The sequence below is a fragment of the Micromonospora sp. WMMC241 genome (assembly GCF_027460165.1).
GTDB classification, from domain to species: domain Bacteria; phylum Actinomycetota; class Actinomycetes; order Mycobacteriales; family Micromonosporaceae; genus Micromonospora; species Micromonospora humi.
This window is the reverse complement of sequence record NZ_JAPZBF010000001.1, coordinates 4896413-4953471: the sequence shown is the minus strand read 5'-3', so window position 1 is coordinate 4953471 and position 57059 is coordinate 4896413. Positions and strand designations below refer to the sequence as shown.

The window sequence follows — 57059 nt, the reverse complement described above, 5'->3', positions numbered from 1 at the left end:
TGAGAAGGGGCCCCTTCTATCGCTCAGGCGTTAACAGGGGGCCCCTCCTTACCAGCGCCACGGCGGTGCCCAGCCCCCACGCGGCGGTCACCGCCAGCAACACGCGCTCCAGCACCCCCACCAGCGCGCCGCGCCCCACCAGCAACATGGCCAGCCCGACCGCGCCGGCCAGCGGCAACGCCAACGCCGCGCCGACCGCGGCCACCCGCCGCAGCGCGACACCGACCGCGGGGGAGAAGACCAGCGCCAGCATCGCGAACACCACCGCGGCGGTGGCCGCGATGCTCGCCCCGCCGTGCACCAGGTCGGCCACCGTGGCCGCCTCGAACGGCGGCAACGGGCAGCCGGCGCTGCACGTCACCGTGCCGGAGAGCACCGTGGCGACCGCGCCGGCCCCGAGCAGCACGGACGCCGCCCGCGCGACCGTCGGCAGCGCCCCGGCGAGCAGCAGCAGCGCCGCGGCCAGCGTGAAGATCCCGATCCGGTACGCCCCGGCGTACCCGCTGTCGGTGACCCCCGCCTCGCTGACGTACCCGGTCGGGCCCGGGCCCGGACCGGCCACGACGGCGACGGTCACCGCGACCGCGCCGGCGACCACGCAGCCGGCCGCTCCGGCGGCGGCGACCCGGCGCGCGGTGCGCTCAGCCACGCCCGTGCGGCGTGGTCCAGCCGGCGAGGTCCGGACCGAGCGGCACGATCCGGGTCGGGTTGATCATGTCGTGGGTGGCGTAGTAGTGCCGCTTGATGTGGTCGAAGTCCACCGTCTCGCCGAAGCCCGGCGTCTGGAACAGGGCCCGCGCGTACGCCCAGAGCACCGGCATCTCGGTCAGCTTCTGCCGGTTGCACTTGAAGTGCCCGTGGTAGGCGACGTCGAAGCGGACGAGCGTGGTGAACAGCCGCACGTCCGCCTCGGTGATCGCGTCCCCCATCAGGTAGCGCCGGCCGGCGAGCCGCTCGCTCAACGCGTCCAGCCGGGCGAAGAGCGCGGTGTACGCCTCGTCGTACGCCTCCTGGGAGGTGGCGAAGCCGCACCGGTAGACGCCGTTGTTGACGTCGGCGTGGATCTCCGCCATCAGCGCGTCCATCTCCGGGCGCAGCTCGACCGGGTAGAGGTCCGGCGCGTCCGGGGCGTGGAACCGTCGCCACTCGGTGGAGAGGTCGAGCGTGAGCTGCGGGTAGTCGTTGGTGACCACCCGACCGGTAAGCGTGTCGACGAGCGCCGGCACGGTGATCCGGCCGGTGTAGTCGCGGTCGGTGGACAGGTAGGCCTCGGAGAGGAACCCGATGCCCAGCACCGGGTCGAAGCCGTCCGGGTCGAGCGCGAACCGCCACCCCCGCTCGTCGCGGATCGGGTCCACCGTGCCCAGCGAGATCACCTCGTCCAGGCCCAGCAGGCTCCGCACGATCCGGGCCCGGTGCGCCCACGGGCAGGCCCGGCACCAGATCAGCCGGTAGCGGCCCGCCTCCAGCGGCCAGCGCCCCTGCTCGTCGGGCCCGCCGCCCTCCGGCGAGGTGGAGTGCGGGGTGACCCGCCCGGTGAACCGGTTGGGCTGGCGGACGAACGCGCCGCCGCCACTGGTCTCTGCGCTGAACTGGGCCCCGGCCATGCCGCCAACCTATCCGCTCCGGGCGCGGATATCCTGGCGCCGGGTGCCCCCGTGACCCGGCGGGCGGCCCGCCGACCGACCCCTTCCCACCCCTCGAAGGACGTGCGCGCGATGACCGTGGCCTACCTCGTTGCCGGAGTCCGCACCCCGATCGGCCGGTACGCCGGCGCCCTCGCCGGGGTCCGCCCCGACGACCTGGCCGCGCACGTGATCCGCGAGTTGGTGGCGCGTCACCCGTCGGTCGACTGGGCCCGCACCGACGACGTGATCCTCGGCTGCGCGAACCAGGCCGGCGAGGACAACCGCAACGTGGCCCGGATGGCGGCCCTGCTCGGCGGACTGCCGGAGGAGGTGCCGGGCAGCACCGTCAACCGGCTCTGCGGCTCCGGCCTGGACGCGCTCGCCTCCGCCGCCCGCGCGATCGTGGCCGGCGACGCCGACCTGGTGGTGGCGGGCGGGGTGGAGAGCATGAGCCGGGCGCCGTTCGTCATGCCGAAGGCGACCACGCCGTTCGCCCGCACCGCCGAGGTCTACGACACCACCATCGGCTGGCGGCTGGTGAACCCGCTGATGAAGCGCGGCTGGGGCATCGACTCGATGCCGGAGACGGCGGAGAACGTGGCCGCCGAGTTCGGTGTCGGCCGCGCCGCGCAGGACGAGTACGCGTACCGCTCCCAGCAGCGGGCGGCCAAGGCGCAGGCCGACGGTCGGCTGGCCGAGGAGATCGTCGGCGTAACCGTGCCGGCGGGCAGGCGGGAGACGAAGCTGGTCGCTGTCGACGAGCACCCGCGTGAGACGACGTTGGAGAAGCTCGCCGCGCTGCCCACCCCGTTCCGTGACGGCGGGACGGTCACCGCCGGCAACTCCTCCGGCGTCAACGACGGCGCGGTGGCGCTGCTCGTGGCTTCCGCGGCGGCCGTCGACCGCTACGGCCTCACCCCGCTGGCCCGGGTACGCGGCGCGGCGGCGGCGGGCGTCCCGCCCCGGATCATGGGGATCGGGCCGGTGCCGGCCACCCGCAAGCTGCTCGACCGCCACGACCTCGCGCTGGCCGACGTCGACGTGGTCGAGCTGAACGAGGCGTTCGCCGCGCAGTCCGTGGCGGTGCTGCGCGAGCTGGGCCTGCCCGAGGACGCCGAGCACGTCAACCCGAACGGTGGGGCGATCGCGCTGGGCCACCCGCTCGGCGCCAGCGGCGCCCGGCTGGCGCTGACCGCCGCGCTGGAGCTGCGCCGCCGGGGCGGCCGGCGGGCGCTCGCCACCATGTGCGTCGGCGTCGGCCAGGGCATCTCGCTGCTGCTGGAGTCGGCCGCCTGAGACCGGTCGGCGGCATCGTGAGAAGTGGATCTCCCGTACCTGGCCGTCCGCGCATAGAGTGGGCTGGACCACATGATCCGCCCCTCGTGGCGGGTGACGACCTGGGAGACCGAGCGATGCAGACGCCGGACGGACTTCCCGCCGAGATCGACCTGACCCGGCCGAGCGCCGCCCGGGTCTACGACTACTTCCTCGGCGGGGCGCACAACTTCGAGATCGACCGGCAGCTCGCCGAGCAGATCGCGTCCATGACACCGAATCTGGCGGCCACCATGCGCTCCGGGCGGGAGTTCCTGCGCCGGGCCGTGCGGGTGCTGCTCGACGCCGGCATCGACCAGTTCCTCGACATCGGCTCCGGCATCCCCACCGTCGGCAACGTGCACGAGGTGGCCCAGGCCGCGAACGCACAGGCGCGGATCGTCTACGTCGACATCGACCCGGTCGCGGTGGCGCACAGCCGCGAGCTGCTGGCCGGCAACGACGGGGCCGTCGCGATCCTGGCCGACCTGCGCGAGCCGAAGCTGATCCTGGACCAGGCCCGGGCCAGCGGCCTGATCGACTTCGATCGGCCGGTGGGCATCCTGCTCGCCGGGGTGGTGCACTTCCTCCCGGACGCCGACCGGCCGGCCGACGTCCTGGCCACCCTCCGGGCCGCCGCCGCACCGGGCAGCTACCTGGTGATCTCGCATTCCACGTTCGAGGACCAGCCGCAGGAGATGCTGGACGCGCAGCGGCTGTCGGCGCGTACCGCCACCGAGATCACGCTCCGCTCGCGGGCCGAGATCAGCGGGTTCTTCGGCGACTGGACGATCCTCGAACCGGGCGTGGTGCACATGCCGCTGTGGCGGCCCGACTCGCCGTCCGACGTGGACGAGCACCCGGAACGATTCGGGGCGTTCGGCGGCGTCGCCCGGCACGACCGCGCCGCCGGGTGAGCCGACGTGCGCGCCCCGGAGCACGACGGGGGTGACTTCAGCCGGCCCGGCGCGGTGGCGTACGCCGCCGAGTGGGCCAGGGCGGTGCGGCGGATCGGGTTCGTGCCGATGAGCGCGGCCGAGACCGAGCGCCTGCTGGTGCCGCTCACCGAACGGCTGGCCCGCGCCCTGCTGGCGCCCACCTTCTCCGCCCGACCGGCGGAGGAGGTGGGGCGTGCCCTGGTGGAGGCGCACCTCACCGAGCCGGGCGTGCTCGACTGGTCGGTGCAGGCGCTCGGTGACCGGTTCCTGCAGTGGGTGCTGCCGGCCCGGCCGGAGGGGCCCGAGCTGCGGGAACGTGTCGTCCTGGTGCAGGGCGCGTTCGCCGCCGGGTTCGCCCGGGCCCTGCGCGACCGGGTGTTCAGCCAGCAGGAGCGGATCGCCCGCTCCGCCTGGCAGGCCCGGGACACCGTCGAGCAGGCGTTGCGGGACAGCGAGGCGCGCTTCCGGGCGGTCTTCACCGGCGCCGCCATCGGCATCGGCATCGCCGGCGTCGACGGGCAGATCATCGAGGTCAACCAGTCCTTCGCCGACATGCTCGGCTACACCGTCGCCGAGATGCGCCAGATGAACGTGTCGGCGCTGGCCCACGCCGACGACGCGGCCGGCATGTGGGAGGTCTACCAGGAGCTGATCGAGGGCAAGCGGGACAGCGCCCGGGTGGAGAAGCGCTACTACCGCAAGGACGGCAGCGTCGTCTGGACCGACCTGGCCGTCTCGCTGATCCGGTACGACGACGGCCGGCCACGGTTCACCGTCGCCATGATCGAGGACATCACCGAGCGGTACGAGCTGCAGCAGCGGCTGCGCTTCCAGGCGTTGCACGACCCGCTGACCGGCCTGCCCAACCGGACGCTGTTCTTCGAGAAGCTCGGCGCCGTCTTCGACGCGGCCGACCCGGAGCAGCGCGTCGGGCTCTGCTTCATCGACCTGGACGGGTTCAAGGCGGTCAACGACAGCCTCGGCCACGACCTCGGTGACCGGCTGCTCCAGGTGATCGCCCGTCGGCTCAGCGACTGTGTGGCCGGCCGTGGGCACGTGGTGGCCCGGATGGGCGGCGACGAGTTCGTCATCCTGGTCGACTCCGGCGGTGGCCTCGACGACGCGGTGGAGGTGGCCGAGCTGGCCCTGGCCGCGGTCTCCGCCCCGGTGCAGGTCGCCGACCAGCAGCTCGCGGTCTCGGCCAGCATCGGCATCGTGGACTGCCCGGCGGCGGAGACCAACGTCGGCGAGCTGATGAAGGCCGCCGACACCACGCTCTACTGGGCCAAGGCGGAGGGGCGGGGCCGCTGGGCGGTGTACGACCCGGAGCGCAGCGCCGCCGACATCGCCCGGTCAGCGCTCGCCGCGAACCTGCCCGCCGCGCTGGACCGGGGCGAGTTCGTGCTGCACTACCAGCCGATCGTCTCGCTGCTGGACGGCACCATGGTGACGGTCGAGGCGCTGGTCCGCTGGCAGCACCCGGAGCTGGGCCTGCTCGGGCCGGACCGGTTCATCGGCCTGGCCGAGGAGACCGGCCTGATCGTCCGGCTCGGCGCCTGGGTGCTGAACCAGGCGTGCCGGGACACCGAGTCGTGGCGGCGGGCCTATCCGGACACCACGCCTGTGGTCAGCGTGAACCTGGCCGCCCGGCAGGCCGACGACCCGGCGATCGTGGAGACGGTGGCCGAGGCGTTGCAGCACAGCGGCCTCCCCGCCGAGCTGCTGCAACTGGAGCTGACCGAGAGCGCGGTGATGGGCAGCGCGGGCGAGCCGCTGCGGGCGCTGCACCAGCTCGCCGGCCTCGGCCTGCGGCTGGCCATCGACGACTTCGGCACCGGCTACTCGAACCTGGCCTACCTGCGCCGGCTGCCGATCCACTGCGTGAAGCTGGCCGGCCCGTTCGTGGAGGGGATCCGGGGTGACGGCGCGGACGCGGTGGCCGACCACCGCGACGAGCGGATCGTGGACGCGCTCGTCCGGCTGGCGCACGCGCTGGAGCTGTCGGTGACGGCCGAGGCGGTGGAGACCGAGGTGCAGGCGGAACGGCTGCGCGCGCTGCGCTGCGACACCGGCCAGGGTCGCTGGTTCGGCCCTCCGATGCCCGCCGACGCCATCCGCGCCCGCCTCGCGGGGTAAGGAGGGGCCCCCTGTTAACGCTTCCGGTATAGGCGGGGCCCCCGCTTAACACCTCGGGTAGAAGAGAGAGAACACGTGAGTCTGAGCGATTCGCAGGCCGTGGTGTCGCTGGTCGCCGCGCTCGCCATCCTGGCCGGGCTGGCCGGTGTGGTGGTGCCCGGCCTGCCGGCGCTGCCGCTGTGCTGGGGCGGTGTGCTGGTGTGGGCGTTGTTCGGCGACGCCGGCGCGGGCCGCTGGGCGGTGCTGGCCGCCGCCACGGTGGTCGCCGCGGGCGGCACCGTGGTCAAGTACCTCTGGCCGGGGCGGAACCTGAAGCGGACCGGCGTGCCCACCAGGTCGCTGCTGGCCGGCGCGCTGCTCGGCGTGATCGGGTTCTTCGTCATCCCGGTGATCGGGCTGCCGATCGGCTTCGTCGCCGGGATCTGGGGGGCGGAGCTGCTGCGGCTGGGCAGCAACAAGCTGGCCTGGCCGGCCACCGTGCAGGCGCTCAAGGCGGCCGGGCTGTCCATGCTCGTCGAGTTCATGGCGGGCATGGTGATCGGCGCGCTCTGGGTGGCGGGCCTGCTGTTCGCCTGAGCCACGGTTCCCCGGCACGGGGGAGACGGTTGGCCCGCGGGTGTGAGGCCGCCCGCCCGTCCGGTCCCTAGCGTCGGTGCCATGGTCCTTCCACCCCCGGCAACCCGCTCGCCGGCGGACCCGGCCCGGGCGCTGCCGCACTCGGCCGCCCGTCATCGAGTCGGCCGGGCGTGGGCGCTGCTGCTCCTGACCCGGCCGTGGTTCTGGCCGCTCGGCTGGGCCGCCGCGTACGCCGGGTCGGTGCTCGCCACCCGCGACTGGCTGCCGCCGCCGACGGCGCTGCCCCGGTCGTCGGCCGCGCTCGTCGTGCTCGGACCGCTGGTGTGGGCGGCCGTCCTGGCGGTCAACGACCGGCACGACCTGCCCAGCGACCGGCGCAACCCGCGCAAGGCGACCGCGCCGCTGGTCACCGGCCTGCTCACCGAGGCTGACCTGGTCCGCTGGCACGTCGGCGCCACGGTCGCGGCACTCGCGTTGGCGGTCACCGCGATCGGGCCGGCGTTCGCCCTGGGCACGGCCGTGGTGCTGCTGCTCGGGTGGGCCTACAGCGCCCCACCGGTACGGCTCAAGAGCCGCCCGGGCCTGGACGTCGCCGCCAACGCGCTCGCCGTGGGGTTGCTCGCGCCGCTGGCCGGGTGGTCCCTGCACCGGCCGGTCACCAGCTATCCGGCGCTCGTGGCGGTGCTGGGTCTGCTGCTGGTGGCCGCGCTCTACCTGCCGACGACCGTGCTGGACGCCGACGCGGACACCGCGGCCGGGGACACCACGGCCGCGGTGCGCTGGGGTACGCGCCGATGCCGGCGGGCCGGTGTGGCCCTCTGGACGGTCGCCACAGGGGTGTGGCTGGCCGTCTGCCACCTGGGCGTTCTGGTGCGGCGGGACTCGTGGACCCTGCAGGACCTGTGGGCGCCGGTGTTGATCGCCGGCTACGCGGTGGCCGTGCGCCGGCCGTCCATTCCCCGGCTCGCCGGGGTCTGCCTGCTCTTCGCGGTGCCGGCGGCGGACTTCCTGACCTCGTGGATCGCCGCCGGCCCGGCGTGAGGTGCGGCGACGCGGGCGTCCGGGGTACGGCGGAACGCCGTACATCAGTGAGAGAGAGGTGGACGCCGCGCGTCGCCGCGGACCGGGCGTTGCCGAGCGCCCGGTGCCGGCCCGTCGGGTCGGGCCTGGTCACGGCTTCAAGCATGCCTCCGGCGGAGCGACGGGACAACGCATTTACCCGGCCCGGGTATTGACCGCCTTGATCGGCGAAGAGCAGACTGCGAGCACTCGCCCGAGGAGGTGTGCAGTGGCCACGACGCCCGCGCCGACCGCCGAGCAGCCGATGGACGACGACGCCCGACGACTCGCCGAACTCGGCTACAAGCAGGAGTTGCGCCGCAAGTGGAGCGGCTTCTCCAACTTCGCCATCTCGTTCTCGATCATCTCGATCCTGGCCGGCTGCTTCACCACGTTCGGCCAGGCGTGGAACAACGGCGGCCCGGTCGCGATCTCCTGGGGCTGGCCGCTGATCTCGATGTTCATCCTGATCATCGGGTTCTGCCTGGCCGAGCTGGTGTCGGCGTACCCGACGGCGGGCGGCATCTACTGGTGGGCGGCGACGATGGGGCGGCCGGTGCACGGCTGGTTCACCGGGTGGCTCAACCTGATCGGCCTGGTCGCGGTGACCGCCTCCGTCGACTACGGCTGCGCCACCTTCCTCAACCTGACGCTGTCGGCGCTCTTCGACGGCTGGGCCGGCACCGGGCACCAGACGTTCGGGTTGTTCGTGGTGATCCTCGCGCTGCACGGCCTGATCAACATCTACGGGCACCACATCATCGACGTACTCCAGAACGTCTCGGTCTGGTGGCACGTGGCCGGCGCGGCCGCGGTGGTGCTGATCCTGGTCCTGGTCCCGGACGACCACCAGAGCTTCCGGTTCGTGTTCACCGAGCGGTTCAACAACTCCGGTTTCGGCGACGGTGACACCGGCGGGCTGACGTTCTGGTTCTACGTGCTGCCGCTGGGCTTCCTGCTCACGCAATACACGATCACCGGCTTCGACGCCTGCGCGCACGTCTCCGAGGAGACCCGGGGCGCGTCCAAGGCCGCCGCGCAGGGGCTGTGGCGGTCGATCTTCTATTCCGCCGTGGGCGGCTGGATCCTGCTGCTCGCGTTCCTGTTCGCCGCCACCGACGTGGACGCGATCAACGACGCCGGCGGCTTCTCCGGGGCGATCTTCGAGACCGCGCTGACCCCGTTCTTCTTCAAGGCGGTCATCATCATCTCCACCATCGGGCAGTTCTTCTGCGGGATGAGCTGCGTGACCTCGATGTCGCGGATGGCGTACGCGTTCAGTCGGGACCGGGCGGTGCCCGGCTGGCGGCTCTGGTCCAAGGTCAACCGCAACGGTACGCCGGTCAACGCCATCATCGGCGCCACGCTGGCCGGACTGGCGCTCACCCTGCCCGCCCTCTATCAGCGAGGCGGCATCCCGGTCGCGTTCTACGCGGTGGTGTCGGTCGCGGTGATCGGGCTCTACCTGTCCTTCATCATCCCGATCTTCCTGCGGCTGCGGATGGGGGACCGGTTCGTGCCCGGGCCGTGGACGCTCGGCCGGCGGTACAAGCTGCTCGGCTGGATCGCGGTGGTGGAGATCGCGATCATCTCGGTCTACTTCGTGCTGCCGATCGTCCCGGCCGGCGTGCCAGGCAACCCCGACTTCAGTTGGACCGCGGTTAACTACGCCCCGCTCGCGATCGGCGGCGTGCTGCTCGGCGTCGCGATCTGGTGGTACGCCTCGGCCCGCAGGTGGTTCACCGGCCCCCGCCGCACCGTCGAGGAGCAGGCCCTCACGCCACCCTCCTGACCGACGTCCCGCCGCTCTCGGCCCTCGGCATCGACCCTCGGGGTCGATCATGAAAATGGCGGCAGTTGCGGATCTCCGAACGGCCGCCAACTTCATGATCACCCGCTCGCCGCTCGGTAGAGGGCTGGGCTTGGGTCGGCCGTTCGTCGATCATGGACTTGTGGTGTCACGACCTGTCGGGTTCGGCCTGTTATCGGAGTGCCACAAGTCCAAGATCGGTGCCACCGGTCGAGATCTTGGATGGCGATGGCCCTTGGCGGGGCACTTTCCTTCCAAGATCCCTCCGTTTCCCAGCATCCGAAAGGGCTTGTCCGCCGCATGGGAGCGGAGCGCCGGCGATCTCGACAAATCAGAGCGGTGGCGCTTCATGGGTGTCAAAACGGGCCTGAGACACCCATGGTGTTCCACCCACGGGGCGGTGGACGCCACCTCGGCGAGATGGTGTGGATCAGGCGACCGGGGCGAAATGCTTGGCCACGTCGACGAACGCGCGCCACGACGCCGGGGTGACGTGGAGGGTGCCGCCGTCGCGGTCCTTGGTGTCGCGGATCAGCACCACGCCCGACAGGTTGGCCGCCACCTCCACGCAGTCGCCGCCGCTCGTGCCGCTGCGGGTGGACTTCTTCCAGATCGCGTTACTGAGGTCCATGCTGACTCTCGACTTCCTTGATCAGTGCGACCGATCGGGCGTGCGGCAACGCTACGCTGCGCACCCCTTCCCAGCGTGCCAGAAGCGTTGCCGTCGCATCCTCGTCATCGACGGCCGAGCCGGCGAGTTGATTCTCCATGTGCCCCGCCCAGCCTCCCTCGGCCAGATGCGCCAGGGCCAGCGGCCCGGACAGGCCGACGTGAAGACCGGCATCGGCCGGAATGATGTGTAGTTGAACGTGGGGCAGATCGGCCATCTGCACCAGGTGCGCGAGTTGCTCGGCCATGACGGCGTCCCGGCGGCGGAGCGTGGACTCGTCGGTGACGGCGATGACGAGCGGGGGACGCTCGCGGGTGAGGATCTCCTGTCGCTTCATCCTCGCCGCGACCTGCCTCTCCACCTCCTCATGCGGTCTGGTGGTGTCGAAACGCAGCACCGTTCGGGCGTAGTTCTCCGTCTGCAGCAGGCCAGGAATCAGGCACGGATTGAAATACCGGAGTTGCCGGGCCGAACGCTCCGCCTCCAACCACGGCCTGAACCATGACGGTTGGCTGTTGCGCTCAACGAGGTGCAGCAGCGACATCAGCAGGTCGCCGGTTTTCAGCACCTCGTCAGCGCGAGCCAGAAATGCCCGGGTCCAACGGACGGGTGCCGGTTTCCACTGCCGAGACCATGGACGCGGAGTAGTGCACCTGCCGGCCGAAGTCCTCCTGAGTGAGACCGGAGGCGGAGCGCATCCGCCGGAGCTGAGTTCGAATGAGGCTCGCCGTCGGCTCCTCCACAGATCCTCCACAGTCCACGAGTGATTCTTCGTCGGCATCCACCGCAGGCGTCGCCTCTTCACAGGTGCGTCGTGACCCGACTCGACGCCTCCCGACCGTAACGGTGTCCTCAGCAGACTGTCACGTATGCGGATCCGCTCACGGCTGTCGAGCGCGGGCGGGTTCCAGCCGGGGCCGCCCGGTCCCGACGAGCACCGGGCGGCCCTCTCCACCGAGAACGAGGAGCCCGACGTGCGGCAGTGGCGGACGAACACCGGCCTGGGCGGTGTGCTCGCCGTCAGCGGGCACCTCGGCTACCACCCGACGTGGGACTGCGAGCGCTGCGGCGAGCCCTGGCCCTGCCCGGCCCTGCGCGACATCCCCCGGCATCAGCTCCAGCCGGCGGCGCTCATCCCGGTCATGGCACTCCTGCTGCGCGGCGCCATCCGGGACCTGCGGGGCCGCGCCGAGGGTCCGGAGCCGCCCGAGATCGTCCGGAGGTTCCTCTGGTTCCTGCCGCTCACCGACGACGAGGCGCGGGCGATCGCCCGCCGGCTGCGGTGACCGGTCGCCGCCGGATTCCGCACCTGCCCATCCGCCCGCTGTGGCGGTGCCGCAACTGCGGTGCGGAGTGGCCCTGCCAGCCGGCGCGGCTGTCGCTGCTCGTCGAGTACCGGGGTGACCGCGTGGGGCTGCTGTTCCACCTCGGTGGGCTGATGGCCGAGGCGACCGAACACCTCCTCCGGTTGAACCCGGATCACGTGCCGGACCTGCACCGCCGCTTCCTGGCCTGGGCGCGGGCGCGTGACTGACGCCGGGCCGGGCTGTCCGCGTACCCCAGGGGTCTAGACCGGGGGTTGGGGGTGGGTGCGCGGGAAGCGGAGGATGCGGTCGTCGTCGGCCGCCGGCGGGACGCCGCGCGGCTCGCGGTTGCTGGTGGTCACCCAGAGCGCGCCGTCCGGGGCGACCGCGACGGTACGCAGGCGGCCGTACGTCCCGACCAGCTCCGCCACCGGTACGCCGACCTCGCCGGCGGCGTCGACCGGCACCGTCCACAGCCGGGTGCCGCGCAGCGCGGCCACGTAGAGCGTGCCCCGGGCGAACGCGGCGCCGCTCGGTGACGCCTGGGCGGGCGGCCACACGACCACCGGGTCCCGGAACCGCGGGTCGCCGGCGACACCCTCCACGACCGGCCAGCCGTAGTTGCCGCCCGGGACGATCCGGTTCACCTCGTCCCAGGTGCTCTGCCCGAACTCGGTGGCGAACAGCCGGCCGTGCCGGTCCCAGGCGAGCCCCTGCACGTTGCGGTGGCCGTAGCTGTAGACCGGTGAGCCGGGGAACGGATTGTCCGCCGGCACCCCGCCGTCCGGGCGGATCCGCAGGATCTTGCCGTTGCGGCTGGTCAGGTCCTGGGCGCGGGAGGGCACCCCGGCGTCGCCGACGCCCGCGTAGAGCATGCCGTCGGGGCCGAACGCGATCCGTCCGCCGTCGTGGAAGGTGGCCCGGGGGATGCCGCTGACGAGCACCTGCGGGACGGGCGTCGCGGCCAGCCGGAACCGGACCACGCGGATGTCGGCGGCGGTGGTGTAGGCGGCGTAGACCCACCGGTCCCACCGGTAGGCGGGGGAGACGGCGAGCCCGAGCAGGCCGGCCTCGCCGCCGGCGACCACGTCGGCGACGCGCGCCACCTGCTGCGCGGGCCGGCCCGGGCGCACCCGGAGGACGGTGCCCAGGTCCCGCTGGGCGACCAGGGCGCTGCCGTCGGGCAGGAAGGCCAGCCCCCAGGGCACCGCCAGCCCGGAGGCGACCACCCGCGGGTTCGCCAGGTCGTAGCCGGCCGCCGCGCGCCTGTCGACGTGCCGCTCGAAGCCGGCCGGGCGCAGGTCGACCAGGTCCGGCTGCGGGGCGGTGGCAACGAGTGGTCCCGCGGGGTCACCGGTGGGCTGCCGGTCGGCGCGGGCGTCGGTGGCGCCGAGCCCGATCGCGAGGACGGCGGCGGCAGCCGCGACGATCCGACGACGCATGTGCACTCCTCGCGTTTCGCCCCCGGCCCCACCGGGGCATTGACGGTGATCCGGTTTGCCAGTAGACCTTGGTGATGGAGGCCCCCTGATGAGTAGAACGCCGTTCTCCCTGGAGCAGTTGCGGGCCGCCGTCGCCGAGGGCGAGATCGACACGGTGGTGCTCGCCCTCACCGACATGCAGGGCCGCCTGCAGGGCAAGCGGATCCACGCGCCGTTCTTCCTCGACCAGGTGGTGGAGAACGGCAGCGAGGGCTGCAACTACCTGCTCGCCGTGGACGTGGACATGAACACCGTCGACGGGTACGCGATGTCGAGCTGGGAACGCGGCTACGGCGACTTCGCCATGCGCCCCGACCTGGACACGCTGCGCCGCACGCCATGGCAGCCCGGCTCCGCGATGGTGCTGGCCGACCTGGAGTGGCTGGACGGCTCCGGCCCGGTGGTCGCCTCGCCCCGGCAGATCCTGCGCCGGCAGCTCGACCGGCTGGCCGCGCACGGGTTGACCGCTTATGCCGGCACCGAGCTGGAGTTCGTGCTCTACCGCGACTCGTACGAGGAGGCGTGGCGGCGCGGCTACCGCGAGCTGACCCCGGCGAACCAGTACAACGTCGACTACTCGCTGCTCGGCACCGCCCGGGTGGAGCCGCTGCTGCGCCGCATCCGCACCGAGATGGCCGGTGCCGGGCTGACCCCGGAGAGCGCGAAGGGCGAGTGCAACCTCGGCCAGCACGAGATCGCCTTCCGCTACGACGAGGCGGTGGCCTGCGCCGACCACCACGTCATCTACAAGAACGGGGCGAAGGAGATCGCCGCCCAGGAGGGCATGGCGATCACGTTCATGGCCAAGCCGAACGCGCGCGAGGGCAACTCCTGCCACATCCACTTCTCGCTGCGCGACGCCTCCGGTTCGTCGGCGATGCTCGGCGACGGGCCGGCGCACCTGAGCGTGACCGGGCAGCGGGTGCTGGCCGGGCTGCTCGCCACGATGCGCGAGTTCAGTCTCCTCTTCGCGCCGAACGTCAACTCCTACAAGCGCTACCAGCCCGGCTCGTTCGCGCCGACCGCGCTGCGCTGGGGCACCGACAACCGCACCTGCGCGCTGCGGCTGGTCGGGCACGGGCAGGGGATGCGGGTGGAGAACCGCGTCCCGGGCGCCGACGTCAACCCCTACCTGGCGATCGCCGCGCTGGTGGCCGGCGCGGTGCACGGCATCGAGCACGAGCTGGAGTTGCCGGACGAGTGCACCGGCAACGCCTATGACGACCCGGCCGCCGATCGGGTCCCCGGCACGCTGCGTGACGCGTTCGACCTCTGGCAGGGGTCGGCGGTGGCCCGTGAGGCGTTCGGCGACGAGGTGGTGGCCCACTACGCCAACAACGCGAAGGTCGAGCTGGCCGCCTTCGACGCCGCGGTCACGGACTGGGAGCTGGTGCGTGGCTTCGAGCGCCTCTGAGCCCGTGCCCCCTGACGCTCCCCGCGACCTTGCACTTGCGGCCCGCGAATCGCGGCAGTTGCGGCTTTCGTCGGGGCAGCAAGTGCAAGATCGGCGGTGGAATCGGGCGGGGACGGGAGGGGGTGGGCGGGCATGGGTGAGGTGATCTCGCCGGTCGACGGGGCGAGCCTGGGAGAGGTGCCGGCCGCGGGAGTGCGGGACGTGGACGCGGCCGTGGGGCGGGCCGCGGGTGCGTTCGAGACGTGGCGTCGGGTGGCGCCGGGGGACCGGGCGCGGCTGCTGCGGCGGTTCGCCGCCCGGGTCGACGCGCACCTGGAGGAGCTGGCGCAGCTGGAGGTGCGCAACGCCGGGCACACCGTCGGCAACGCGCGCTGGGAGGCCGGCAACGTCCGGGACGTGCTCGACTACTACGCGGGCGCGCCGGAGCGGCTGACCGGACACCAGATCCCGGTGCCCGGCGGGCTCGACGTCACGTTCCACGAACCGCTCGGCGTGGTCGGCGTGATCGTGCCGTGGAACTTCCCGATGCCGATCGCCGGCTGGGGCCTCGCCCCGGCGCTGGCCGCCGGCAACACGGTGGTGCTCAAACCGGCCGAGCTGACCCCGCTGACCGCGCTGCGCCTGGCCGAGCTGGCACTCGACGCCGGGCTGCCCGAGGGCGTCTTCACCGTGCTGCCCGGGCCGGGCAGCGTGGTGGGCGAGCGGTTCGTCACCCACCCGGCGGTCCGCAAGATCTGCTTCACCGGCTCCACCGAGGTCGGCACCCGGATCATGGCCGGCGCCGCCGAGCAGGTGAAGCGGGTGACGCTGGAGCTGGGCGGCAAGTCGGCGAACATCGTCTTCGCCGACGCCGACCTGGCGAAGGCGGCGGCCACCGCGCCGTCCTCGGTCTTCGACAACGCCGGCCAGGACTGCTGCGCCCGCTCCCGGATCCTGGTCCAACGCCCGGTGTACGACCGTTTCCTGGAACTGCTCGAACCGGCCGTGCGGGCGTTCCGGGTGGAGGACCCGGCCCGGGAGACCGCCGAGATGGGGCCGCTGATCTCCGCCGCGCACCGGGACCGGGTCGCCGGGTACGTCGACGGCGCGGACGTGGCGTTCACCGGCTCCCGCCCCGACGGCCCCGGCTTCTGGTACGCCCCGACCGTGCTGCTCGCCGGCGCCCCGACCGACCGGCACTGGCGCGAGGAGATCTTCGGCCCGGTCGTCTCGGTGCTCCCGTTCGACGACGAGGCGGACGCGATCCGACTCGCCAACGACACCGAGTACGGCCTCTCCGGCTCGATCTGGACCCGGGACGTGGGCCGGGCCGTCCGGGTGGCCCGGGCGGTCGAGGCGGGCAACCTCAGCGTCAACTCGCACTCCTCGGTGCGCTACTGGACCCCGTTCGGCGGGATGAAGCGCTCCGGCCTCGGCCGGGAGCTGGGTCCGGACGCGCTGCACGCCTTCACCGACGTCAAGAACGTGTTCATCGGCACCGAGGAGTGATCACAGTGCAGGGACGGCTTACCGACCGGGTGGCGGTGGTGACCGGCGCGGGCAGCGGCATCGGGCTGGCCACCGTGCGGCGCTTCGCCGCCGAGGGGGCGCGGGTGGTCTGCGTGGACATCGACGCCGACGCGGGCACCCGGGCGGCCGAGGAGGTCGGCGGCGAGTTCGTCGCCGCCGACGTGGCCGACGGGGCGGCGGTCCGCGACCTCTTCGACGGCGTGGTGGAACGCCACGGCCGGGTGGACGTCGCCTTCAACAACGCCGGCATCTCGCCGCCCGACGACGACTCGATCCTGGAGACCGGGCTGGACGCCTGGGAACGGGTGCTGCGGGTCAACACCACGAGCGTCTACCTGTGCTGCAAGCACGTCATCCCGCACATGCGCCGGCAGGGCAAGGGCTCGATCATCAACACCGCGTCGTTCGTGGCGCTGATGGGCGCGGCCACGTCGCAGATCGCGTACACGGCGAGCAAGGGCGGGGTGCTGGCGATGACCCGGGAACTGGGGGTCCAGTTCGCCCGCGAGGGCATCCGGGTCAACGCGCTCTGCCCCGGCCCGGTCGCCACCCCGCTGCTGCTGGACCTGTTCGCCAAGGATCCGGAGCGGGCCGCCCGGCGGCTGGTGCACGTGCCGATGGGCCGGTTCGGCGACCCGACCGAGATCGCCGCCGCGGTGGCGTTCCTGGCCAGCGACGACGCCTCCTTCATGACCGCCGCGCAGTTCGTGGTCGACGGCGGCATCACCGGCGCCTACGTGACCCCACTATGAGAAGGCCGGTCATCGGCATCACCGCGTACGTCGAGCCGGCCGGCTGGGCGGTGTGGCGGGACGTGCCGGCGGCGCTGGTGCCGCAGGCGTACGTCCGGTCCGTCACCGCGGCCGGCGGCCGGGCCGTGGTGCTGCCCCCGGACGACACCGACGCCGACGTGCTGGAACTGCTGGACGGGCTGCTGCTGGCCGGCGGCGCGGACGTCGGCCCGGAGCGCTACGGCCAGCCGCCCGACCCGCGCACCGAGGCCCGACCGGAGCGGGACGCCGGCGAACTGGCGCTGCTCACCGCCGCGCTCGCCGCCGACCTGCCGGTGCTCGGCGTGTGCCGGGGCATGCAACTGCTCGCGGTGGCCTACGGCGGCACCCTGCACCAGCACCTGCCGGACGTGGTCGGGCACGACGGGCACCGCCCCGCGCCGGGGGTGTACGGGTCGCACCCGGTGCGCTTCACCGCCGGCAGCCTGGCCGGCGCGGTGATGGCCGGGGTGGACCGGGTCAACTCGTACCATCATCAGGCGGTCGCCGACCCCGGCGGCCTGACCGTCACCGGCCGGGCCGACGACCAGGTGGTGGAGGCGGTGGAGGATCCGGCGCGGCGCTTCGTGCTCGGCGTGCAGTGGCATCCGGAGAACGAGGCCGATCCGCGCCCGGTCGCCGCCCTGGTCCGGGCCGCGCTGTCGCACAGATCACAGCCGGCCGGCCCGCGACCCCGCCCGGCTCGCCCCCGCCCCCCGGTTACGACAGGATGAGGCGGAGGTAACCAGCGCCCACCGGGTCGTGTGCGTTACGTTGCTCCTCCGTCGGGGTAGTAGGCGGGGACGGTCGGCGTGGTCGCGCCGGCCGTCGTGGACATGGCCGGAGCGGGAGGCTGCATGGGCTCGGCCCAGGGGGGCGGGGACGTCGGTCGTTCGTCCCCGGCGGCCGATGGGTCGTCTCTGCCACCGTTGCTGACCGCCGCGTTCGCCGCCGGCGGTGAGATGGGCGAGCGGCTGCGCGGCTTCGACTGGTCCGCGACCCGCCTCGGCCACCCGCACCGCTGGCCGGCCGCGCTCCGCCACGCGGTGAGCACCATGCTGGCGTCCCGCGCCCAGATGGTGGTGTTCTGGGGCGCGGAGCACCTGGCCTTCTACAACGACGCCTACCGGCCGACCATCGGCGACAAGCACCCGGCCGTGATCGGGCAGTCCGCCCGGCTGCACTGGGCGGAGACCTGGGACGTCCTCGGCCCGATCCTGGACGGGGTGCGCGGCACCGGCGTCCCCTACCGGGGCGAGGACCACCCCTTCGTGATCGACAGGCACGGCTTCCTGGAGGACGTCTACTTCGACGTCTCGTACGACCCGATCCGCGAGGCCGACGGCACCGTCAACGGGATCTTCTGCTTCGTCAACGAGACCACCGGCCGGGTGCTCGGCGAGCGCCGGCTGCGGACCCTGGCCGAGCTGGGCAACGAGCTGGGCGACGTGCCGAGCACGCTGGAGCTGGGCCGGGCCGTGGCCCGGGTGCTCGACGCGCACCGCGCCGACGTGCCGTTCAGCGCGATGTGGCTCTACGACGCCGACGGGGCCCCGGCGCTGGCCGGCTGCTCGGGCGTCGACCCGGCCGCGGTCGCCGGCTGGCCCGGCCTGCCGGCCGGCGAGCCGTTGACCGCGCCGCGCTGGATCGCCACCGCCGACCTGCCCGGCGCGGTGCCGGCGGACGCCGCCGACCAGGCGCTGCTGCTGCCGCTGACCGCCACCAACGAGCCGGCCGGCGCGCTGCTGCTCGGCGTGGCCCGCCGGCTGCCGTTCGGCGACGACTACCGGGACTTCGTCGACCTGGTCGCCGCGCAGGTCTCCCGCGCCGTGGGCAAGCAGCGGGTGTACGAGCAGGAGCGCGCCCACGCCGCCGAGCTGGCCGCGCTGGACCGGGCCAAGACCAACTTCTTCGCCAACGTCAGCCACGAGTTCCGCACCCCGCTGACGCTGGTCCTCGGGCCGCTGGAGGACATGCTCGCCGATCGGGAGCTGCCCGACCGTTACCTCGACCGGCTGACCGTCATGCACCGCAACGGGTTGCGCCTGCTCAAGCTGGTCAACACCGTGCTCGACTTCTCCCGGCTGGAGTCCGGCCGGCTGGCCGCCCGCTTCCAGCCCACCGACCTGTCCGACTACACCTCCCGCCTGGCCAGCACGTTCCGCTCGGCCACCGAACGGGCCGGGCTGCGCCTGGTGGTCGACTGCCCGCCGCTGCCCGCACCCGTCTACGTCGACCGGGACATGTGGGAGAAGATCGTCCTCAACCTGGTGTCGAACGCGGTGAAGTTCACCTTCGACGGTGAGATCGGCGTCCGGGTGCGTGCGGGCGACGGGTCGGCCGTGCTGGAGGTCACCGACACCGGGGTCGGCATCGCGCCGGAGGAACTGCCGCAGGTCTTCGAACGGTTCCACCGGGTGGCCGGGGCCCGCTCCCGCACCCACGAGGGCACCGGCATCGGGCTCGCGCTGGTCCGCGAGCTGGTCGAGATGCACGGCGGCACGGTCACCGCGCGTAGCGTCGTCGAGCGGGGTACCACGTTCACCGTGACCGTGCCGTTCGGCTACGCGCACCTGCCCGCCGACCGGGTGTCCGTGCTCGCCCCGGTGCCGCTGACCGAGCCGGAACAGGCCCGGCTCTACGTCGCCGAGACCGCGCTCTGGACCGACGAGGTGGCCCGACCGGCCGGGCTGCCGGAGCCGTCCGGCACGCCGGGTGGCTCCGGTCGTGTCCTGCTCGCCGACGACAACCCCGACCTGCGCGAGCACGTCAGCCGGCTGCTCTCCCCGGCGTACGAGGTGGTGGCCGTGCGCGACGGGGTGGAGGCGCTGCGGCTGGCCGTGGACACCCCGTTCGACCTGGTGCTGACCGACGTGATGATGCCCCGGCTGGACGGCTTCGGGCTGGTCACCGCGTTGCGCGGCAACCCGCTCACCCGGGGAGTGCCGATCGTGATGCTCTCCGCCCGCGCCGGTGCCGCCGAGGAGGTCGCCGGCCTCTCGGCCGGCGCCGACGACTACCTCACCAAGCCCTTCTCCAGCCAGGAGCTGGTCGCCCGGGTCCGGGCCAACGTCGAGCTGGGCCAGCTCCGCGGGCAGATCATCCGCCGGCTGCGGGCGCTCGCCGACGCCGCGGTGGCGATCAACACGGCCCGCTCCACCGCCGACGTGGTGCGGGTGGCCGCGCAGCACGCGCTCAGCCTGGCCGAGGCGGGCCGGGTGATGGTCGTCGCCACCGGCGCCCGCCACGAGGAGGACGCCGGCGGGGACCTGACGGCCGAGCCGTCCACGGTGCTGCCGCTCACCGGCACCACCGGCGAGCAGCTCGGCGAGCTGCGGGTGTGGCGGCGCGAGGGCGGCGGCACCGAGCAGGCGGCGTTGACCGAGCTGGCCCGGCTGGTCGGCGTGCGACTGGAGAACGCCCAGCTCTACGAGGCCGAGCACCGGATCGCCACCACGCTCCAGCACAGCCTGCTGCCGCGGACGCTGCCGCAACTACCGGGCGCGGTGGTGGCCAGCCGCTACCTGCCCGGCAGCGCCGACGTGGAGGTCGGCGGCGACTGGTACGACGTGATCGGTACCCCCGACGACGAGCTGGTGCTGGTCATCGGCGACGTGGTCGGCAAGGGCGTGCGGGCGGCCGCCGCGATGGGTCAGCTCCGCAACGCGCTGCGGGCGTACGTGCTGGAGGGCTACGACCCGGGCGAGGCGCTGACCCGGCTCAACCGGCTCGTCCACTCCACCGGCAGCGACTCCTTCGCCACCGTGGTCTGCCTGGACTTCTCCCCGCGCACCGGCCGCCTCCGCTACGCCAGCGCGGGTCACCCCTCGCCCCTGCTGATCCGAGGAGACGACGTGGCGTTCCTGCACGATCGGGCGCTCGGACCGCCGGTCGGGGCGATCCCGGGCACCGTCTACCGGACGGTCGAGGGTGAACTCGCCCCCGGCGGCCGGCTGCTGCTCTACACCGACGGCCTGATCGAGGACCGGGAGTCGGGCATCGACGCCGGGCTCGGCCAGCTGCGGGCCGACGCCACAGTGCGCGGCGAGCACGTCGCCGACCTGGTGGACGCCGTGGTGGAGCGGGTGGCCGGGCGGTCCCGGCGCGACGACGTGGCGGTGCTGGCGCTGGAGGCGGTCGAGCTGAACCGCTTCGCGTTGCGGCTGCCGGCCGACCCGACCCGACTCAGTGTGCTGCGCAAGCGGCTGGAGGACTTCCTCGTCGCCCACCGGGTCGGCGAGACCGACCTGTTCGACCTCACGGTGGCGGTCTCGGAGGCCGCGGCGAACGCGATCGAGCACCCGGTCGACCCGGCCGATCCGACCATCGAGGTCGAGGTCACCATCGCCGACCGCACGGTCACCGCCACCATCCGGGACAGCGGGCGGTGGCGCGAGTCCAGCGGGTCGAGTTTCCGCGGGCGCGGGCTGGCCCTGATCCAGGCGCTCGGGGAGATGAGCGTGACCCGCACCGAGGACGGCACCGAGCTGACGTTGCGGCGCCGGCTGGCCGACTAGTCGGCCAGCCATTCCTGCTCGGCCAGGCCGGAGATCTCCAGCACCCGCCGCACCTGGCGGGACGGCAGCACGGTGAGCGCGGCCGGGAACCTCTGGGCGAGCCGGACCACCGCGTGGATGGCGGCGGAGTCGAAGAACGTGACCGACCGCAGGTCGAGCGTGAGCTGCTTGGCGGGCTCGCGCAGCGCGGTCTGGAACATGGTGTCGGCGGTCGCCATGTCGACCTCGCCGGTCACCTGGACGTGAAGTCGGACGCCGTCGCCCTCCGCGGTCACGGAGAAGACGGGCGGTGCGCCCCCTTGATCCACGCAGCAACAATGGCACAGCGTTTGCGGCGCGGCAACAACCTGCCCGGCGGGGCCGTGGCGGGGGTCACGACGGGGGCCGGCGATAGGCTGAGGACATGACCGTCCGTGCGCCGCTGACCCCCGGCACGCTCTCCCCGTGGCGAGCGGTTCCCACCCACATCCCGCGCCCGGAGTACGTGGGCAAGAAGCGCCCCCAGGAGTGGCGGGGCTCCCACGTGCAGACGCCGGAGACCGTCGAGAAGATGCGGGTGGCCGGCCGGCTCGCGGCCCGGGCCACGCAACTCGCCGGCGAGCACTGCAAGCCCGGGGTGACCACCGACGAGATCGACCGGGTGGTGCACGAGTTCCTCTGCGACCACGGCGCCTACCCGTCGACGCTCGGTTACCGGGGCTTCCCCAAGTCCTGCTGCACCAGCCTCAACGAGGTCATCTGCCACGGCATCCCGGACTCGACCGTGCTGCGCGACGGCGACATCATCAACGTCGACGTCACCGCCTTCCTCGACGGGGTGCACGGCGACACCGACGCCACCTTCTGCGTGGGCGAGGTGAGCGAGGAGGCCCGGCTGCTGGTCGAGCGGACCCACACCGCGATGATGCGTGGCATCAAGGCGGTCGCCCCGGGCCGCCAGATCAACGTCATCGGCCGGGTCATCGAGTCGTACGCCAAGCGGTTCGGCTACGGCGTGGTCCGCGACTTCACCGGGCACGGCATCGGTGAGGCGTTCCACAGCGGCCTCTACGTGCCGCACTACGACAGCCCGCGTCCCACCGACGTGATGGAGCCCGGCATGACGTTCACCATCGAGCCGATGATCACCATCGGCACCCACGAGTACGACATGTGGGACGACGGCTGGACCGTCGTCACCAAGGACCGGAAGTGGACGGCGCAGTTCGAGCACACCATCGTCGTGACCGACGACGGCTACGAGATCCTGACCCTGCCGTGACCGAGACCCCGGCGGCGCTGCGCGAGGCGCACCACGCGGACGTGTCCGGCGGCTGGCTGCGGCCGGCGGTGTTCGGCGCGATGGACGGTCTGGTCACCAACATCGCGCTGATCGCCGGTGTCGGCGGGGGCGGGGTGTCCCCGCGCAGCGTGGTGCTGACCGGCACGGCCGGCCTGGTGGCCGGCGCCATCTCGATGGGCCTGGGCGAATACACGAGCGTCCGCTCCGCCAACGAGCAGGTGGCCGCCGAGGTGGCCAAGGAGCGGCGCGAACTGGAGCGGCACCCGGAGGCGGAGGCCCGCGAGCTGGCCGACGCCTGGGTCGCCCGCGGCCTGCCCCGCGACCTGGCCACCCAGGTCGCCGAGGCGGTGCGGCGCAACCCGGAGGAGGCGCTGCGCGTCCACGTCCGGGAGGAGTTGGGCGTCGACCCGGACGACCAGCCCAGCCCGTGGGCGGCGGCCATCTCGTCGTTCGTCTGCTTCTCGATCGGCGCGCTGGTGCCGCTGCTGCCCTACCTGCTCGGCTTCACCAGCCTCTGGCTGGCGCTCGCCGTCGGCGGGGTGGGGCTCTTCGTCGCCGGGGCGGTCGTGGCCCGCTTCACCTACCGCTCCTGGTTGACCAGCGGCCTGCGGCAGTTGCTGCTCGGCGCGCTGGCGGCCGGCGCCACCTACCTGATCGGCATGTTGATCGGCGTCGGCGGCGGGCTGGGCTGACCGGCCTCAGCCGTCGAGCAGGTCGTCCACGGTGCCGTCGACCGGCCGCCCCCGGGCCGCCAGTTCCTCGGCCTGGCGGCCCAACGCCGCACCCACCTCGGTCATGTCCGCCCCGGCCAGCCCGGTACGCCGTACCGCGTCACCCGGGTCGCGGAAGTAGGTGCGGCTGAACAGCCCCTGCACGGTGGCCGCCGCGAGCCGGGCCTCGCCGAGCATGAGCAGCGCCTGGTCGGTCTCGTACCATTCGGCCAGCCGCAGCGCGCGGGCGTGCGCGGCGCTGCCCCGGTACCAGGCCTGCCGGGCGGCGGTGGTGAACTCGCCCGGCCGGGCCCGGGCCAGCCGGGCCAGGTGCTCGTCGCGCAGCAGCCGCAACCACCCGGTCGGGTCGTGCAACGCGCAGGTGGTGACGTACCGGTCGGCGGCCAGCGGCCAACCCGCCGTGATCGTGGTGGCCCGCCGCAGGTAGTCGTCCGCCCCGGCCACGGTCAGGTCGACGAGCACCCCGTCCACCCGCCGGGTGGACGCCGGCGGACCGGCGCCCGGCCGGTAGGTGGCGACCAGCAGCCCCACCTCGCCGTCCCCGCCGCCGTCGTCGTCGCCGTGCGCCAGCGGGCCGTGCACCGCGACCGCGAGCACGTCGGCCGGGAACCGGCGCAGCACCGCGTCGCCGACCCGCTCGGCCACCCGCCACCGCGGATCGACCAGCCGGTCGATCTCCCGCCCGCCGACCACGTCCACCTCCGAGTGACTTTCGATGTTGTACGAGACGTACGGGTTGTACAATTGATGGATGAGTGAACCGGCCGCTGAACTTCCGATCTCGGATGCGCGCGACAGTCTCGCAGACGTGGTGTCACGCGCCCACTACGCCGGCCGCATCACCTATGTCACCCGGCGCGGGCAGCGTTTGGCCGCCATCGTGCCGGCCGACGTCGCCGAAGCGATCGAACGCGCCGAGGATGCGGTCGATGTCGCCGCCGCCCGGGAAGCCCTGGCACGGATCGACGAGGGAGAGACCCCGCTTCCCCTCGCTGAGCTGCGCAAAGAGCTGGACCTTTGAGCACGCCTGCGCCGACGCAGTACACGATCCATGTCGACCGGGCCGCCGCGAAACTCCTCCGTAAGCTCGACCGCCCCGTGCAGGCCCGGCTGGTCGCCGCGATCGCCGGCCTCGCCGCCGACCCGCGGCCCGTCGGTGTCAAGGCACTCGTCGGGCATCCCGGCCTCCTGCGTATCCGCGTCGGCTCCTACCGTGTCGTCTACCTCGTCCGCGACGATGAGCTCATCGTGTTGGTGGTGCAGCTCGGTCACCGCAGCGACGTCTACGACGCGCTGTGAGACGTTGAACCGACGGTCTAGGCCACGGGGACCAGGCGGAAGACCTTGATCTCGCGACCGCCGGCCCGTTCCACGTACGTGCGGTAGGCCGGCCACTCCTGCACCAGGCGGTCGAACAGCCGGTCCCGTTCCGCGCCGACCACCTGCTCGGCGCGCACCGGGATCCGGCGGCCCTTGACGTCGACCTCGGCGGCCGGCTGGGCCAACAGGTTGAACGTCCACGACGGCTGGTGCTGCTGCCCCCAGTTGGAGCCGATCACCACGTAGGCGTCGCCGTCGGGGACGTAGAGCAGGGGATTGCTGCGGGGCTTTCCGGAGCGGCGGCCGGTGGAGGTGAGCACCAGCGTGGGCACCAGCCCGAACGCGACCACCCGCCCCTTCGTCAGCCGGCCGACCAGCCGGTCGGCGGGGACGAGCACGCGCATGGTGGTGGCGAACCACTGTTGGTGACCGAGGCGTCGGGTGAGGGATCCCAGAGCGGACACCCGCCCAGTGTGCCCCGGGACGGGCCGTCAGTCGAGGCGGCGTTCGATCGGCAGGCGGGAGCGGGTGAGCAGGGCCGCGCCGAGCATCGCCACCAGCGGCACCAACACCAGCACGGCCATGGTGAGGCCGGGCACTACCACCGGGTACGAGGGCTCCACCGGCCAGGACCGCGCGTACCGCTGGTTGATCGAGGCCAGGATGACGACGGCCGAGCCGAGCCCGGCCACCATGCCGAGCGCCGAGCCGAGCACCGCGATCACGCCGGCCTGGCAGAGCGACAGGACCCGGCGTACCCGGGGGTCGGCGCCGACCGCCGCGAGCGTGGACAGGTCCCGGCGGCCCTCGGCGGCGGCCAGGCCGGTGGCGACCGCGGCCGCGCCGAGCGTGATGATCCCGGAGGCGGCGGCCAGCAGGAGCAGGACGGGCCGCTGGTCCGACGTCGGGTCCGCGGTCGCCATCTCCACCGACAGCGGCACCACGTCGGCCAGGTCGTCGGCCAGCCGCTCGCGCTGCTCGACAGTGGGTGGGCCGGTGGTGTCCACCAGGTAGCCGGTCGGCGCGGGGGCCAGGCCGAGCGCGTCCGCCGCGGTGGGGGAGATCACGAGCCGGTCCACCGGGAGGCCGCCGCGCAGGACGTGGCCGGGCAGCAGGCGGACGGTCGTCGCAGCACCGGAGCTGTGGTTGACCTCCACCCGGACCTGACCGTCCACCACCTGGCGGGGGTCGGTGACCACCACGCCGCCCGCCGCGAGCGCCCGGCGCGCGGCCGCCACCTCGTCGGCCGGGGCGCCGGTGAGCGCGGGCAGCGCCGCGCCGTCGTCCACGAGTGCCGGCAGGGAGACGTCGTTCGCGTCCCGGAACGGTTGGCGGCAGCGGGGATCGTTCCGGGCCGACGCGGGTCCCGGCCCGTACGGCGGATACGGGCAGCGTTCCTCGGGCGGGCGCAGCGCCAGCGCGTAGCAGTAGTCCTCCGGGGCGGCGGGGCGGGCGCACTCGGGGGTGGCGACGGTCGTCACGGCGGCGCCCGGCAGCACCGCCCGGACCCGCGCGGCGATCGTGCCGGCCGCCGGCAGGGTCCCGGCCGGCGAACTGCTGGGCTGGAGCATCAGATGTCCCGGCGGTAGGCCGGGCTGCCAGAGGGCCTGCTCCCGGGCGGCGTCACTGGCCACGTAGACGCCGAGTGCGACGCTGCCGGCGACCGCGGCCATCACGGCCGAGATGGCCGGCGCGGCCGAGGACCGGTTGCGGCTGGCGTCACGCAACGCGAGCCGGGGCGTCAACGGCAGCAGCCGCCCGGCCCGGGCGAGCAGCCCGACCAGCGTCGGCGTGCAGAAGACCAGCCCCAGCTCGCCGAGGACCACGCCGGCCAGCACCCCGGTCGGCGAGCTGCGGGTGGCGGCGAACGCGGCCAGCGCGGTGCCGACGACGGTGAACAGCGCCCCGAGCAGCAGCCAGCGGCGGCGCGGGCGGGGCGTCTCGCGCCGGCCGGCCAGGCCGGCCATCACGTCCTGCCGGGCCGCGGTCCAGGCCGGCGCGAGCGCCGCCAGCACGCCGGCCAGCACCGCGACCGCGGCGATCGCGGCCAGCGCGGTCGGGAAGACGCGGTACGCGCCGAAGCGCTCGTGGATCAGGTACTGCTCGACGAGCGGCCGCCCGGCGAACGCGGTCCCGACGCCGAGCAGCAGCCCGAGGGCGGCCCCACCGGCGCCGAGCACCACACCGTCGGCGAGCACGATCCGGCGCAGGTGCACCGCGTCGCCGCCGGCCACCGCGACCAGCGCGAGGTCGCGCCGCCGGCGGCGGACGCCGACCGCGAAGGCCGGGCCGACCAGCAGCACCACCTCCAGCAGCCCCAGTCCGCCGACCAGCACCGAGACGCCGGTCTCCTCCGCGCCGGGCAGCGTCATGCCGGCGGTGAACTCGTCCCGCCCGGGCAGCGGGTGCCGCGTGACCACCTGGATGCCCTGCGCGTTGAGCCGGTCGGCCAGCGCCCGGTCCACCGGGCCGGGCAGGTCCACGAGCCAGCTCTCCTCGGCCGGCGGCCCGGGCGGGGCCACATCGGACATGGTGACCATCTCGCGGAGGTTCTCCGGGAACTCGACCACCCCGACCACCCGGTAGGTGGTGCCGTCGGCGGCGCGCACCGGCGCGCCGACCCGGGTGTCCAGTCGGCGCAGCGCGGCCGGACTGACCGCGATCTCGTCCGGCCGGACCGGCGGCCGGCCCTCGCGGACCGTGGCCAGCGGCCGGGCGAGGGGATCGGTCAGGTCGACGGCCCGCGCGTCGATCGACACCTTCTTCCGGCCGATCCGCGTCTCGAACGACACCCACCAGCGCACCCGGGTGACCCGGCTGCCGGCGGGCAGGAGCGCCCGCAGCTCGTCGGCGGTGACCGGCTGGGTCCGGGGGGTCTGGTTGTCGTCGACCGGCCAGGCCTGCTCGCCCCACGCGTCCTGCGTCACCGGGGCGAGGTTGTTCCAGCTCAGTTCGGCGTCGGCCGCGCCGAGCCGGCGGTCGAGCCGTTCCGAACGGGTCAGCGCGGACATGTCGTAGCTCACCGCGGCGAAGCTGAGCCCGAGCACCGGCAGCGCGATCATCACCAGCACCAGCAGGGTGCGTCGGCGGGACCGGCGGGCCTCCCGGCGGGCTATCCGCAGCGCCGTACGCCACGAGCCGCGTGCCGCGGCGAGCCGGCCGGCGGTCACCGGCCGCTGCCGCTGAGCAGGTGCTCGATGCCGATCAGCGGCGCGGTGGAGTCGACCAGTACGCCGTCGCGCAGGAAGACCACCCGGTCCGCCCAGCCGGCGTGCCGTGCCTCGTGCGTGACAAGCACCCCGGCGGCGCCGTCGTCCACCCGGCGACGCAGCAGGTGCAGCACCGCCTCACCGGCCTGCGAGTCGAGCGCGCCGGTCGGCTCGTCGGCGAGGACCAGCCGGCGTTCGCCGACCAGCGCCCGGGCGATCGCCACCCGCTGCTGCTGACCGCCGGACATCTGGTCGGGGAACCGGTCGGCCTGACCGACGACGTCCACCTCGCGCAGCGCGGCCAGGGCGAGCCGGCGCGCCGCCCGTACCCCGGTGCCGTCCAGCTCCAGCGGGAGCGCGACGTTCTCCACCGCGGTCAGGCTGCCGAGCAGGTTGAGGTCCTGGAAGACGTACCCGATCCGGCGGCGGCGCAGCCGGGCCAGCTCGCGGGCCGGCAGCCCGCCGAGCGCCTCGCCCTCGATGAGCACCTCGCCGCCGGTGGGCCGGTCCAGACCGCCGGCCAGCGCCAGCAGCGTCGACTTGCCGGAGCCGGAGGGGCCCATCACCGCCACCAGCTCACCCGCCCGCACGGTGAGGCTCACGCCGCGCAGCGCGTGCACGGCGGCCTCGCCCGTGCCGTGCGTCCGGTGCACCTCGCGAAGCTCCAGCACCCCGCTCATCTCCGCCGACCTCCGTGTCGTGTCACCGACGGGCCTCGTCGCCGGCCCGGTCCACCGCCTCGGGGTGGGCGGTGGTGGGCCGGACCGGCGTCGGCCGGTGGCGGACCAGGCTGGTCTCGCAGTGGTCGAGCCAGCGCACCTCGGCCTCGGCCTGGAAGATCATCGCGTCCAGCACCAGCCGCCAGGGCAGATCCTCCGGCTTGTCGCTGGCGTACTTCAACCGGGTGAACTCCTGCAGCGCGCGCATGGTGGCGCTGCGCTGGGTCTGCACCACCGCCCGGACGTCGACCCCGGGAGTGGTCAACGCCAGCGCCAGCTTGATCGACAGTTCGTCCCGGGGCCGGTCGGCGCGGCTGATCGGGGTGGCGAACCAGAGCGTCAGGTCGGCCCGCCCGGCGTCGGTGATCTCGTACGGCCGCTGCCCGCTCTCGTTCTCCGGCAACGGGCGGACCAGGCCGTCGCGTTCCAGCCGGGCCAGCGTGGTGTAGACCTGCCCGATGTTGAGCGGCCACGTGGACCCGGTCGACTCCTCGAACGCGGCGCGCAGCTGGTAGCCGTACATCTGGCCGCGTTCGAGCAGGGCGAGCAGGCCGTGGCGGATGGACATGGCCTGGAGTATGCATACCTGGTATGCGGTCCGCAACCGCAGGGCTCCCGTGGGTGACCGGCACCGCGCTCAGGCCGGTCGACCGGGGAACGGAACCGTGACCGGGGTCACGCCGGCCGTACGCCGCCAGCGGGTGGCCCGCAGCGCGCAGTCGGTGAGCGCGGCGAGCGCGGTGTTCCGATCCGCGCCGGCGGTCCGCGGCAGCGCGGCCCGCCAGTGGCCGGCCGTGCGCTCCTCGATCTCGACGGCCAGCCGCAACGCGGTCGCCCGGTCGGTCACCGGATAGGGCAGGGCGTAGCCGGCCCGGTCCGCCGGGACCTGCCCGGCGCCCTCGGCCAGCTGGAGGACCAGGGCGTCGCGGCGGGACCGGTGGGCCGCCTCGGCGGCCCGGGCGGCCGAACGGGCCGCGTCGGCCAGGTGCACGCCGATCACCCCGTACGCCCAGACCGCCGCGTACTCGGCGACAAGCGCGTCGGTGAGGGCCCGGTTCGGGTCGGCGGTCGGGCTCACGCTGTGCCGGCCGGGCATGGCCTCACGGCCCTCGCTTCGCTCGGTGCGTTCGCTCATGCCGTGCCGGCCGGGCATGGCCTCACGGCCCTCGCTTCGCTCGGTGCGTTCGCTCATGCCGTGCCGGCCGGGCATGGCCTCACGGCCCTCGCTTCGCTCGGTGCGTTCGCTCATGCCAGCGCCTCCACGTGGGTGGCCCGGGCCGCGGCGATCGAGCCGAGCAGCGCCGCCCGCTCGGCCGGCGCGCCCGCGCAGGCCTTGGCGGCGTTCGTCCGCCCCTGCTGCTCGGCCCGGCGCAGCTGGGCGAGCACGGCGCCGGGCTCGGTGGCGGGCGTGCCCGACGGGGTGGCCGCCGGCGTGCCGGACGGCGCCGGTCGGCCGATCACGCGGCGCAACTCGTCGGCGTGCGCCCGGTGCGCCTCGGCGATCGGGGTGAGCCGCCCGGCCAGCGCCGGCGTGGCGCCGGCGGCGGCCCGGTGCTGCGCCTCCAGCGCGAGCGACTCGGCCACCAACGGCTCCAGCGCGTCCGGCGGCGGTGGCTCGTCGTCACGGTCGAGAAGATCACAACCAGTCAGCGGCGCGACCGCGCCGCCGAGCGCCACGAGCGCTCCGGCGCGCAGCAGGCGCCGCCGGGAATGCCCCGCTACGTCCTGGTCGGATGGTGTTCTGCCGGTCCCCACCGGACAAGTCAACACCATCTCCGCCACCCCGTGGGGCAGGGTCGTCGGTGCGCCGCCGGGTCCGCCGCCCGACCCAGGCGTTACGCTCTGCGCAGCCACCGGGCGCGAACGCCCCGGTGGCGTGCCGGCTTGGCGGGTCGACCCGCCGGCGCCGGCCCGGGACAACACGGCTCCGACGGACCGTGGCAACAGCAGAGAGGTGCGCGCAATGACGCAGCGTGGCCGTGCCACCCGGCCGTCAGGGCCCGCGGGGCGACCCCGCCGGTCCGACGGTCCCCGCGGCGCGGACCGCGGTGGCGCACCCCGCGGCGATCTCGCCGCCCGACGGACCCGGCTGCGCGAGGTGATCGAGCCGGTGGTCAGCGCCGCCGGCTACGACCTGGAGGACCTGTCCGTCTCCCGCGCCGGCCGCCGGCACGTGGTCCGGGTGATCGTGGGCGCCGACGGCGGGATCAGCCTGGACGCCGTCGCGGACGTCTCCCGGGCGGTCTCCGCGGCACTGGACGCCGCCGAGGAGGCCGGTGGCGACATCGTCGCCGGGGAATACCAGCTCGAGGTCAGCTCGCCCGGCGTGGACCGTCCGCTCACCCTGCCCCGGCACTGGCGGCGCAACGTCGGCCGGCTGGTCAAGGTCACCGTGCGCGGCGACGCCGGGGACCGGCAGCTCACCGGCCGGATCACGGCCGCCGACGACGAGCGCGTGACGCTGGAGACCGACGCCGGCTCGGCCGCGCACCCCTACCCCGAACTCGGGCCCGGCCGGGTCCAGGTGGAGTTCAACCGCCTGGACGACCTGGACGACTCCGACCTCGGTGACGACACCGACATCGACGACGACGACGAAGATCTGGAGGACGAGGAGAGGTGAACATCGACCTCGCGGCGCTGCGCGCCCTGGAGCGCGAGCGGGAGATCCCGTTCGACACGATCCTCGCGGCGATCGAGACCGCGCTGCTGACCGCCTACCGGCACACCGACGGCGCCGAGCCGCACGCCCGGGTGGAGATCGACCGCAAGAGCGGTGCCGCCTCGGTCTACGCCCAGGAGCTGGACGACGACGGCTCGGTGACCCGGGAGTGGGACGACACCCCGCACGACTTCGGCCGGATCGCCGCGATGACCGCCAAGCAGGTGATCCTCCAGCGGCTGCGGGAGGCCACCGACGAGGTGCACTTCGGCGAGTACGTCGGCCGTGACGGCGACCTGGTCACCGGCGTGGTGCAGGCCCACGAGACCCGGCGCGAGAAGGGCATCGTCAGCGTCGACCTGGGCAAGCTCGAGGGCGTCCTGCCGCAGTCCGAGCAGGTCCCCGGTGAGCGCTACGAGCACGGCGAGCGGATCCGCTGCGTGGTCGTGCACGTGGCCAAGGGCATGCGTGGCCCGCAGATCACGCTGTCCCGGTCGCACCCCGCGCTGGTGAAGAAGCTCTTCGCGCTGGAGGTGCCGGAGATCGCCGACGGCACGGTCGAGATCGGCGCGATCGCCCGTGAGGCAGGTCACCGCACCAAGATCGCCGTACGCTCCACCGCCTCCGGCGTCAACGCCAAGGGCGCCTGCATCGGCCCGATGGGGCAGCGGGTGCGTGCGGTGATGAGCGAGCTGCACGGTGAGAAGATCGACATCATCGACTGGTCCGACGACCCGGCCACCTTCGTCGGCAACGCGCTCTCGCCGGCCAAGGCGCTGCGGGTCGAGGTGGTCGACCTGGCCAGCCGTGCCGCCCGGGTCACCGTCCCGGATTTCCAGCTCTCGCTCGCGATCGGCCGGGAAGGGCAGAACGCCCGCCTCGCGGCCCGACTGACCGGTTGGCGGATCGACATCCGGTCCGACGCGGAGCAGCCGGCCCCGGGCGGGCGGGGCGGAGCGGATCACGTGCCGGAGCCGGGCGGCGCGGTCTCGAGCAGCTAGGGGTAGACTTCTTCAGTGGCACGACGCGCGCTGCCGGAGCGCACCTGTGTGGGCTGCCGGAAACGAGCGCCGGCCAGCGAGTTGTTGCGGGTCGTCGCGATCGGTGACGGGGCTGGTCAGACCAGTCTCCGGCCCGATCCGGCCCGCAGACTGCCGGGTCGGGGAGCGAACATGCACCCCAATCCGGCCTGCTTCACGCAGGCGGTGCGGCGCCGCGCCTTCGGGCGGGCGCTGCGTGTCGCCGGGGTCCCCGACCACGGCGCGCTTGCCGAGCACGTCGACGCGCAACCCCCGACGACCGGTCAACCCGACCGGTCGAGGGTCGCTAGCAAGGTAGGACGACCGACATGAGCACACGATGAAGTCGCAGAAATGACCAGGCTTCAAGTGCACGAGTGAGGTCGCTGCGGGTGCTGCCCGCACGACCTCGGAGTGAGGAGTGCAGTGGCAGGAAAGGCCCGCGTACACGAGCTTGCCAAGGAGCTCGGGGTCGAAAGCAAGACCGTTCTCGCCAAGCTCAAGGAGATGGGCGAGTTCGTCAAGTCCGCCTCCAGCACCGTCGAGGCGCCTGTCGCCCGACGGTTGCGGAACGCTTTCGTGGCGTCCGCCGGTTCGCCGGCGCCCGCCGCCCCGCCGGCAGCCGCGCCCAGCGGCCCGGCACCGACCCCGACGCCCACCCCGACCCCGGGCGCCCCCCGGGTCTCGGCCCGGCCGATGCCGCCCCGGCGGCCGACCGCGCCGACCCCTGGACCGAAGCCCAAGGGCCCGGTCCCCGGCCCGCCGCAGCCGGCGACCCCGGTCGCCAAGCCGGCGAGCGCGCACGACATCGAAGTGGCGGCCGCGGAAGCGCGTGCCGCCGCGCTCAAGGCTGAGCAGGAGGCCGCGGTCAAGGCCGCCCAGGCCGCCCGCCAGCAGCAGCGCGAGAACCCGCGCCGGGAGCCTCCGGCCGAGGGCGGTCCCCGCCCCGGTCCGCGTCCCGGCCCGAACGCCATGCCGGCGCGTCCGGGTTCCCCGGCCGCCCGTCCCGGTGGCCCGGGTCAGGGCCCCGGTGCCCGTCCCGGCGGTCGTCCGCCGGCGCGTGGCGCCGGTAACAACCCGTTCGGTATCCAGGGCGGCCAGCAGCAGCGGCCCCCGGCCGCCGGTGGGGGCGGTCCCCGTCCCAGCCCGGCCGGCATGCCGCCGCGGCCCAGCCCGGCGTCCATGCCGCCGCGGCCGAGCCCGGCGTCGATGCCGAGCCAGCGTCCGACCACGGGTCGCCCCGGCGGTCCCGGTGGCGGTCGTGGCGGTCCCGGCGGTGGCGCGGGTCGTCCCGGCGGCGGTGGCGGTGGCTACCGCGGCGGTCCCGGTGGCGGCGGCGGTGGCGGCGGTTACCGCGGCGGTCCCGGTGGCGGCGGCGGTGGCGGTGGCTACCGCGGCGGTCCCGGTGGCGGTGCCGGCGGTGGCGGTGGCGCTCCCGGCGGTGGTTTCCGTCCGGGTGGCGGCGGCGGTCGTCCCGGTGGCGGCGGTCGTGGCCGTGGTGGCGGCGCCGCGGGTGCCTTCGGGCGTCCGGGTGGTCGGCCGACCCGTGGCCGCAAGTCCAAGAAGCAGCGCAGACAGGAGTTCGACAACCTGTCGGCCCCGACCATGTCCTCGGGTGCTCCCCGCGGTCAGGGTCAGGTCGTCCGGCTGTCCCGTGGCGCCTCGCTGTCGGACTTCGCCGACAAGATCAACGCCAACCCGGGTTCGCTGGTCCAGGAGATGTTCAACCTGGGCGAGATGGTGACGGCGACCCAGTCGTGCTCCGACGAGACCCTGCTGCTGCTGGGTGAGCACCTCGGCTTCGACGTGCAGATCGTCAGCCCGGAGGACGAGGACCGCGAGCTGCTCGCGCAGTTCAACATCGACCTCGACGCCGAGGTCGCGGAGGACCGCCTGGTCAGCCGTGCGCCGGTGGTGACCGTCATGGGTCACGTCGACCACGGTAAGACCAAGCTGCTCGACGCGATCCGCAAGGCGAACGTCGTGGCCGGCGAGGCGGGTGGCATCACCCAGCACATCGGCGCCTACCAGGTCCACGTCCCGCACGAGGGCGAGGACCGCGCGGTGACCTTCATCGACACCCCGGGTCACGAGGCGTTCACCGCCATGCGTGCCCGTGGTGCCCAGGTGACGGACATCGTGATCCTGGTGGTGGCGGCCGACGACGGTGTGATGCCGCAGACCATCGAGGCGCTCAACCACGCCAAGGCGGCGGACGTGCCGATCGTGGTCGCGGTCAACAAGGTCGACAAGCCGGACGCGAACCCGGACAAGGTCCGCCAGCAGCTGACCGAGTACGGCCTGGTCGCCGAGGAGTACGGCGGCGACACCATGTTCGTCAACGTGGCCGCGAAGCCCGGCATCGGCATCGAGGAACTGCTCGAGGCCGTGCTGCTGACCGCCGACGCGTCGCTGGAGCTGACCGCTCCGATCGACGGGCCGGCGCAGGGTGTGGCCATCGAGGCGCACCTGGACAAGGGTCGTGGTGCGGTGGCGACCGTGCTGGTGCAGAAGGGCACGCTCCGGGCGGGTGACTCCATCGTCGCCGGTGGGGCGCACGGCCGGGTCCGGGCCATGCTGGACGAGAACGGCAAGCCGGTGGACTACGCCGGCCCGGCTCGTCCGGTCATGGTGCTGGGTCTGACCACGGTGCCGGGTGCGGGTGACACCTTCCTGGCCGCCGAGGACGACCGCACCGTGCGGCAGATCGCCGAGCAGCGGCAGGCACGGCGGCGGGCGGCCTCGTTCGCCAACTCCCGTGGCCGGGCCACCCTCGAGACGCTCATGGAGCAGCTCAAGGAGGGCGAGAAGACCTCGCTCAACCTGGTGCTCAAGGGCGACGGCTCCGGTTCCGTGGAGGCGCTCGAGGACGCGCTGTTCAACCTCGACATCCCGGAGGAGGTCCAGCTTCGGATCATCCACCGGGGCGTGGGTGCGATCACCGAGAGCGACGTCATGCTCGCGAGCGCCTCGAACGAGGCGGTCACGATCATCGGCTTCAACGTGCGGGCCGCCAACAAGGTTCGCGAGATCGCCGACCGCGAGGGCGTGGAGATCCGGTACTACACGGTCATCTACCAGGCCATCGAGGAGATCGACGCCGCGCTCAAGGGTCTGCTCAAGCCGGAGTACGAGGAGGTCGAGCTGGGCACCGCGGAGATCCGCGACGTCTTCCGCTCGTCCAAGATCGGCAACATCTCCGGCTGTATCGTCCGGTCCGGTCTCATCCGCCGCAACGCCAAGGCGCGTCTGCTGCGGGACGGGGCGGTCGTGGCGGACAACCTTACGATCAGCTCCCTGAAGCGGTTCAAGGACGACGCGACCGAGGTCCGCGAAGGCTTCGAGTGTGGTCTGACGCTGGGCGGTTACAACAACGTCCAGGTCGGCGACGTCATCGAGACCTTCGAGATGCGGGAGAAGCCGCGCGCCTGAGGTGATGTGCACGACGGTCGACGGCCGGGGCCTTCGGGTCCCGGCCGTCGCCGTTTCCGCAGGCTGCGACAATCTCCGGCGTGATCGGGTACGCACTGCTCCTCGCCCCCTCCGCCAACCGCGTCTACGCCGACGCGGCCGTCCGGCTGGCCCGCGCCGAACTGACCGTGTTCGCCGGCTCGGGCGTGCTCGACGTGACGCCGGGCGACGCCGACGTCACCCGGATCGGCGGGGTCGACTACCTGACCTTCACCGCTCCCGAACCCGGCCTCGGCGCCCGGGACCTGGCCCACCTGGCGAACCTGTCGGCGGCGTACGCGCTCTTCGAACGGGTCGGCGACGACCTGCTCCGGCCGGTGCCGCTGCACCCGCTGGCCGCCTACGACTCGGACCTGATCACCATCCCCAAGTACGCCGGCAAGACCAACGAGCAGTTCACCCGGCTGCTGCTCAACGTCACGCTGCTCGCCTCCGCCGCCGCGCCCCGGATGCTCGACGGCGGGCTCGTGGTGCTGGACCCGCTCTGCGGCCGGGGCACCACGCTCAACCAGGCGCTCATGTACGGCCACGACGGCATCGGCGTCGAACGCGACAGCCAGGACGTGGAGGCGTACGGGGCGTTCCTGCGGACCTGGCTGCGCCGCAAGCGACTCAAGCACACCGCGGAGACCACGTCGGTGCGCCGGGACCGCAAGCTGGTCGCCCGACGTTTCGAGGCGGTGCTCTCGCCGTCCCGGGACGCGCACCGGGCCGGCATCACCCAGCGCGTCGTGGTGCTGAACATCGACACCACCCGGGCCCGCGAGGTGCTGCGCCCCCGGTGCGCCGACGTGATCGTCACCGACGCCCCGTACGGGGTGGCGCACGGCAGCCGCACCGGCCAGGACCTGTCCCGCAGCCCACTGGAACTGCTCGCCGCCGCCGTACCGGTGTGGCGTGAGCTGCTGCGCCCGGGCGGCGCCCTGGGGCTGTCCTGGAACACGCACGTGGCGCCGCGCGCGGAGGCGGAGGCGGTGTTGACCGCCGCCGGCCTGCGGGTGGCCGGCGGGCCCGGCTGGCGGGACCTCGCCCACCGGGTCGACCAGGCCATCGAACGGGACGTGCTGGTCGCGGTCGCGCCGTAATCGGGTGCCACGCGAACCGCGCGCCGCGTACCGTTGCTCGCCGTGTATACCGGAACCGCGTTGTTCGACCTGTTGCTCCCAAGCGACTCCCGCTCCCTGAAGGCCAAGCGGTCCTACGTCCGGCCGATCGTCGCCGCGCTGCGCAAGTTCGAGGTCTCGGCCGCCGAGGTCGGCGCGCTCGACCTGCACGGCCGGGCCGAGATCGGGGTGGCCGTGGTGGCCGCCGAACCGGCCCACGTCCGTGAGGTGCTCGACTCCTGCGAGCGGATGGTCGCCGCCCGCCCGGAGACCGAGCTGCTGTCGGTGCGCCGCCGCCTGCACGGCGCGGACGACTGACACCGTCGGCGCGTCGCACAGCAGCCCGGCCGCGCCGCGCACCGCCCGTCGGGGCGCGGGTAATGTTCTCGGACGTTGGGCGGTCGGGCCCGGGCGCAGCCCGTCCCCGGCCGGCGGTTTCCCGATCGCGGCGTCAGGAGCGCCGGGGTCGTAGGAACAGTGATCGTGGAGGTGGGGGACATGTCGGATCCGGCCAAGGTACGCCGGCACGCGGAGCGCGTCCGTGAACTCGTCGCGTCGGTGGTGCGGAGCCAGATCAAGGACCCCCGGCTCGGCATGATCACGATCACCGACGCCCGGATCACCGCCGACCTGCGCGACGCCACCGTCTTCTACACGGTGCTCGGCGACGCGGCGGCCCAGGCGAGCACCGCCGCCGCGTTGGAGAGCGCCAAGGGCATGCTGCGCAGCACGGTCGGCAAGGCGCTCGGGCTGCGGCACTCGCCGACGCTGACCTTCGTCCTCGACGACGTGCAGAACCAGGTCAAGCACATCGACGACCTGCTCACCGCCGCCCGTTCCGCCGACGCCGAGGTGCAGCGGCTGGCCGCCAAGGCCGCCTACGCGGGCGACGCCCAGCCGTACCGGGTGGAGGAGGACGACGAGGACGAGCCGGCCGAGGGTGCGTCGTCGACGGACGACGAGCCGCGCGGCGGCGACCAGCGGTGACCGAGGCCGTCGAGGCCGGCGCGCCGGCCTCCGCCGGGCCTGACGGCGCGGCGGCGGGCGGTCCCACCGACGCCGACTGGGCGGCCGCCGTCGCGGCGGTACGCGAACTCCGCGCCGACGCGCGGGTGCTGCTCATCTGCCACGTCAACCCGGACGGGGACGCGCTCGGGAGCATGCTCGGCTTCGCGTTGGGCCTGAGCCGGCTCGGCGTACGTCAGCTCCAGGCCACCTTCCCCGGCCCGGCGGGCGTCCCCGAGCCGTTCCGCTGGCTGCCCGGCGTGGAGCTGCTGGTGTCGCAGGACGACGCCTACCCGGACCCGGACCTGGTGATCTGCTTCGACGCGGCGAGCGAGTCCCGGCTCGGTGACCTGGCCGACCGGCTGGCCACCGCGGGCACGGCGCTGGTGCTCGACCACCACGCCTCGAACACCGGCTTCGGCACCGTCAACCTGGTGGACCCGCACGCCGCGGCCACCTCCGTGGTGGCGCTGGGGCTGCTGGACCGGCTCGGGGTGACGGTGGACGCCGCGACGGCGACCGGCCTCTACGTGGCGCTGACCACCGACACCGGCTCGTTCCGCTTCGAGGCGACCACCCCCGCCGTGCACGAGATGGCCGCGCGCCTGCTGGCCACCGGCATCCGGCCGGGCGACATCTCCCGGCGGGTGTTCGACACCCGCCCGTTCGGCGCCGTCCGGCTGTTCGGCGAGGTGCTCGGCCGGGCCACGCTCGAACCCGCGGCCGCCGCCGGGCACGGCCTGGTCTGGACGTACGCGACCCACGACGACCTGGCCCGCCACGACCAACCGGCGTACGTGCTGGAGGCGCTGATCGACTCCGTCCGCTGCACCGCCGAGGCCGATGTGAGCTGCGTGGTCAAGCAGTCCGGAGAGGCCGAGTGGGCGGTCTCGCTCCGTAGCAAGGGCGCGGTGGACGTGAGCCGGGTGGCCGTGGGGCTCGGCGGGGGCGGGCACCGGTTCGCGGCCGGCTTCACCGGTCGCGGCCCGATCGACGAGGTGGTCGAGAGCATCCGCGTCGCCCTTTCCGCCGCCGTGCTGACGCCTCGCTCCTGACCTCGCGCCGGTGGCGCCGGTCGGGCGCTGCCTCCCCGGGCGTGTCGCGTCCGGCGGGAGAGGTGTGTTCACAGCGGTATACCTCAGGGTCATAATTATGACTGACAGGCATACCGCTCAAAAGCAGTTCTTTCCTGCGGCGAGGTGACGCTCGGCCATCCCCTGCTGGCTTCGGGAGGTCATATCCCCCAGCGCCCTTCCAGCCGACGACCTCCACGCGCGAGGCCAACGGCCGCTGGGTGGAACCGCGCGGTGGGTGTCTGCGGAGGCGTGAGACAGCCATGGCGTCCCAGTGACGCCCGGGTGCGTCGGTGGGTGGAACGCGGTGGGTGTCTGCGGGGGCGTGAGACGGCCATGGCGTTCCAGTGACGCCCGGGTGGGCTGGCGGGTGGAACGTGGTGGGTGTCTGCGGGGGCGGGGTCAGCTGTGGTGTTCCGGTCGCGGGTCGGGTGGTCCGGGTGGGTGGGGGTGTCCGGTTCCGGGGTGGTGGGTGGCACGCTGGCGGCGGAATGGTCGGTGGGGGCGTGGCGTTGTATCCCCGTGACCGGCCGAGGAGGGCCCGCACGTGTCTCCCCGCCGCAGCCCGCCGCCCCGGTTCGACGCTCACCCGAGCCCCCTGGGCCGGCGGTCGGCCAGCCCGCTTCCGGGAATGACGGTGGCCGGCCGGTCGTTACACACACTCCCGGCGCCGCGATGCCCGCGAGCAGCCGGATCCCCGTGAACTTTCTGTGCGCCTGACGGTGCCCACACACCCCCCGGTGTGTCGACCCCCGAATGGAGCCCCCCATGAACACGATCCTGCGTAAGAGCATTCTCGGTATCGCTGGTCTCGCTTTCACCGGTGGTGTGTTCGCCGGTCCGATCGCCGCCCACGCCGACACCTCCGCCCACGCCGCTGGCAAGCCGGTCACGGTCGCCACGGTGCAGGGTGAGCAGTCCACCATCAGCCTGAACGACGAGCAGACCGCCAACGTCAAGGCGATCATCGCCGCCACGAAGAAGGCCGGCCTGCCCGAGCGCGCCGCGGTGGTTTCGATCGCCACCAGCTTGCAGGAGTCGAAGCTGGAGAACCTCGGCCACCTCGGCGACCGCAATGACCACGACTCGCTGGGCCTGTTCCAGCAGCGCCCGTCCAGCGGTTGGGGCACCCCGGAGCAGATCACCGACCCCGAGTACTCCACCCTGTCCTTCCTCAAGGGCCTCAAGCAGGTCGACGGCTGGCAGGACATGCCGCTGACCAAGGCCGCCCAGACCGTGCAGGTCTCGGCCTACCCGGACGCCTACGCCCAGTGGGAGAAGCAGGCCACCGACCTGGTCAACCAGCACTGGACCAAGTAAGCACACGCGCGAAGGCCGGCACCCGAGAACGGGTGCCGGCCTTCTGCGTTTCGCGGCAATCACGAGGCGTGCCGGTCTTCCCGCCTTACGTCACGCTGGGGACAATCGGGTGATGGATCATCCCCCCGAGCTCACCGTCGAGGCGCCCCGGGTCTGGGACCGGCCGGTCGTCTCCGTACCGGTGCTGATCTGCCTTTCGCTGGTCGGTGGACAACTGCCGTCGTTCTCGACCGCGGCGAACCTCTACATCCTCGGCACCGGCGGAGGGCTGATCTGGGTCGGCCTGAGCAATCGGGTTCCCCGACGTCCGGCGCCACGCCGGCTGCCCTCGGCCGCGCTGTGGTGGCTGCTGCCGGTCACCGTCTTCGGGGTCTTCGAGGGGGCCACCTTCGTGCTGTCCGTGGGCGACGAATTTCCCACGTTCTCCCGGCTGGCCGACCCGCTGCTCGAGGACCACCTGGCCCGCTCGGCGGCCTGGTTCGCCTGGCTGGCGGCGTTCTGGGGACTGGTCCGCCGATGATGCGCGCGCTGGCCATCGGCGGTTTCCTGACCGCGGTGCTGCTGTTCGCGGCCGTGGAGTGGGCCGCACGCCGGGAGGGGTCGCGCATCCCGTCCCTGGCCGACGTCTGCGCCTTCGTCATGCGATACGAGGTGGGGCCGGTGCCGGTGGGCCGGATCGGTCTGTTCGGCTTCTGGTGGTGGCTGGGCTGGCACTTTCTCGCCCGCTGAGACGCCGCCGGAAAAGGGGTTGCCCTGTCCGCATCGCGGGAACAGTGGGCACTATCTGGAAAGTGAACGTTAATTTGGGTGAGGGATCGGCGCCTCGCGGCGCTGGTCACGGGCGGTGGTGCCACACCCGGCGCCGCCTCTCTCCAGGGTCAGACCGACCCGGGCTCACGCTGCCAGGCGAGCCGCTCCGGTGATCCCGGACCGCTGGCCGGGCGCGCAGCAGACCGACGACTCCGGTCGCGGCGTGACGGTTGTCGCGCCGTCGACGACGGGGCGCCGGACGCCCGCAGGGCCGCCGTGTCTCGGTGGTCCGCACCCTGGAAGGACACTCCATGCCGAGCAAGCGCAAGCCGCAGACCGAGACCACCACCGACGAGGCGCGCGAGCAGATGCGTCGCGCGCTGCAGACCTCGATGGACACCCGTCAGTGACGCAGGCCGTCCGGCGGTGACGCCGGCCGGCCGGGGCATCGCGGCACCGTGATCGGCCCCGTCGCCGGCGTCACCGTCGCACCGGTCGCCGAAAACCGGCGGCCATCCGCCCGGGAGCGCATCCCGCCGACCTGATCCCCGCCCCCTGACCTCGGAGCCTGAGCCCGTCGGTCCGGAGTCGGTTTCCGTGAGCGGGAGCCCGAGCCCCGCCGGTCCGGAGCCGGCTTCCCTGAGCGGGAGCCCGAGCCCGCCAGGTGGGAGCCCTGTCCGCCGGGCCGGAGCCCGCGCGTCGGGCGCCACGTCCCGGGAGCGGCGGCGCTACCGTCACCCGGTGCGCCGCATCCTCGTCGTCGGCAGCTCCGGTGCCGGCAAGAGCACCCTCGCCGGGGAGCTGGCCCGGCGACTCGAACTGCCCCTGATCCACCTCGACCGCCACTACTGGCGGCCCGGCTGGGTCGCACCGACCGGCGACGAGTTCCGCGCCGAGGTGGCCGCGCTGGCCGCCCGCCCGGCCTGGGTGATGGACGGCAACTATGCCGGCACGCTCGACCTCCGGCTGCCCCGCGCCGACCTGCTGGTGCTCTGCGACCCGCACCGGCTGCGGTGCCTGGGTCGGGTGCTGCGTCGCCGCTGGGCCCGCCGCGTCGAGCCCCGGCCCGACCTTCCCGAGGGCTGCCCGGAGCGCGTCGACCTCGACCTCCTGCGCTACGTCTGGCGCTACCCGCGTCACTCCCGTCCCCGGGTGCTGAGAGCCGTCGCCGCCTACGCCCCGGGCCTGCCGGTGCGCCGGCTGCGCGGCCGGCCGGACGTGGCACGCTTCCTGGAGGGGTGGGGTAAGCAGCCCTAGGGGTTGCGGGCCTTACCGGACACGTGCCACGATCGGCGGCGATGAGCAGCACCGCCGCACCCGCCACCGCCGTGTCGCCCCGGCGGATCGCCGCGCTCGCGCTGCCCGCCCTGGTGGTGCTGGCCGCGGAGCCGCTCTACGTCCTCGTCGACACCGCGGTGGTCGGTCATCTGGGCCGGGTGCCGCTCGCCGCGCTCGCCGTCGGCGGCACGGTCATGACGCTGACCGCGTGGATCGGCACGGTCGTGGCGTACGGCACCACGGGGCGCTCGGCCCGCCGGTTCGGCGCCGGCGACCGGGCCGCAGCGGTGGCCGAGGGCGTCCAGGCGTCCTGGCTCGCGCTGACCGCCGGCCTGTTGGTGGCGGTCGCCATCGGCATCGGTGGGGGCGCGCTGGCGCGTACCCTCGCCGGTGGTCCCGGCGAGGTGGCCGACGCCGCCGCCGGATGGCTGCGGATCGCGGCGCTCGGCGCGCCCGGCCTGCTGCTCGCCGCCGCCGGCAACGGCTGGCTGCGGGGCATCCAGGACACCCGCCGGCCGCTGCTGTTCGTGCTCGCCCCCAACCTGCTCTCCGCACTGCTCTGCCCGCTGCTCGTCTACCCGCTCGGGCTCGGCCTGGTCGGCTCCGCCGTGGCCAACGCGGTCGCGCAGACGCTCTCCGGCGGCCTGTTCGCGGCCGCGCTGGTGCGCGAGCGGGTCGCGCTGCGACCCCGGCCGCGCATGATCGGGCAGCAGTTGGTGCTCGGGCGTGACCTGCTGGTCCGCGGCGTCGCGTTCCAGGCGAGCTTCCTGTCCGCGACCGCGGTCGCGGCCCGCTTCGGCGCCGCCGCAGTGGGGGCGCACCAGATCGCCGTACAACTCTGGTTCTTCACCGCGCTGGTGCTGGACGCCCTCGCGATCGCCGCGCAGGCGCTGGTCGGCGCCGCGCTCGGCGGCGGCGACGCGGCCGGCGCGCGGTTCCTCGCCCGCCGCGTCGCAGTGCTCGGCGGCCTGTGCGGCGTGGCGTTCGCGGTGCTGATCGCCGCCGGCGCCGGTCTGGTGCCGTCGTTGTTCAGCTCCGATCCGCAGGTACGCGAACAGGCCATGGTGGCCTGGCCCTGGCTGGTGGCGCTCCAGCCGATCGGCGGCGTGGTGTTCGCCCTCGACGGGGTGCTGATCGGCGCCGGCGACGTGCGTTACCTGCGCAACCTCACCATCGTGGCGGCGTTCGGCGGGTTCCTGCCGGCGATCTGGCTGGCCTACGGCCTCGACCTCGGGCTCGGCGGGATCTGGGCCGGGTTGACGCTGTTCGTGGTGCTGCGGCTGGTCGCGCTGCTGCTGCGGCTGCGCTCCGGTGCCTGGGTGGTCATCGGCGCGGTCCGCTGACCGCTCGCGCCTCGACGGCCGGGCTCAGCACGAGACGGGAAGTTCGATCGGGTGGGCCGGGTCGTAGAGCCTGTCCGGGTCCTCGGGGAACGGCGGGGCGTCCGGGTCCGCCCGGCCGGGGCGGACCAGCCCGTGCTTGATGGCGTCGCAGTCGACCCCCCAGCCGTAGCTCGACATCCGGTGCAGCCAGAGGCCCCGGTCCGAGCGCACCACGTCACCGGCGCGGGGCAGGCGCCAGACCACCTCGTCGTGCAGCAGGACGACGGAACGACCGGTCCGCGAGTCGAGGTCCCGGAAGCCGTAGACCCAGACGACGTTGCTGGTCACCTCCAGCGTCCGTGCGCCACCGGCGTCCCGGATCCCCCGATAGGTGATCGCGCCCTTCGCCCGGGGCTGGTCCGGGGTGAGCCGGACGTCCGGGGACACGCGGGTGGCGTAGGTGCCGATGGTCGCGGTGGACCAGTCCTTGCGCACCGTGTCCCGGGCGGCCGGGGCGAAGTGGCGCAGCAACGGGGTCGGGCTGTCGCCGGTCATGAACGCCCGGTCCAGGCGGGCGGTCAGCATGGCGGCGCGCACCCGGGCCAGCCCGGCCGACACCTCGGCGGCGGTGAAGCCGTCCGTCGGCCGGGCCGGCGGCAGCGTGATCCCGGCCGCTCCCGCCGGCCAGGTGGCCGCCGGGGTCCCGGCGAAGACACCCGGATCCGGCGTCGGCACGGCCGGGGAGGCCGGGGAGCCGGTGACCGTGCCGGCCGCCGGGGACGCCGTGGCGGGCCGTCGGAGCTGCCGGTATCCGTACGCGCCTGCGCCCAGCAGACCGGTCAGCAGGAGCAGGGCACCGGAGGCGGCCACCAGTCGGCGGGCCCGGCGTCGGCACCAGATGCGCAGCCGGAGGGCGAGGCTCGGGCGGATCTCCCGCTCCAGTCGGTGCAGCCAGTCGGGGTACCCGTCCCGTCCGGTCGGGTCGGCCGGGTGCGGGTCGGGGGCGGAGCGGTGATCGGTCATCGGACTTTCCGGTGCGGGCGGCGAGGGGCGGCTGATCTTGACACCCGGGTCGACCGGGGCGGTATCCCCCGCAGGGCCGACGACCGCCGTCTGGCAGGCTTGGCGGTCGTGAGCGCAGACGGTCTGATCGTGGTCGACAAGCCCGGCGGCATGACGTCGCACGACGTGGTGGCCCGGATCCGGCGGCTGGCCCGGACCCGCCGGGTGGGGCACGGCGGCACGCTGGACCCGATGGCCACCGGCGTCCTGGTGATCGGCGTCGGGCGGGCGACCCGGCTGCTCACCTACGTGATCGGCGCGGGCAAGAGCTACGCCGCCACGATCCGGCTCGGCCAGTCCACGGTCACCGACGACGCCGAGGGCGACGTGATCGCGAGCACCCCGGCCGGCGCGGTCACCGACGATGCGGTGCGGGCCGCGCTGGCGGCGTTGACCGGCGAGATCGACCAGGTGCCCAGCGCGGTCAGCGCTATCAAGATCAACGGTGAGCGGGCGTACAAGCGGGTCCGTGACGGGGAGGCGGTCGAGCTGCCGGCCCGGCGGGTCACCGTGTCCCGACTCGACGTGCGGGAGATCCGGCGGGACACCCCCGACGTGGTCGACGTGGACGTGGACGTGACCTGCTCGTCCGGGACGTACATCCGGGCCCTCGCCCGGGACGCGGGCCTGGCGCTCGGGGTCGGCGGCCACCTCACCGCGCTGCGCCGCACCGCGGTCGGCGGCTTCGACCTGGCCGAGGCGGCCACCCTGGCGCAGCTCGAACAGCGCGCGCCGGACGTGGTCAACCTGCCGCTGGACGCCGCCGCCGAGCGGTTCTTCCCGCGCCGGGACGCGACCGAGGCGGAGGCGCGGACGCTGTCGCACGGCGGGCCGCTGGACCCGGCCGGGATCGCCGGCCCGTACGCGGTCTTCGACCCGGCGGGCGGGTTGATCGCTATCGTCAGCGAGCGGGACGGGCGGGCCCGCGCGGAGATCGTCCTGGCCCCGGCCTGACGGCGCGCGGGCGGACAGGGGAGAGGATCGGCATGCAGCGGTGGCGGGGGTACGAGGCGGCGCCCGGCGGTTGGGGGCGCTCGGTGGTCACCATCGGCGTCTTCGACGGGGTGCACCAGGGGCACCAGGCCACCATCGGCCACGCCGTGGCGCGCGCCCGCGAGCTGGGCGTCAAGTCGGTGGTGGTGACGTTCGACCCGCACCCGGCCGAGGTGGTGCGCCCCGGCTCGCACCCGGCGGTCCTCACCGAGCCGGCCCGCAAGGCGGAGCTGATCGAGGCGCTCGGCGTGGACGTGCTCTGCGTCGTGCCGTTCACCGTCGAGTTCTCCCGGCTGCCGGCCGAGGCGTTCGTGCACGACATCCTGGTCGAGCACCTGCACGCCGCGCTGGTGGTGGTCGGCGACAACTTCCGGTTCGGGCACCGGGCGGCCGGCGACGTGGCGTTGCTGACGCGGCTCGGCCGCACCTTCGGCTTCGGGGTGGAGGGCGCGCCGCTGGTCGCCGAGGCGGGCACGGTCTTCTCCTCCACGTACATCCGGTCCTGCGTCGACGCGGGCGACGTGCGCGCGGCGGCGGCCGCGCTGGGCCGGCCGCACCGGGTCGAGGGCGTGGTGGTCCGCGGTGACCAGCGCGGACGTGAGCTGGGTTACCCGACCGCCAACCTGCTGACCCACCGGTACGCGGCGGTGCCCGCCGACGGCGTGTACGCGGCCCGGCTGGTGCGCCGCGGCGGCGAGCCGCTGGCGGCGGCGGTCTCGATCGGCACCAACCCGACGTTCTCCGGCCGGGAGCGCCGGGTGGAGGCGTACGCGCTGGACTTCAGCGGCGACCTGTACGGCGAGCGGCTGGCCCTGGACTTCGTGGCGCACCTGCGCGAGCAACGGACGTACGACGCGATCGAGCCGCTGGTCGCCCAGATCGCCGAGGACGTGGAGCGCACCCGACGCGCCGTGTCCTGACCCCGCGTGCCGACCTTGACCGGCCGGCCCGGGTCGGGGCTGGTAGGCTGACGGGGACGTCGGCTGACCGACGGGGGCCTCGCGTGCCTGCACGACGCCGCGGGTGCGAGGAACCGGTCCGTCGCACCGGTCACACGACCGCTCCGACGGACCTCATCGAACCACCCACGAAACAGGGAGAACATGGCGCTCGACCAGGAAGCCAAGGCCAAGATCCGCCAGGAGTACGCGACCGCCGAGGGCGACACCGGTTCGCCGGAGGTGCAGGTCGCGGTCCTGACCAAGCGGATCGCGGAGCTGACCGAGCACCTGAAGGTGCACAAGCACGACCACCACAGCCGCCGTGGGCTGCTGCTGCTGGTCGGCCGGCGCCGTCGGCTGCTCAACTACGTCCAGAAGAAGGACATCAACCGCTACCGGTCGCTCATCGAGCGGCTCGGCCTGCGCCGATGACCTGACGGGGGAGTGGCCGCTCGGCTGCTCCCCCGTTCCGGTACCACCAGAAAGAACCCCGGCCGCGCGACGACCCGAGAGGGAGCCGGTCAGCACCGGTCTCCGGTAGTGGCCCCCGGGAATCCCGGCAACATGCCGGCCCACCCGGGCGCTTCGATCGAAGACCGGCCGCCTGAGCAGTTCCCGTGTCGTCGGCCGACGACGCGAAGGAGCACCACAGCACATGACCGAGACCAACCTCGGCACCGAATCCCGCACCGCCGTGATCGACAACGGGTCCTTCGGCACCCGTGAGATCACCTTCTCCACCGGCCGGCTGGCCCGGCAGGCCGCCGGCTCCGTCGTCGCCCAGCTCGGCGAGACGGTCGTCCTCTCCGCCACCACCGCCGGCAAGCAGCCGCGCGAGTCGTTCGACTTCTTCCCGCTGACGGTCGACGTCGAGGAGCGGATGTACGCCGCGGGCCGGATCCCCGGCTCGTTCTTCCGCCGCGAGGGCCGGCCCAGCGAGGACGCCATCCTCACCTGCCGGCTGATCGACCGGCCGCTGCGCCCGTCCTTCGTCAAGGGCCTGCGCAACGAGGTCCAGGTCGTCGAGACCATCCTCGCGCTCGACCCGCAGCACCCGTACGACGTGGTGGCCATCAACGCCGCCTCGATGTCGACCAAGCTCTCCGGCCTGCCGTTCTCCGGCCCGATCGGGGCGACCCGGGTCGCGCACGTGGACGGCCAGTGGGTCGCCTTCCCGACCCTGGAGGAGCTGGCCCGCGCCACCTTCGACATGGTCGTGGCCGGCCGCACCCTGGCCGACGGCGAGGTCGCGATCATGATGGTCGAGGCCGAGGCCACCCCGAACGCGGTGTCCCTGATCTCCGACGGTGCCACCGCGCCGACCGAGGAGATCGTGGCCAGCGGCCTGGAGGCCGCCAAGCCGGCCATCCGTGAGCTGTGCCGGGCGCAGAGCGAGCTGGCCGAGGTGGCCGCCAAGCCGGTCGCCGAGTTCCCGATCTTCCTGGACTACCAGGACGACGTGTACGACGCGGTGGCCGACGTGGCCCGCGCCGAGGTCACCGAGGCGCTGAAGATCGCCGGCAAGGCCGACCGCGAGGAGGCTCTGGACCGGATCAAGGCCAAGGTCGCCGAGGAACTGGGCGGCCGGTTCGAGGGCCGCGAGAAGGAGCTCTCCGCCGCCTTCCGTTCGCTGAGCAAGTCCGAGGTCCGCAACCGGGTGCTGCGCGAGCAGGTCCGGATGGACGGCCGCGGCCCGCGCGACATCCGGCCGCTGACCGCCGAGGTCGGCGTGCTGCCGCGGGTGCACGGCTCGGCGCTGTTCGAGCGCGGCGAGACCCAGATCCTGGGCGTCACCACGCTGAACATGCTGCGCATGGAGCAGATGGTGGACACGCTGTCCCCGGAGAACCGCAAGCGCTACATGCACAACTACAACTTCCCGCCCTACTCGACCGGTGAGACCGGCCGGGTCGGCTCGCCGAAGCGGCGCGAGATCGGTCACGGCGCGCTGGCCGAGCGGGCGCTGATCCCGGTGCTGCCGTCGCGCGAGGAGTTCCCGTACGCCATCCGGCAGGTCTCCGAGGCGCTCGGCTCCAACGGCTCCACCTCGATGGGTTCGGTCTGCGCCTCGACGCTGGGCCTGCTCTCGGCCGGTGTGCCGCTGAAGGCGCCGGTCGCCGGCATCGCCATGGGCCTCATCTCCGACGAGGTCGACGGCAAGACCCAGTACGTGACGCTCACCGACATCCTCGGCGCCGAGGACGCGTTCGGTGACATGGACTTCAAGGTCGCCGGCACGCGTGACTTCGTCACCGCGCTCCAGCTCGACACCAAGCTCGACGGCATCCCGTCGGACGTGCTGGCCGCCGCGCTCCAGCAGGCGCACGAGGCCCGGCAGACGATCCTCGACGTGATGCAGCGGGCCATCGAGGCGCCGGCCGAGATGTCGGACTACGCACCGCGGGTCACCACCGTCAAGATCCCGGTCGACAAGATCGGCATGGTGATCGGCCCGAAGGGCCAGACCATCAACGCCATCCAGGACGAGACCGGCGCCGAGATCTCCATCGAGGACGACGGCACCATCTACGTCGGCGCGACCAACGGCCCCTCGGCCCAGGCCGCGGTGGACCGGATCAACGGCATCGCCAACCCGACCCTGCCGAAGGTGGGGGAGCGGTTCCTCGGCACCGTGGTGAAGACCGCCGCGTTCGGCGCCTTCATCTCGCTCCTGCCCGGCCGCGACGGCCTGCTGCACATCTCCAAGGTGGGCGACGGCAAGCGGGTCGAGAAGGTCGAGGACTTCCTCAACGTCGGCGACAAGGTCGAGGTCGAGATCGCGGACATCGACGCCCGCGGCAAGATCTACCTGGACAAGATCCGTCCGGAGGGCGCCGAGGCGCCGGCCGCCGGTGAGGCCGCCGGCGGCGAGCGTCCGTCCGGCCGGGACCGCGGCGGCGACCGTGGCCCGCGCGGTGACCGCGGCGGCGAGCGCGGTGGCGACCGTGGCGGCGACCGCGGTGGCGACCGTGGCGGCGAGCGCCGCTCGGAGGGTGGCGAGGGCGGCGACCGGCCGCGTCGCCGTACCCGGCACAGCTGATCACCGACCGGCCCGGGTGACGTACGCGTCGCCCGGGCCGGCCCACGGCTCCAGGTCGCACGGCGGGCTGGAGCCGTCGTTCGTCCCACCCACCCTTCGTGGCACGGAGAGCAGGTCTGTCGTGAGTTCGTCCTCCCCGGCACGGGCGGTCACCCGCACCCTCAGCGACGACCCGCTCGGCGGCACCGTCCGCCGCACCGTGCTGCCCAGCGGGCTGCGGGTCCTCACCGAGGCGATCCCGGCGATGCGCAGCGTCTCGTTCGGCATCTGGGTGGCGGTCGGCTCCCGCGACGAGACCGGCCCGCAGGCCGGCGCCGCGCACTTCCTGGAGCACCTGCTCTTCAAGGGCACCAAGAAGCGCAGCGCGCTGGAGATCTCGGCCGAGATCGAGGCGGTGGGCGGCGAGACCAACGCGTTCACCACGAAGGAATACACCTGCTACTACGCGCGGGTGCTGGACGAGGACCTGCCGCTGGCCATCGACGTGATGTGCGACGCGGTCGCCGACTCGGTGCTGGCCGCCGCCGACGTGGAGACCGAGCGCGGGGTCATCCTCGAAGAGATCGCCATGCACGACGACGAGCCCGGCGACGAGGTGCACGACCTCTTCGCCCGCGCCGTCTACGGCGACCACCCGCTGGGCCGGCTGATCTCCGGCACCGAGGAGACGGTCACGCCGATGACACGGCGGCAGATCCAGGCCTTCTACCGCAGCCGGTACACCGCGCCGCAGATCGTGATCGCCGCCGCCGGCAACCTCGACCACGCCGCCGTGGTCAAGCTGGTCCGGCAGGCGCTGCGCGGCACCCCGCTGGACACCGACCCGGCCGCGCCGGCGCCGCACCGCGCGACCACCCCGGCGGTACGCACGAAGCCGGCCACCACCCTGGTCGAGCCGAAGGAGACCGAGCAGGCGCACGTCCTGCTCGGCTGCCCGGCCATCGACCGCACCGACGACCGGCGCTTCGCCCTGGGCGTGCTCAACAACGTGCTCGGCGGCGGCATGTCCAGCCGGCTGTTCCAGGAGATCCGGGAGCAGCGCGGCCTGGCCTACTCGGTCTACTCCTACGCCAGCCAGTACGCCGACAGCGGCGTGTTCGCCGTCTACGCCGGCTGCGCGCCCGGCAAGGTCGACGAGGTGCTGGACCTGACCCGCGCCGAGCTGGCCCGGGTGGCGGCCGAGGGCGTCACCGAGGTCGAACTGGCCCGGGGCAAGGGGATGAGCAAGGGCTCCTTCGTGCTGGGGCTGGAGGACACCGGGTCGCGGATGAGCCGGCTGGCCAAGGGCGAGCTGCTCTACGGCAACCTGATGCCCGTCGACGAACTGCTGGCCCGGGTGGACGCGGTGACCCTGGCCGACGTGAACGACCTGGCGGCCGAGCTGCTCGGCCGGCCGATGTCGCTGGCCGTGGTCGGCCCGTTCGACGAGTCCGCCTTCACCGTCGGCCGCTGACCCGACTCACCCGGTCCGCCCGGTGCGGCGCGTCCCGATTGGGATAGGTTGTGCCCCGTGACTGACGTGCGGGAGAAGGGCCCGGCCGAGGCGGCCCGGGTCGGCGTGCTGGGTGCCCGGGGCCGGATGGGCATGGAGGTCTGCAAGGCGGTCGACGGCGCACCCGACCTGGCGCTGGTCGCGGCCGTCGACCAGGGCGACGACCTCACCGAGGTGGCCGATGCCGGCGCCGGCGTCGTCGTCGACTTCACCACCCCGGACGCCGTCATGGACAACCTGCGCTGGTGCGTGGAGCGGGGCATCCACGCCGTGGTGGGCACCACCGGCTTCACCGAGCAGCGGCTGGACCAGGTGCGCGGCTGGCTGGCCGACCGTCCCGGGGTGGGCGTGGTGATCGCCCCCAACTTCGGCATCGGCGCGGTGCTGATGATGCAGTTCGCGGCCCGCGCGGCGCGGCACTTCGAGTCGGTCGAAATCGTCGAGCAGCACCACCCGCGCAAGCTGGACGCGCCGAGCGGCACCGCCACCCACACCGCCCGGCTGATCGCGGCGGCCCGCGCCGAGGCCGGCCTCGGCCCCGCGCCGGACGCCACCCGCGACGAGGTGGCCGGCGCCCGCGGCGCCGACATCGACGGGGTACGCGTGCACGCGGTGCGTGCCACCGGCCTGGTCGCCCACCAGGAGGTGCTGTTCGGCACCACAGGCGAGACGCTGACCATCCGGCACGACTCGTACGACCGGGCTTCGTTCATGCCCGGCGTGCTGCTGGCGGTGCGCGAGGTCGGCCGTCGGCCGGGTCTCACCGTCGGCCTGGACGCCCTGCTCGACTAGTACCCCTGCTCTGCAGGTGCGCAACGGCGATCAAGCGGTACCGTCCGCCCCGGGTGCAGGCTGAGCGCATGAACCGGAACGACGGGCTCACCGGCCTCCTCGACGTCCTCCAAGCGGCGCTCGACGACCCGACGGCGGGCCCGGCAGGGTTGGCCGCCCGGGCCCACCTGTCCCGGTTCCACTTCGACCGGCTGGTCGCCGCGGCCACCGGCGAACCGCCGGGCGCGCTGCGCCGGCGACTGCTCCTGGAACGGGCGGCGTACCGGCTCGTCACCAGCGACCGGACCGTCCTCGACATCGCGGTCGAGGCCGGGTACGGCTCGCACGAGGCGTTCACCCGCGCCTTCCAGCGGTCGTACGGCTTCGCCCCGACCGCGGTCCGGCGGCACCGGCCGCTGGTCCTCGCCGAGCTGGAGTTGCCCTGCCCGAGCGGCGTCCACTTCCAACCGCCCGGCGGCCTGCGGCTGCCGGCCGCACGTCAGGAGACCCCGATGAACGTGCTCCAACACCTGGTCGACCACCACGTCGAGACCCTCACCGCGATCATCGAACGCGCGGGCGGCCTCGACGAGGAGGTGCTCGACCGGCCGGTCACCGTGTCCGTGGAGACGATCGACGACGACCCGACGCTCCGCTCGCTGATCAACGCGATGGTCACGCAGGAGGAACACTGGCTGTCGGCGCTGCGCGGCGGCGACTGGCCCGACGAGAGCGACCGGTCGGTGCGTGGTCTGGCCGCCCGGCACGCGGTCGCCGGGCGGGACTGGCGGGCGTTCGTCGCCCGGACGCTTGCCGCCGGCACGCTCGCGGACACCTTCGTCGACACCACCTGCACGCCCCCCACCACCCACACGCTGGGCGGCACCATCGGCCACGTGATCACCTTCGGCGCCGTGCGCCGGACCATGGCGATCGGTGCCCTGCGCAGCGCCGGGGTCACCGACCTGGGTGCCGGCGACCCGCGCCCGTACCTCGACCGCGCCGCCCGCGCGTAAGGCGGGGCCCCCTGTTAACGCATTCTGCATAACAGGGGCCCCTCCTCACCACGCCTGCCGCGGTGGCTCGGCGAAATGGATGGTCGGCCGGGGGACCGGCTCCTAGGCTGGCGGTCATGATCGACTTTGGAGAGCATGACCGCTCCGGCCGCCGGGTGACCCTGCGGCCGGTGGGCGACGACAACTGGCGGCCGGTGGCCGATGTGGCGCCGCGCGACGACCAGCGCGCCTTCGTGGCGGCGCTGGCCGCCCGCTACCTGCTGCTCACCGCCCACTCGGAGGTCTGGACCTCGCTGGCCGTCTACGCCGACGAGAACGTGGTGGGGCACGTCATGTGGGGCGTGGACGACGACGACTCCCGCTGGATCGGCGGCATGGTGATCGACGCCGCCGAGCAGGGCCGAGGGCTGGGCCGCGCCACGGTGCGCACGCTCACCGGCTGGCTCGCCGAGAAAGGCCACCCGATCCGCCTGAGCTACCACCCCGACAACACCGCGGCGGCAGCCCTCTACACCTCCCTCGGCTTCCACCCCACCGGAGCCATGGAGGACGACGAACTGGTAGCCGAACTTCCCCCGTCCTGACCCGCCCCAGCCTCGGTCCGGGCCGTCGATCATGAAGTTGGCGGCAGTGGAGGAGATCCACAAGGCCGCCAACTTCATGATCGACGCACGGGCGCGGGGGTCTGGGGGGAGAGGGGGGTTCGGGGGGTGGGGATGTGGGTGGGCTTGAGGGTGGTCGGCAGGTCCTTCAGGGTGGGGTGGCCGGTGTGGTCGACAGCCGCCGTGACCGGGGCGCCGGCGATGCGCAGGTTCGACGCGCTCAGCGCGCCCAGCTCGGGACCGGCCAGCGGGCGCAGGTCGACCCGGCCGTTCGGCACGTCGGGATAGACGCCCAGCCCTGCCTGGAGCAGCAGCACGGACGCCGCCGCGGACCAGGCCTGCGGACGGCAGGCGGCCGGGTAGGGCACCGGCCGGCCGAGCGTCGCCCGGTCGTCGCCGCCGTACAGCTCGGGCAGGCGGTAGTCGAACGCCTCGGCGGCGGCGAGCAGGCCGTCGGCGAGCCGCAGCGCCGCCGCCCGGTGCCCGTCGCGGGCCAGCCCGGCGAGCACGATCGCGGTGTCGTGCGCCCAGATCGAACCGCAGTGGTACGACAGCGCGCTGAAGCCGGCGTCGTCGGTGGACATGGTGCGCAGCCCGAAGCCGCCGGCCATCGCCTCGGTGGAGAGCAGCGCCGCGACCTGGGCCGACTCGGCGTCCGACAGCAGCCCGGTGCCGAGCAGGTGGCCGATGTTGCTGGTCAGTGAGTCCACCGGGCGCTTGTCCCGGTCCAGGGCCAACGCGGGCTGCGGGCCGTGGGGGCCGTCGACCCAGAACGTGGCCCGGAACCGTTCGGCGAGGCGGTCGGCGTGGTCGCGCCAACGGTCGGAACCGGGGCGGTCGAACGCGTCCAGCAGGTTCGCCCCGTCGGTGGCGGCCTGGTACGCGTACCCCTGCACCTCGGCCAGCACGATCGGCGGTGCGGCCAGCCGGCCGTCGCGGAAGCGCACCGCGTCGCCGGAGTCCTTCCAGCCCTGGTTGGCCAGGCCGTGGCCGGTGGTGTCGACGTACTCGACGAAGCCGTCGCCGTCGGCGTCGGCGTGCTCGCCGAGCCAGCGCAGCGCCGCCTCCAGGTGCGGCAGCAGCGGCTCGACCTGGTCGGCGGGCAGGCCCCAGCGCCAGGCGTCGTGCAGCAGGTTGACCCAGAGCATGGTGGCGTCGACAGTGCCGTAGTAGGCCGGCGGCAGCCGGAGCCCCTCGTTCGGGGCGAACTCGTGCCGGCGCAGCTCGTGCAGGATCTTGCCGGGCTGCTCGCCGGTGGCCGGGTCGACCTCGGTGCCCTGCCGGCGGGCCAGCACCCGCAGCGTGCCGGCGGCCAGGTCGGTGCCGAGCGGCAGCATCATCCGGGCGGCCCAGAGGCTGTCGCGGCCGAACAGGGTGAGGAACCACGGCACGCCCGCGCCGAGGAAGACGTCCTCCGGGTGGGCCGGTTCGGCCAGCCGCAGCCCGCGCAGGTCGGCGAGGGAACGGTCGAGCAGTCGCAGCAGCCGGCGGTCGTCGGCGTCCACCCGCGGCTCGGCCCAACCGGCGTCGGCCGGCGCGGCGGTCACCACGGCCCGGGGGTCGGTGACGGCGAGCCGCCAGCGCAGCGTGACCGAGGCGCCCGGGTCGACGGTGACCGGCCAGCTCAGGCGCGGGGCGACGGCCCGGTCACCGGCGGCGTCCACGGTGGCGCCCTCGCCGGTCACGGTGACGGTCAGCCCGTCGGCGGCCCATCGCACCCGGCCCGGTTCGCCTGCCTCGGCCTTCCGCGGCGCGACCGAGCGGCCGATCTTGACGTGCTCGATCGGGGCGAGGTCGCAGGCCAGGTCGAGGGTGACGGTGGTGTGCACCGGGGCGGTGGCGGTGGAGGACACCACGATCTCCTCGGTGAGACCGCGCGGACCGGCCCGGCGGGTGCGTTCCACCCGGACGGTCGGGTCGGGGGTGGGGTCGCCGAGCCAGCGGGCCAGGCCGACGAAGCGGGCGCCGTGCGGGCCGGCTGCGCCGTGCGCGATCGTCTCCGGCTCCCGGTCGTCGAGGCTCAGCTCGGCCCGGGACAGCACCCGGGCGTCGGCGTGGAAGACACCCTGGACGCCGTGCGGGCGAAGTTGACCGGCCGCGTCGCCCAACGCGCTGGTGGGGGCGTGTGCCACGCCGACCAGGTCGTGCAGCAGCGGTTGGAGGTGGCGTTCGGTCACGGGGGAACTCCTGGTGCTGATCGGTGGCGACGGACGTCTTGACAGATGGCCGTGGCCGGGTGCACAGTGCGAAACATTCCAGAAACTTTGAACGATCTAATCCTGCCCCATCGGCATTGGATCGTTCAAGGTAGGCGAGAGGGATTTCGTGGGAGAAAAGGTAACCATCGCAACGGTGGCCCGGCACGCCCAGGTGAGCCGGCAGACCGTCTCCAACGTGCTCAACACGCCGCACATCGTCCGCGAGGACACCCGGCGCCGGGTGCACGAGGCGATCGTCGCGCTCGGCTACCGGGCCAACCAGGCCGCCCGGCAGATGCGGACCGGGCGGTCCCGGCTCATCGCCGTCCGCATCGAACCCACCCGCGACGGCATCAACGGCTCGGTCCTCGACCGCTTCCTGCACGGCCTCACCGAGACCGCCGACGCCGCCGGCTACCGGGTGCTGCTCTACACCGCCGTCGGCGACGACCAGGAGATCGCCACCTACGACGACCTGCTCGGCGCGTACGACCTGGACGCGTTCGTGCTCACCGGCACCAAGCACGGCGACCCGCGCACCGCGTGGCTGGCCGAACGGGAGGTGCCGTTCGTGACGTTCGGCCGGCCCTGGGACACCCCCGAGGCCCACCCCTGGGTCGACGTCGACGGTGCCGCCGGCACCGCCCAGGCCACCCGGCACCTGCTCGCCGCCGGGCACCGCCGGATCGCCTTCCTCGGCTGGCCCGCCGGCTCCGGCGTCGGCGACGACCGGCGCGCCGGCTGGCGTACCACGATGGCGGAGGTCGGCCTGGACGGCGCCGCACCGGACAGCGCCACCGAGGACGGCATCGCCGAGGGGGAGCGCGAGTCGCGCGCGCTGCTCGCCCTCGACGCACCGCCGACCGCGGTGGTCTGCGCCAGCGACTCGCTGGCCCTCGGTGCCTGGCAGGCCGCCCGGGACACCGGTACCGACCTGGCCGTCATCGGCTTCGACGACACGCCGGTGGCCGCCGCGGTCGGGCTGAGCAGCGTCAGCCAACCGCTCGGCGAGGCCGCCGCCCGCTGCGTCGAGCTACTCACCGGGCTGCTCGACGGGCAGCAGCGCGACCCCCAGCTCCTGCTCCATCCCTCGCTGGTGCTCCGGCACTCGGCGTGATCCCATCCCCCACCAGGAGAGACAGATGACACCTCGGATTCTCACCCGGGCCGCGGTGGCCGGCGTCGCCGCCGTCGCCCTGCTCGGCTCCGCCGCCTGCGGCAGCGGCTTCGACGACTCGGCCGACGACGCCAAGCAGTCCAGCGGCCCGGCCAACCTCCAGATCCTGATCGGCTCCTCCGGCGACGCCGAGACCAAGGCCGTCAAGGACGCCGCCGCCGCGTGGGCCGGCTCCTCCGGCAACAGCGCCACCGTCACCCCGGCGCAGGACCTCACCCAGCAGCTCGGCCAGGCGCTGGCCGGCGGCACCCCGCCGGACGTCTTCTACGTCGACGCGACCCGCTTCGCCGACTACGCCAGCGTGGGCGCGCTGGAGCCCTACGGCGACAAGGTGAGCAACCCCGACGACTTCTACGAGAGCCTGCGCACCGCGTTCA

At 73.7% G+C, this 57059-nt stretch carries 54 protein-coding genes and 1 pseudogene (1 of these 55 cut by a window edge); 40 read left to right on the top strand and 15 right to left on the bottom strand.

Annotated elements, in window-relative coordinates; all coding sequences use genetic code 11:
• Nucleotides 1-16 precede the first annotated feature (16 nt).
• Complete coding sequence (locus O7598_RS22325) at nucleotides 17-649, bottom strand: DUF998 domain-containing protein (RefSeq protein ID WP_269693251.1); 633 nt, start codon at nucleotides 647-649, stop codon at nucleotides 17-19.
• Complete coding sequence (locus tag O7598_RS22320) at nucleotides 642-1607, bottom strand: glutathione S-transferase family protein (RefSeq protein WP_269693250.1); 966 nt, start codon at nucleotides 1605-1607, stop codon at nucleotides 642-644. The genes O7598_RS22325 and O7598_RS22320 overlap by 8 nt, the downstream gene beginning before the upstream one ends.
• 111 nt (nucleotides 1608-1718) lie before the next feature.
• On the opposite strand from O7598_RS22320, the gene pcaF reads away from it, so the two are divergent.
• The 6 genes from pcaF to O7598_RS22290 all read left to right on the top strand — a co-directional run bounded on the left by pcaF (nucleotide 1719) and on the right by O7598_RS22290 (nucleotide 9443).
• The gene (gene pcaF, locus O7598_RS22315) at nucleotides 1719-2924 is read left to right on the top strand and encodes a 3-oxoadipyl-CoA thiolase (RefSeq protein WP_269693249.1); all 1206 of its coding nucleotides are present in this window, start codon (nucleotides 1719-1721) and stop codon (nucleotides 2922-2924) included.
• 116 nt (nucleotides 2925-3040) lie between these two features.
• Complete coding sequence (locus tag O7598_RS22310) at nucleotides 3041-3859, top strand: SAM-dependent methyltransferase (protein WP_269693248.1); 819 nt, start codon at nucleotides 3041-3043, stop codon at nucleotides 3857-3859.
• A gap of 6 nt (nucleotides 3860-3865) precedes the next feature.
• Nucleotides 3866-6016, top strand: a complete 2151-nt coding sequence (locus O7598_RS22305) for a putative bifunctional diguanylate cyclase/phosphodiesterase (protein WP_269693247.1) — start codon at nucleotides 3866-3868, stop codon at nucleotides 6014-6016.
• 75 nt (nucleotides 6017-6091) lie between these two features.
• The gene (locus O7598_RS22300) at nucleotides 6092-6592 is read left to right on the top strand and encodes a DUF456 domain-containing protein (protein WP_269693246.1); all 501 of its coding nucleotides are present in this window, start codon (nucleotides 6092-6094) and stop codon (nucleotides 6590-6592) included.
• Between the two features lie 81 nt (nucleotides 6593-6673).
• A complete protein-coding gene (locus O7598_RS22295) occupies nucleotides 6674-7633 on the top strand; it encodes a UbiA family prenyltransferase (RefSeq protein ID WP_269693245.1) in 960 nt (319 codons plus the stop codon).
• Between the two features lie 247 nt (nucleotides 7634-7880).
• Nucleotides 7881-9443 carry an amino acid permease gene (locus O7598_RS22290; RefSeq protein WP_269693244.1) on the top strand — a complete coding sequence of 521 codons (1563 nt, stop codon included), beginning with the start codon at nucleotides 7881-7883 and terminating at the stop codon, nucleotides 9441-9443.
• Between the two features lie 448 nt (nucleotides 9444-9891).
• Here the strand turns inward: O7598_RS22290 and O7598_RS22285 are convergent, their stop codons facing one another.
• The gene (locus tag O7598_RS22285; protein WP_269693243.1) at nucleotides 9892-10092 is read right to left on the bottom strand and encodes a DUF397 domain-containing protein; all 201 of its coding nucleotides are present in this window, start codon (nucleotides 10090-10092) and stop codon (nucleotides 9892-9894) included.
• Nucleotides 10079-10829 (bottom strand): annotated as a pseudogene (locus O7598_RS22280) (helix-turn-helix domain-containing protein). The gene O7598_RS22285 and the pseudogene O7598_RS22280 overlap by 14 nt, the downstream one beginning before the upstream one ends.
• 171 nt (nucleotides 10830-11000) lie before the next feature.
• Between O7598_RS22280 and O7598_RS22275 the strand changes: the two are divergent.
• Nucleotides 11001-11417, top strand: coding sequence for a hypothetical protein (locus O7598_RS22275; RefSeq protein ID WP_269693242.1), 417 nt, complete (start codon nucleotides 11001-11003; stop codon nucleotides 11415-11417).
• Nucleotides 11414-11665: a flavin reductase gene (locus tag O7598_RS22270; RefSeq protein WP_269693241.1), complete on the top strand. Its 252-nt coding sequence runs from the start codon at nucleotides 11414-11416 to the stop codon at nucleotides 11663-11665. Before O7598_RS22275 ends, O7598_RS22270 begins: the two co-directional genes overlap by 4 nt.
• A gap of 33 nt (nucleotides 11666-11698) precedes the next feature.
• Here O7598_RS22270 and O7598_RS22265 read toward each other — a convergent pair whose 3' ends face one another.
• Complete coding sequence (locus tag O7598_RS22265) at nucleotides 11699-12877, bottom strand: PQQ-dependent sugar dehydrogenase (protein WP_269693240.1); 1179 nt, start codon at nucleotides 12875-12877, stop codon at nucleotides 11699-11701.
• 88 nt (nucleotides 12878-12965) lie between these two features.
• Here O7598_RS22265 and O7598_RS22260 point away from each other — a divergent pair, with 88 nt between their 5' ends.
• The 5 genes from O7598_RS22260 to O7598_RS22240 all read left to right on the top strand — a co-directional run bounded on the left by O7598_RS22260 (nucleotide 12966) and on the right by O7598_RS22240 (nucleotide 21126).
• On the top strand, nucleotides 12966-14330 hold the full coding sequence (locus tag O7598_RS22260; protein WP_269693239.1) for a glutamine synthetase family protein: 1365 nt from the start codon (nucleotides 12966-12968) through the stop codon (nucleotides 14328-14330).
• A gap of 132 nt (nucleotides 14331-14462) precedes the next feature.
• Nucleotides 14463-15818 (top strand): aldehyde dehydrogenase family protein, encoded by a 1356-nt coding sequence (locus O7598_RS22255; RefSeq protein WP_269693238.1) that lies wholly within the window; start codon nucleotides 14463-14465, stop codon nucleotides 15816-15818.
• 5 nt (nucleotides 15819-15823) lie between these two features.
• Nucleotides 15824-16591, top strand: coding sequence for a 3-oxoacyl-ACP reductase (locus tag O7598_RS22250; RefSeq protein ID WP_269693237.1), 768 nt, complete (start codon nucleotides 15824-15826; stop codon nucleotides 16589-16591).
• Complete coding sequence (locus tag O7598_RS22245) at nucleotides 16588-17343, top strand: gamma-glutamyl-gamma-aminobutyrate hydrolase family protein (protein ID WP_269693236.1); 756 nt, start codon at nucleotides 16588-16590, stop codon at nucleotides 17341-17343. The genes O7598_RS22250 and O7598_RS22245 overlap by 4 nt, the downstream gene beginning before the upstream one ends.
• A gap of 123 nt (nucleotides 17344-17466) precedes the next feature.
• Nucleotides 17467-21126: a SpoIIE family protein phosphatase gene (locus O7598_RS22240; protein WP_269693235.1), complete on the top strand. Its 3660-nt coding sequence runs from the start codon at nucleotides 17467-17469 to the stop codon at nucleotides 21124-21126.
• On the opposite strand, the gene O7598_RS22235 is transcribed toward O7598_RS22240, so the two are convergent.
• Nucleotides 21123-21434, bottom strand: a complete 312-nt coding sequence (locus tag O7598_RS22235) for an STAS domain-containing protein (RefSeq protein WP_269693234.1) — start codon at nucleotides 21432-21434, stop codon at nucleotides 21123-21125. The two genes, O7598_RS22240 and O7598_RS22235, sit on opposite strands and share 4 nt — an antisense overlap.
• A 95-nt stretch (nucleotides 21435-21529) precedes the next feature.
• On the opposite strand from O7598_RS22235, the gene map reads away from it, so the two are divergent.
• Together map and O7598_RS22225 are read left to right on the top strand one after the other, a co-directional pair.
• Nucleotides 21530-22387, top strand: coding sequence for a type I methionyl aminopeptidase (gene map, locus O7598_RS22230; RefSeq protein ID WP_269693233.1), 858 nt, complete (start codon nucleotides 21530-21532; stop codon nucleotides 22385-22387).
• A complete protein-coding gene (locus tag O7598_RS22225; RefSeq protein WP_269693232.1) occupies nucleotides 22384-23100 on the top strand; it encodes a VIT1/CCC1 transporter family protein in 717 nt (238 codons plus the stop codon). The genes map and O7598_RS22225 overlap by 4 nt, the downstream gene beginning before the upstream one ends.
• A gap of 6 nt (nucleotides 23101-23106) precedes the next feature.
• Here O7598_RS22225 and O7598_RS22220 read toward each other — a convergent pair whose 3' ends face one another.
• Nucleotides 23107-23832 (bottom strand): hypothetical protein, encoded by a 726-nt coding sequence (locus tag O7598_RS22220; RefSeq protein WP_091071166.1) that lies wholly within the window; start codon nucleotides 23830-23832, stop codon nucleotides 23107-23109.
• A 58-nt stretch (nucleotides 23833-23890) separates the two neighbouring features.
• Here O7598_RS22220 and O7598_RS22215 point away from each other — a divergent pair, with 58 nt between their 5' ends.
• Both O7598_RS22215 and O7598_RS22210 read left to right on the top strand, forming a co-directional pair.
• Nucleotides 23891-24160 (top strand): type II toxin-antitoxin system prevent-host-death family antitoxin, encoded by a 270-nt coding sequence (locus O7598_RS22215; protein WP_269693231.1) that lies wholly within the window; start codon nucleotides 23891-23893, stop codon nucleotides 24158-24160.
• Nucleotides 24161-24186: 26 nt separating this feature from the next.
• On the top strand, nucleotides 24187-24438 hold the full coding sequence (locus O7598_RS22210; protein ID WP_332367410.1) for a type II toxin-antitoxin system RelE family toxin: 252 nt from the start codon (nucleotides 24187-24189) through the stop codon (nucleotides 24436-24438).
• A 17-nt stretch (nucleotides 24439-24455) separates the two neighbouring features.
• Here O7598_RS22210 and O7598_RS22205 read toward each other — a convergent pair whose 3' ends face one another.
• From O7598_RS22205 to O7598_RS22180, 6 genes are all read right to left on the bottom strand, one after another.
• Nucleotides 24456-24923: a nitroreductase family deazaflavin-dependent oxidoreductase gene (locus tag O7598_RS22205; RefSeq protein WP_269693229.1), complete on the bottom strand. Its 468-nt coding sequence runs from the start codon at nucleotides 24921-24923 to the stop codon at nucleotides 24456-24458.
• 27 nt (nucleotides 24924-24950) lie between these two features.
• Nucleotides 24951-27629, bottom strand: a complete 2679-nt coding sequence (locus O7598_RS22200; protein WP_269693228.1) for an FtsX-like permease family protein — start codon at nucleotides 27627-27629, stop codon at nucleotides 24951-24953.
• On the bottom strand, nucleotides 27626-28348 hold the full coding sequence (locus tag O7598_RS22195) for an ABC transporter ATP-binding protein (protein ID WP_269693227.1): 723 nt from the start codon (nucleotides 28346-28348) through the stop codon (nucleotides 27626-27628). Before O7598_RS22195 ends, O7598_RS22200 begins: the two co-directional genes overlap by 4 nt.
• Before the next feature lie 22 nt (nucleotides 28349-28370).
• Nucleotides 28371-28955, bottom strand: coding sequence for a PadR family transcriptional regulator (locus tag O7598_RS22190; RefSeq protein WP_269693226.1), 585 nt, complete (start codon nucleotides 28953-28955; stop codon nucleotides 28371-28373).
• Between the two features lie 69 nt (nucleotides 28956-29024).
• Complete coding sequence (locus O7598_RS22185) at nucleotides 29025-29483, bottom strand: ferritin-like domain-containing protein (RefSeq protein ID WP_269694942.1); 459 nt, start codon at nucleotides 29481-29483, stop codon at nucleotides 29025-29027.
• Between the two features lie 149 nt (nucleotides 29484-29632).
• Nucleotides 29633-30085 (bottom strand): hypothetical protein, encoded by a 453-nt coding sequence (locus O7598_RS22180; protein WP_269694941.1) that lies wholly within the window; start codon nucleotides 30083-30085, stop codon nucleotides 29633-29635.
• A 265-nt stretch (nucleotides 30086-30350) separates the two neighbouring features.
• Here O7598_RS22180 and rimP point away from each other — a divergent pair, with 265 nt between their 5' ends.
• The 13 genes from rimP to O7598_RS22115 all read left to right on the top strand — a co-directional run bounded on the left by rimP (nucleotide 30351) and on the right by O7598_RS22115 (nucleotide 43411).
• Nucleotides 30351-31010 carry a ribosome maturation factor RimP gene (gene rimP / locus O7598_RS22175; protein WP_269693225.1) on the top strand — a complete coding sequence of 220 codons (660 nt, stop codon included), beginning with the start codon at nucleotides 30351-30353 and terminating at the stop codon, nucleotides 31008-31010.
• Entirely contained in the window at nucleotides 31007-32050 is a 1044-nt protein-coding gene (nusA, locus tag O7598_RS22170; protein ID WP_269693224.1) for a transcription termination factor NusA, read from the top strand. The genes rimP and nusA overlap by 4 nt, the downstream gene beginning before the upstream one ends.
• A gap of 15 nt (nucleotides 32051-32065) precedes the next feature.
• Complete coding sequence (locus O7598_RS22165; protein ID WP_091071061.1) at nucleotides 32066-32401, top strand: YlxR family protein; 336 nt, start codon at nucleotides 32066-32068, stop codon at nucleotides 32399-32401.
• 93 nt (nucleotides 32402-32494) lie between these two features.
• Entirely contained in the window at nucleotides 32495-35500 is a 3006-nt protein-coding gene (gene infB, locus O7598_RS22160) for a translation initiation factor IF-2 (RefSeq protein ID WP_269693223.1), read from the top strand.
• 80 nt (nucleotides 35501-35580) lie between these two features.
• On the top strand, nucleotides 35581-36624 hold the full coding sequence (locus O7598_RS22155) for a TRM11 family SAM-dependent methyltransferase (RefSeq protein ID WP_269693222.1): 1044 nt from the start codon (nucleotides 35581-35583) through the stop codon (nucleotides 36622-36624).
• Between the two features lie 42 nt (nucleotides 36625-36666).
• Entirely contained in the window at nucleotides 36667-36960 is a 294-nt protein-coding gene (locus O7598_RS22150) for a DUF503 domain-containing protein (RefSeq protein WP_269693221.1), read from the top strand.
• Nucleotides 36961-37140: 180 nt separating this feature from the next.
• A complete protein-coding gene (rbfA, locus tag O7598_RS22145) occupies nucleotides 37141-37629 on the top strand; it encodes a 30S ribosome-binding factor RbfA (RefSeq protein WP_269693220.1) in 489 nt (162 codons plus the stop codon).
• The gene (locus O7598_RS22140; RefSeq protein WP_269693219.1) at nucleotides 37626-38702 is read left to right on the top strand and encodes a DHH family phosphoesterase; all 1077 of its coding nucleotides are present in this window, start codon (nucleotides 37626-37628) and stop codon (nucleotides 38700-38702) included. Before rbfA ends, O7598_RS22140 begins: the two co-directional genes overlap by 4 nt.
• A gap of 786 nt (nucleotides 38703-39488) precedes the next feature.
• Nucleotides 39489-40040 (top strand): hypothetical protein, encoded by a 552-nt coding sequence (locus tag O7598_RS22135; RefSeq protein WP_269693218.1) that lies wholly within the window; start codon nucleotides 39489-39491, stop codon nucleotides 40038-40040.
• Nucleotides 40041-40152: 112 nt separating this feature from the next.
• Nucleotides 40153-40560 (top strand): hypothetical protein, encoded by a 408-nt coding sequence (locus O7598_RS22130; protein ID WP_269693217.1) that lies wholly within the window; start codon nucleotides 40153-40155, stop codon nucleotides 40558-40560.
• Nucleotides 40560-40769 carry a DUF6186 family protein gene (locus O7598_RS22125; protein WP_175441532.1) on the top strand — a complete coding sequence of 70 codons (210 nt, stop codon included), beginning with the start codon at nucleotides 40560-40562 and terminating at the stop codon, nucleotides 40767-40769. The genes O7598_RS22130 and O7598_RS22125 overlap by 1 nt, the downstream gene beginning before the upstream one ends.
• Before the next feature lie 762 nt (nucleotides 40770-41531).
• Nucleotides 41532-42047 (top strand): adenylate kinase, encoded by a 516-nt coding sequence (locus O7598_RS22120; RefSeq protein WP_269693216.1) that lies wholly within the window; start codon nucleotides 41532-41534, stop codon nucleotides 42045-42047.
• Between the two features lie 41 nt (nucleotides 42048-42088).
• Complete coding sequence (locus O7598_RS22115) at nucleotides 42089-43411, top strand: MATE family efflux transporter (RefSeq protein ID WP_269693215.1); 1323 nt, start codon at nucleotides 42089-42091, stop codon at nucleotides 43409-43411.
• Nucleotides 43412-43435: 24 nt separating this feature from the next.
• Here the strand turns inward: O7598_RS22115 and O7598_RS22110 are convergent, their stop codons facing one another.
• Nucleotides 43436-44413: a hypothetical protein gene (locus O7598_RS22110; protein ID WP_269693214.1), complete on the bottom strand. Its 978-nt coding sequence runs from the start codon at nucleotides 44411-44413 to the stop codon at nucleotides 43436-43438.
• Nucleotides 44414-44521: 108 nt separating this feature from the next.
• Between O7598_RS22110 and truB the strand changes: the two genes are divergently transcribed.
• The 8 genes from truB to O7598_RS22070 all read left to right on the top strand — a co-directional run bounded on the left by truB (nucleotide 44522) and on the right by O7598_RS22070 (nucleotide 53289).
• On the top strand, nucleotides 44522-45406 hold the full coding sequence (truB, locus tag O7598_RS22105) for a tRNA pseudouridine(55) synthase TruB (RefSeq protein ID WP_269693213.1): 885 nt from the start codon (nucleotides 44522-44524) through the stop codon (nucleotides 45404-45406).
• Nucleotides 45407-45438: 32 nt separating this feature from the next.
• Nucleotides 45439-46365, top strand: a complete 927-nt coding sequence (locus tag O7598_RS22100) for a bifunctional riboflavin kinase/FAD synthetase (protein ID WP_269693212.1) — start codon at nucleotides 45439-45441, stop codon at nucleotides 46363-46365.
• 183 nt (nucleotides 46366-46548) lie between these two features.
• Entirely contained in the window at nucleotides 46549-46818 is a 270-nt protein-coding gene (gene rpsO, locus O7598_RS22095; protein ID WP_013284678.1) for a 30S ribosomal protein S15, read from the top strand.
• 223 nt (nucleotides 46819-47041) lie between these two features.
• Nucleotides 47042-49426, top strand: a complete 2385-nt coding sequence (locus tag O7598_RS22090; RefSeq protein WP_269693211.1) for a polyribonucleotide nucleotidyltransferase — start codon at nucleotides 47042-47044, stop codon at nucleotides 49424-49426.
• A gap of 121 nt (nucleotides 49427-49547) precedes the next feature.
• Entirely contained in the window at nucleotides 49548-50879 is a 1332-nt protein-coding gene (locus O7598_RS22085; protein ID WP_269693210.1) for a M16 family metallopeptidase, read from the top strand.
• 57 nt (nucleotides 50880-50936) lie between these two features.
• Complete coding sequence (dapB, locus tag O7598_RS22080; RefSeq protein WP_269693209.1) at nucleotides 50937-51710, top strand: 4-hydroxy-tetrahydrodipicolinate reductase; 774 nt, start codon at nucleotides 50937-50939, stop codon at nucleotides 51708-51710.
• A gap of 68 nt (nucleotides 51711-51778) precedes the next feature.
• Nucleotides 51779-52705, top strand: coding sequence for a helix-turn-helix domain-containing protein (locus O7598_RS22075; protein WP_269693208.1), 927 nt, complete (start codon nucleotides 51779-51781; stop codon nucleotides 52703-52705).
• Nucleotides 52706-52821: 116 nt separating this feature from the next.
• A complete protein-coding gene (locus O7598_RS22070) occupies nucleotides 52822-53289 on the top strand; it encodes a GNAT family N-acetyltransferase (RefSeq protein WP_269693207.1) in 468 nt (155 codons plus the stop codon).
• A gap of 74 nt (nucleotides 53290-53363) precedes the next feature.
• Here the strand turns inward: O7598_RS22070 and O7598_RS22065 are convergent, their stop codons facing one another.
• A complete protein-coding gene (locus tag O7598_RS22065; RefSeq protein WP_269693206.1) occupies nucleotides 53364-55484 on the bottom strand; it encodes an amylo-alpha-1,6-glucosidase in 2121 nt (706 codons plus the stop codon).
• A gap of 175 nt (nucleotides 55485-55659) precedes the next feature.
• On the opposite strand from O7598_RS22065, the gene O7598_RS22060 reads away from it, so the two are divergent.
• Nucleotides 55660-56622, top strand: a complete 963-nt coding sequence (locus O7598_RS22060) for a LacI family DNA-binding transcriptional regulator (RefSeq protein WP_269693205.1) — start codon at nucleotides 55660-55662, stop codon at nucleotides 56620-56622.
• A 25-nt stretch (nucleotides 56623-56647) separates the two neighbouring features.
• On the top strand, nucleotides 56648-57059 hold the 5' end (the start) of the coding sequence (locus O7598_RS22055) for a sugar ABC transporter substrate-binding protein (RefSeq protein ID WP_269693204.1). The gene runs 836 nt beyond the window's last position; 412 of the gene's 1248 nt are visible here — the first part of the coding sequence; the start codon lies at nucleotides 56648-56650; its stop codon lies off the right edge, out of view.

Bases quoted from the DNA above. Each gene is read 5' to 3' on its own strand.
- O7598_RS22320 (WP_269693250.1), bottom strand. From the start codon at position 1,607: ATGGCCGGGGCCCAGTTCAGCGCAGAGACCAGTGGCGGCGGCGCGTTC.
- pcaF (WP_269693249.1), top strand. From the start codon at position 1,719: ATGACCGTGGCCTACCTCGTTGCCGGAGTCCGCACCCCGATCGGCCGG.
- O7598_RS22310 (WP_269693248.1), top strand. From the start codon at position 3,041: ATGCAGACGCCGGACGGACTTCCCGCCGAGATCGACCTGACCCGGCCG.
- O7598_RS22295 (WP_269693245.1), top strand. From the start codon at position 6,674: ATGGTCCTTCCACCCCCGGCAACCCGCTCGCCGGCGGACCCGGCCCGG.
- O7598_RS22285 (WP_269693243.1), bottom strand. From the start codon at position 10,092: ATGGACCTCAGTAACGCGATCTGGAAGAAGTCCACCCGCAGCGGCACG.
- O7598_RS22275 (WP_269693242.1), top strand. From the start codon at position 11,001: ATGCGGATCCGCTCACGGCTGTCGAGCGCGGGCGGGTTCCAGCCGGGG.
- O7598_RS22265 (WP_269693240.1), bottom strand. From the start codon at position 12,877: ATGCGTCGTCGGATCGTCGCGGCTGCCGCCGCCGTCCTCGCGATCGGG.
- O7598_RS22260 (WP_269693239.1), top strand. From the start codon at position 12,966: ATGAGTAGAACGCCGTTCTCCCTGGAGCAGTTGCGGGCCGCCGTCGCC.
- O7598_RS22255 (WP_269693238.1), top strand. From the start codon at position 14,463: ATGGGTGAGGTGATCTCGCCGGTCGACGGGGCGAGCCTGGGAGAGGTG.
- O7598_RS22245 (WP_269693236.1), top strand. From the start codon at position 16,588: ATGAGAAGGCCGGTCATCGGCATCACCGCGTACGTCGAGCCGGCCGGC.
- O7598_RS22240 (WP_269693235.1), top strand. From the start codon at position 17,467: ATGGGCTCGGCCCAGGGGGGCGGGGACGTCGGTCGTTCGTCCCCGGCG.
- map (WP_269693233.1), top strand. From the start codon at position 21,530: ATGACCGTCCGTGCGCCGCTGACCCCCGGCACGCTCTCCCCGTGGCGA.
- O7598_RS22215 (WP_269693231.1), top strand. From the start codon at position 23,891: ATGAGTGAACCGGCCGCTGAACTTCCGATCTCGGATGCGCGCGACAGT.
- O7598_RS22195 (WP_269693227.1), bottom strand. From the start codon at position 28,348: ATGAGCGGGGTGCTGGAGCTTCGCGAGGTGCACCGGACGCACGGCACG.
- O7598_RS22190 (WP_269693226.1), bottom strand. From the start codon at position 28,955: ATGTCCATCCGCCACGGCCTGCTCGCCCTGCTCGAACGCGGCCAGATG.
- O7598_RS22185 (WP_269694942.1), bottom strand. From the start codon at position 29,483: ATGCCCGGCCGGCACAGCGTGAGCCCGACCGCCGACCCGAACCGGGCC.
- rimP (WP_269693225.1), top strand. From the start codon at position 30,351: ATGACGCAGCGTGGCCGTGCCACCCGGCCGTCAGGGCCCGCGGGGCGA.
- rbfA (WP_269693220.1), top strand. From the start codon at position 37,141: ATGTCGGATCCGGCCAAGGTACGCCGGCACGCGGAGCGCGTCCGTGAA.
- O7598_RS22135 (WP_269693218.1), top strand. From the start codon at position 39,489: ATGAACACGATCCTGCGTAAGAGCATTCTCGGTATCGCTGGTCTCGCT.
- O7598_RS22130 (WP_269693217.1), top strand. From the start codon at position 40,153: ATGGATCATCCCCCCGAGCTCACCGTCGAGGCGCCCCGGGTCTGGGAC.
- O7598_RS22125 (WP_175441532.1), top strand. From the start codon at position 40,560: ATGCGCGCGCTGGCCATCGGCGGTTTCCTGACCGCGGTGCTGCTGTTC.
- O7598_RS22115 (WP_269693215.1), top strand. From the start codon at position 42,089: ATGAGCAGCACCGCCGCACCCGCCACCGCCGTGTCGCCCCGGCGGATC.
- O7598_RS22110 (WP_269693214.1), bottom strand. From the start codon at position 44,413: ATGACCGATCACCGCTCCGCCCCCGACCCGCACCCGGCCGACCCGACC.
- O7598_RS22100 (WP_269693212.1), top strand. From the start codon at position 45,439: ATGCAGCGGTGGCGGGGGTACGAGGCGGCGCCCGGCGGTTGGGGGCGC.
- rpsO (WP_013284678.1), top strand. From the start codon at position 46,549: ATGGCGCTCGACCAGGAAGCCAAGGCCAAGATCCGCCAGGAGTACGCG.
- O7598_RS22090 (WP_269693211.1), top strand. From the start codon at position 47,042: ATGACCGAGACCAACCTCGGCACCGAATCCCGCACCGCCGTGATCGAC.
- O7598_RS22075 (WP_269693208.1), top strand. From the start codon at position 51,779: ATGAACCGGAACGACGGGCTCACCGGCCTCCTCGACGTCCTCCAAGCG.
- O7598_RS22070 (WP_269693207.1), top strand. From the start codon at position 52,822: ATGATCGACTTTGGAGAGCATGACCGCTCCGGCCGCCGGGTGACCCTG.